The sequence below is a fragment of the Escherichia sp. 93.0816 genome (assembly GCF_013368855.2).
In the GTDB taxonomy this organism is placed as follows: domain Bacteria; phylum Pseudomonadota; class Gammaproteobacteria; order Enterobacterales; family Enterobacteriaceae; genus Escherichia; species Escherichia ruysiae.
Window position 1 is genome coordinate 1 of sequence record NZ_JABWNC020000024.1, and the last position, 57,671, is coordinate 57,671.

The window sequence follows — 57,671 nt, forward strand, 5'->3', positions numbered from 1 at the left end:
ACGCGCGGTTGTGCGGTGCTCAGGGCGATAAAACGCCAGATGTATTTATTCAGGTCGTGCGAGTCCCGCCCTTGCGGGTGTGTGGTATGATTTCTCATAGCTACCTCGATACGCTTTCTATCGTTGGTGGTTAGAAGCCCGGTTAGTGTTCCCGCACTGCCGGGCTTCGCTGTATTTAATGGTTGCGTATTTTTAATGTGGTACGTACCATTTGATTTCAGTTTATAACGATGGTACGTACCAATGCAAGAAGAAAATGTGAAACCAAAATTTGATCGCTCCGGCAGCACAAAGAAAAACATCCGCTTCGAAGACACATTGTTGCAACAAATTAACGAAGTTGCAGGGCCTGGTAATTTCAGCTCATGGGTAAAAAATGCTTGTCGTGATAAGCTACGCAAAGAAGGCATAGAACCCAAAGGCTGACAGCTAACCAGCAAGCCAGCACACTGATCACATTGCCCACCAGCCGCAAATGTGGCATTGTTGGTGATGCTTTTGTTTTCCCTTGTTCCCACTGGCGACCCTTTTGCGGTCGCCTTTGTTTTATGTGCCATCACTCCCCCCTTACACCGTCTGCGTTCTGCGAGTGGATGCAAGATAAGCATCGAGATCAGTGCGCATATACAGCACTTTGCGCCCCAGCTTATGAAAAGGGATTTTTACCTTGCCAGTACACGCCCAGTTAGCAAGAGTCTGGACACTTACCCCCAAATGCTCGGCAGCTTCTTTGCGGGTCATCTTTTCTAAATGCATGAGTATCACCGTATACTTCTGATTAAGAACAGGTATACGTTATTTAGCGATGGGGAAGTCTTGAAGACAGGAAAACCAGATACAAAATCGCATATCTGGTTTACATGGCTGAAATCTGGATTACAGAGGATAAAACTGGATTTATTCTTTGTCTCCAATAACTAACTTAAAATCCCTGTTTTTTTGCGGGGATTTTGGATTCATCCCCGACTCCTTAAGCCATCTCTCTATAGTCCCAACTACAGGGACATCATTCCATTTATTGCGTAAGTGCGCGTATATCTCTGCGGATAGCCCGGGTAAACTGGCATTAGGGTATTTTTTCCAAGTGTTACAAGCTATAGATAACGCTGTTGATTTATGCCTGTTTGTTTTTCCTTTCTTTGCTTTACTACGGTCTTCACTGATAATTTTCTTTACATTAGCTATATCACGTACTGATTTTAATAAATTCTCCGACACTAAAATCGCATATCTTTCACGTAACTGATCTGCAAGTCTGTTGAAACCAAGAACTTCAAATATAATGGCAGCTTTCAAAATATCATTGAATTCTGAATATGCACTATTAAATTTTTTATCAAAATCATCTCCATATCCGGCACATACAGAAATATTAACCTTTAAATCCTTATTTTCTATCTCTGACGATAATGATAATCTCTCCTCCAGAGACATTTTAGATGGTGTGATATTTGCCATATCGCATATCGTTTTTTTTACAAAAGAAGACGCCAGTTCATCTCTAATATAATCTGCAATAGTATTCATATCCTTCGCATCATTATGGTCAAATTCTATTGCAGCAATGATTTTATTTTCTGACATTCAAACCACCATTTGAATTAACGATACTAAATAGTAATGCGCGTTTCTCACTGTCACTCATACTCTCCAGTGCGGAAAGCAATTGCGCATCGATAGATTTTTTACTCTCCACCAGCCCGGCATGTTCCAGAATTGCCCGTTCTATCCGTGACGCTGGCTCCAGCAGTTCATCAGCACCAAAATGTAAATACCCCTGCGTTACGTCAGCACTTCGCATAGTACGGTGATTCATCAGGCGCTTGAGGATGTAATTGCCCACGCCCACCAGTTCGGCAACCGTTCCGAACGTCCGGCGTGCATCGTGCCATTTGAATGGTACAGGGGAGAGCATTTCATCGTTCGACTCTGGAACAGTAGCCGCGCTTATCCGGTCTATGATGTGCCGTGTTTCCTGAATCACTCCCTTCACACCAGGAAACACCAGAACATCATCAGCGTTTTTTATTTTCAGTCGGCGGTGGAACATTTCCCGCAACGTATCAGTAATCGGTAATTCGAGCGGATCCCCGTTTTTCGTGGTGTCTATCCAGAAAAAACGACCGCCCATATTCACGCGATCCCACGTAAGGCCAAAAATTTCTGATTTCCTCAGTCCGGTAAAAAGCGCCATTTCCACGGCATCGCATACCGTCACCGCTATATCATCCCTTTCCTGTTCGCCCTGGTCGCGCACAGCAGCTACAGCAGCAAACCAGCGGGGAAAATCATGCAGGCGGATACGTTCCGTTTTTCTTACCGTTCCGTGCCACTGGCGCTTGGTGCTCAGTACCAGAGTCGGCGGATCCGGTAAAAGAGTATTACCCGCATCATCACGGTAATGATCATGCGCAAACCGACACACAGCACGTAGCGCACGCGCCCATAAATCGGCCTGTGCCTTGCTTCCTGTACCAACCCCAGCCCGTAACGTGGTTTTATCAGCACCGAACCATACAGCCCCATCAGTGATGGCCTTATGCCGTTGTTCCACCCGTTCGCGGGAAATACTGGCGAGGGTATGGGCCATCCAGTCACCGGAATAATTCTGTAATATGCTGCGGTACTGTTTTTCTGTGGCGGGTTTCAGGCGGTGGCCACGATTTTTTACGTAGGCGTCAATCGCCTTACTCAGCGTTATCATGGCCTTGTTGTTAGTGCGCTTTGCTATGTTCGGATTTATCCCCGTTGTGGCGACTTCGCCAAGGAGTTCCATAGCTTTAGCCCTGGCATTATCCACGCTCAGATCAGGAAAACGCCCCAGCGTTGCACGAATAAATTTTCCGTTACGCTTACGGGAAATGCAGAAACTTTTCACACCAGACGAACCTACACGGACACGCAGCCCGTTAACCTCCGTATCACCATATTCGGCCTGTCCATGTTCCGGCGTTGGCAGTTCTGCAATTTTTACTTTAGAGAATCTGAATAATTTCACTCATACACCCCACCAAGCGATCTGGTATCCTAGAAAATCGCTTGTTCTGCTCCAGGATACCTATAGGATACCGTAAAGAAGTATTTTGGGGTATATACAGGTATTTATACAGTAGTTTTAAAAAATACTAAGGTATTGAAAAGTATCGCTAATTATCTGTAAGTAAAGGGTTATCAACCAACTCATAATCGCTTGGTCGCTGGTTCAAGTCCAGCAGGGGCCACCAGATACAGCAAAGGCTGGCGAGAAATCGTCAGCCTTTTTTCATATATCAATTACTTTGCGTGCCAGTAAGCCGCTGCGCGTACCCGTTGTGGGTCATATTGTTCCGCTTCAAAGCGGCGGCTTAAATTCTTAACCACCTTGCCTTCGCCGGTTATCCAGATGAAATAATCATCGGCAGGAATTTCCAGCTGCGCCAGACGCGCGTCCACCGCCTGCTCATCATGCGCCAGCCACTCGATGTTAAAACCGTCAAGGTGCGCGAGATAATCCTGACAGGCGTTATCCCACACGCTGACCAGCGCGGTAACTTGCGGTTTAACGGCAAGTTTGCTCAACGTTTCCAGGCGGCGGCGCAGTGCGGGCATTCCGGACTCATCGCAGACATATACCTGATACGCGTAATCTTCCGGCACCACCAGCGAACCACGCGGTCCGGCTACTGTGAGTTTATCGCCCGGTTGCGCCTGCATCGCCCAGCCGCTGGCGACACCGCCGTCGTGAATAAAAAAATCGATCGCCAGTTCATGGCGCTGCTCATCATACAGTGGTGTATAGTCGCGCGACGGCGGGCGTGGCCCTTCCGGCCAGACGATACCCTCTTCAGTTACCGTTGGCGGTACAAAGTGAGCGTCAGGTTGAGGAAAGAAGAGTTTGCTGTGATCGTCAAAGCCGCGCGACGTAAAACCGTCCAGCGCCTCGCCGCCGAGGACAATGCGCTGAAAACTGGCGCTGATGCGCTCAACGCGTAACACGGTCAGTTCACGGAAGCGCAGATCATTGCGAACGCGCTGTGGGTAGCGGGAAGAGTTATTCATTGTTATCGCCTTCGTGATGGTAATCAGATATATCTAAACAAAATTCGCAAATGATAATGATTGTTAATCATGATAAATGCAAGCAATTTGTAGAACTGATATATCTGAAGTATGTGAAGTCATTCAGCACCGTAGCAAGGCTGCCGGATGCGGCGTGAACGCCTTATCCGGCCTACATGTTGAGTACATTTGCGTTTAAAAATCATTTTTGTACTTGCAGCAACTCACATATCAGATATAAATTAGATATATCTAATTAAGCAAAAGGAGGCTGATATGAGCCATCATCACGAAGGGTGTTGTAAACATGAAGGCCAGCCACGCCATGAAGGCTGCTGCAAAGGTGAGAAGTCAGAACACGAGCACTGCGGGCACGGTCACCAGCATGAACACGGTCAATGCTGCGGTGGTCGCCACGGTCGCGGCGGCGGTCGTCGGCAGCGTTTCTTTGGCCACGGTGAGTTGCGCCTGGTGATTCTGGATATTCTCTCGCGCGATGACAGCCACGGTTATGAGTTGATTAAAGCGATTGAGAATCTGACCCAGGGGAATTACACCCCAAGCCCGGGCGTCATCTACCCGACACTGGATTTTCTCCAGGAGCAGTCGCTAATTACCATCCGCGAAGAGGAAGGCGGCAAGAAGCAGATTGCGCTGACCGAACAGGGCGCACAGTGGCTGGAAGAAAACCGCGAACAAGTGGAGATGATTGAGGAACGCATCAAAGCGCGTTGCGTTGGTGCGGCGCTGCGCCAGAACCCGCAACTGAAGCGGGCGCTGGATAATTTTAAAGCGGTGCTGGACTTACGCGTCAACCAGAGCGATATCACCGACGCACAGATAAAAAAGATCATTGCGGTGATCGACCGCGCCGCTTTTGATATTACGCAACTGGATTAATCACCGATTGCCGGATGCGGTGTACACACCTTATCCGCCTACCCACCCGTAGGCCTGATAAGATGCGCCAGCATCGCATCAGGCATTGTGTACCAACCACCGAATGCGGCACACCGATTAATGCAGCACCGTAACCGCGTCTTCCAGTCGGCTGGCGCGGTGTTTTACCATCGCCGACACCTGCGCACTCTCTTCCACCAGCTCGGCGTTTTTCTGGGTGATCAGGTTAAGCTCATCTACCGCACGGGTCAGGCTGGAAAGCCCATCAGCCTGTTCCAGCGTTGAATGGCTAATCTGAGCAATTAACTGCGTGACGTTTTTTACCTGCACCACAATATCGTCCATCGTCCGTCCGGCGGCGTGTACCTGTTGCGAACCGGATTGCACCTTATCTGCACTGGCATCAATCAGCTTGCGAATATCGTTGGCAGCATTGGCACTGCGGCTGGCTAAATGACGCACCTCCCCCGCAACCACCGCGAAACCTTTGCCTTGTTCTCCGGCGCGCGCCGCTTCCACCGCTGCATTCAGAGCGAGGATATTGGTCTGAAACGCAATATCGTTAATCAGCGAAGTAATGGTGCCAATGCGCTGGGTACTATCGGCGATATCGTCCATCGTTTTGATCACCGTGGTCATCGCTTCCCCGCCCTGCACCGCCGCATTACTGGCGGTGATAGAAAGTTTATCGGCAGCCGACGCCGTGGCAGAGTTCTGTTTTACCGACGCTGCCAACTGGTTCATGGTCGCCACCGTTTGCTGAACGTTATCTACCGTCTGCTGAGTATGCTCATTCAGTTCATCTGTGCCTTTCGCCAGCGTCTCGCTGCCGTTTCTGACGCTGGAAACCTGGCTTGAGACATCATTAATCAACCAGCGACACATTAACCCAAGCTGTCCTACCGCTCGCAATGTCAGCCCCAGCTCATCGCTGCGATTCAAATGCTCAACACTATTACGTTCTCCGGTCGCCACCTTCAGTGCCTGACGGGCAACATTTTCTATCGGGCGCACAATCTGCCATTCAAAACAGACACTTGCCAGCAACATCACTAACGCACAGAGGAAATACGTCACCACCGGGGCAGCAACAAACCAGAGCATGGCCGCCAGCACGATAAACATCAGCGCCATCACTCCACGCGCCCGCCAGCGAAGCGGCAATGAAGGCATTTTTCCCAGCCAGCCTTTACGCACCACCAGACCTTTATGAATACGCTTATTTGTACGTCCGGCATTCAGCGCCTTATACAGCGGCTCTACCGCTGCGATCTCGCCATCCGTCGCCCGCGTGCGAATCGACATATAACCACTGATTTTGCCCTCACGCACCATCGGCACCACATTCGCCCGCACCCAATAATGATCGCCATTTTTGTGCCGATTTTTCACAATACCACTCCAGGGTTCCCCCTGCTTCAGGGTGTACCACATATCAGCAAAGGCCGCTTTCGGCATATCCGGATGGCGCACCATGTTATGCGGCTGTCCCTGTAACTCTTGCAAGGTATAGCCGCTAACCTGCACAAAAGTGTCATTAGCATGTGTGATATAGCTTTGTAGATTGGTAGTAGACATCAGAGTGGTATCGTCAGCCAGCGGGATATTTTGCTGGGTGACATACGAATGAGAAGACATAATCGCGTCCTGTGCAGGTTATATTGTTGTTAACTTCTTGTCAGAAGTTATGTCGGCTCCGGTGCGGTTATCTTTAGTGGTTTAATTTGATTTAGATCGCAATTTTCGATTAAAGCACAAAATCTAATTCCTTGATTTAAAATACTTTCATTTGGGTACTATCCCGGCACGTTTATTATATTGCCCAACAATCAGGCAATTATTGCCCTGGCATGGTGCCTTTCCCCCTGGATAACAGGAGGTGCACCCGATAAAAATCGTGCAAAATAACAACAATGGTTAACAATTAGAATTAAATGTTGCACAAATGATAACGCAATTTGTGTTTATCCCGATTTTCGCGATCGCAACCGGAGTGGCGCAATCCCTGCAATACTTAAATCGGTATCATGTGATACGCGAGCCTCCGGAGCATATTTTGAACAGGTTACCTTCGAGCGCATCGGCTTTAGCGTGCAGCGCCCACGCCCTGAATCTCATAGAGAAGCGAACGCTGGATCATGAGGAGATGAAAGCACTTAACCGCGAGGTGATTGAATACTTCAAAGAGCATGTCAATCCGGGGTTTTTAGAGTATCGCAAATCTGTTACCGCCGGCGGGGATTACGGAGCCGTAGAGTGGCAAGCGGGAGGTTTAAATACGCTTGTCGACACCCAGGGACAGGAGTTTATCGACTGCCTGGGAGGTTTTGGAATTTTCAACGTGGGGCACCGTAATCCAGTTGTGGTTTCCGCCGTACAGAATCAACTTGCGAAACAACCGCTGCACAGCCAGGAGCTGCTCGACCCATTACGGGCGATGCTGGCGAAAACCCTTGCTGCGCTAACGCCCGGTAAACTGAAATACAGCTTCTTTTGTAATAGCGGCACCGAGTCCGTTGAAGCGGCGCTGAAACTGGCGAAGGCTTATCAGTCACCGCGCGGCAAGTTTACTTTTATCGCCACCAGCGGCGCGTTCCACGGTAAATCGCTTGGCGCACTGTCAGCCACGGCGAAATCAACCTTCCGCAAACCGTTTATGCCACTGCTGCCGGGCTTCCGTCATGTACCGTTTGGCAATATCGAAGCCATGCGCACGGCTCTTAGCGAGTGCAAAAAAACCGGTGATGATGTGGCTGCGGTGATCCTTGAGCCGATTCAGGGCGAAGGTGGCGTCATTCTGCCGCCGCCGGGCTATCTCACCGCCGTGCGTAAGCTGTGCGATGAGTTCGGCGCACTAATGATCCTCGATGAAGTGCAAACGGGCATGGGGCGCACGGGCAAGATGTTCGCCTGCGAGCATGAGAACGTACAGCCGGACATCCTGTGTCTGGCGAAAGCCCTCGGCGGCGGCGTGATGCCAATTGGCGCAACTATTGCTACCGAAGAGGTGTTCTCAGTCCTGTTCGACAACCCGTTCCTGCATACCACCACCTTTGGCGGCAACCCGCTGGCCTGTGCGGCGGCGCTGGCGACCATCAATGTGTTGCTGGAGCAGAACTTACCGGCTCAGGCTGAACAAAAAGGCGATATGTTGCTGGACGGTTTCCGTCAACTGGCGCGGGAATATCCCGATCTGGTACAGGAAGCACGTGGTAAAGGGATGTTGATGGCGATTGAGTTTGTTGATAACGAAATCGGCTACAACTTTGCCAGCGAGATGTTCCGCCAGCGTGTGCTGGTCGCCGGCACGCTCAATAACGCCAAAACGATCCGCATTGAACCGCCACTGACGCTGACCATTGAACAGTGCGAACTGGTGATCAAAGCGGCGCGTAAGGCGCTGGCGGCCATGCGAGTAAGTGTCGAAGAAGCGTAGTATCAAATCGGATGGCGATACGACGTCGCCATCCGATCTTTTTATACGATACGCACGCCCGCAGGCATCATCCGTTCCGGCGTTAACAGTACGCTTTCACTGCCGTCATCGGTTTCCGCACACAACAACATGCATTCCGACGTTTCACCGCGCATTTTCGCTTTTTGCAGATTGCATAAGACCACCACCGTTTTTCCCATCAGCTCTTCTTCGCTGTAGTACGGCACCAGGCTGGTCACGGTTTGCAGCGTTTTTTCCCCCACATCAACCTGTACGATGTACAGCTTGTCGGCGTTTTCATGGCGTTTCACTTCCACAATCTTTCCGACGCGCATTTCCAGACGTGCAAAATCAGCGTAAGCCACGGTTTCCATTGTTCCCTCCTTCAAATAAAATTTTACTAAACTATAGCAAAAGTTTTTCTCAATCCTGTAGGCTAAAAATGGAGAATGCAGGCGTGATCACATTCGTAAGCCGCTGTGTTACCGTTACAGCGTCAAAGAAACGCGCTTTATTTACTGAAAACAGGTGACCCGATAAGCACTTCCTCTACAATGGGGGCGCACATCAGGGAAAGTAAAAAAGGTAAACATGGCAACACTAAAAGACATCGCAATCGAAGCTGGCGTATCCCTGGCGACAGTATCCAGGGTCTTAAATGACGATCCGACGTTGAATGTGAAAGAAGAGACGAAACATCGCATTCTCGAGATCGCCGAAAAGCTGGAGTACAAGACCAGTAGCGCCCGAAAACTACAGACAGGCGCAGTCAACCAACACCATATTCTGGCTATCTACAGCTACCAACAGGAGCTGGAGATCAACGATCCTTACTATCTGGCGATCCGCCACGGCATTGAAACCCAGTGCGAAAAGCTGGCGATCGAACTGACCAACTGTTATGAACACAACGGCTTGCCGGACATTAAAAACGTCACCGGCATTTTGATTGTCGGCAAACCCACGCCTGCCCTGCGCGCCGCCGCCAGCGCATTGACCGACAATATCTGTTTTATCGACTTTCACGAACCCGGCAGCGGTTACGATGCGGTGGATATCGATCTGGCACGCATCAGTAAGGAAATCATCGACTTCTACATCGATCAGGGCGTTAATCGTATTGGTTTTATTGGCGGCGAAGATGAGCCTGGCAAGGCGGATATTCGTGAGGTCGCCTTTGCGGAATATGGCCGACTGAAGCAAGTGGTACGCGAAGAGGACATCTGGCGCGGCGGTTTTTCCAGTTCGTCGGGCTATGAACTGGCAAAGCAAATGCTGGCGCGGGAAGACTACCCGAAGGCGTTGTTTGTCGCTTCTGATTCCATTGCTATCGGCGTACTGCGGGCAATTCATGAACGCGGCCTGAACATCCCGCAGGATATTTCGCTTATCAGCGTCAACGACATCCCCACCGCGCGATTTACCTTTCCGCCGCTCTCAACCGTGCGCATCCATTCCGAAATGATGGGAAGCCAGGGCGTTAACCTGTTGTATGAAAAGGCTCGCGATGGTCGCGCGCTGCCGCTGTTAGTGTTCGTTCCCAGCAAATTAAAACTGCGCGGCACCACCCGCTAAATCCCCTTACACACTGTCCGGCAATCGTTTTTGCCGGACAGTGCTGCCGTTTATTTTCGTGATCCAGTTAAAGTAAATGCATTTACCCGCTACTTTTTAGTAAAAATTTTACTAAACTCCCCAGCAATTACACAAACTACCATCACCACGAATGGTTCCGATTTCTCTCTACCGGGAGGCCCTATGAATCGCTGGGAAAACATTCAGCTCACCCACGAAAACCGACTTGCGCCGCGTGCGTACTTTTTTTCATATGATTCTGTTACGCAGGCGCGTACCTTTGCCCGCGAAACCAGCAGCCTGTTTCTGCCCTTAAGCGGTCAGTGGAATTTCCATTTTTTTGACCATCCGTTGCAAGTGCCAGAAGTCTTCACTTCCGAGTTAATGACTGACTGGGGGCACATCACCGTCCCCGCCATGTGGCAAATGGAAGGCCACGGCAAACTGCAATATACCGACGAAGGTTTTCCGTTCCCCATCGATGTGCCATTTGTCCCCAGCGATAACCCAACCGGTGCCTATCAACGTATTTTCACCCTCAGCGACGGATGGCAGGGCAAGCAGACACTGATTAAATTTGACGGCGTCGAAACCTATTTTGAAGTTTACGTTAACGGTCAGTATGTGGGTTTCAGCAAGGGCAGTCGCCTGACCGCAGAGTTTGACATCAGTGCGATGGTTAAAACCGGCGACAACCTGTTATGTGTGCGCGTGATGCAGTGGGCGGACTCCACCTACGTGGAAGACCAGGATATGTGGTGGTCAGCGGGGATCTTCCGCGATGTTTATCTGATCGGTAAACAACTAACGCATATTAACGATTTCACCGTGCGCACCGACTTTGACGAAGCCTATTGCGATGCCACGCTCTCCTGCGAAGTGGTGCTGGAAAACCTCGCCGCCTCCCCTGTCGTAACGACGCTGGAATATACCCTGTTCGACGGCGAACGCGTGGTGCACAGCAGCGCCATTCCTCATCTGGCTATTGAAAAACTGACCAGCGCCAGCTTTGCTTTTACTGTCGAACAGCCGCAGCAATGGTCGGCAGAATCGCCTTATCTTTACCATCTGGTCATGACGCTGAAAGACGCCGACGGCAACATTCTGGAAGTGGTGCCACAACGCGTCGGCTTCCGTGATATCAAAGTGCGCGACGGTCTGTTCTGGATCAATAACCGTTATGTGATGCTGCACGGCGTCAATCGTCACGACAACGATCATCGCAAAGGCCGCGCCGTTGGGATGGATCGCGTCGAGAAAGATCTTCAGTTGATGAAACAGCACAACATCAACTCCGTGCGTACCGCTCACTACCCGAACGATCCGCGTTTTTACGAACTGTGTGATATTTATGGCCTGTTTGTAATGGCGGAAACCGACGTCGAATCGCACGGCTTTGCTAACGTCGGCGATATCAGCCGCATTACTGACGATCCGCAGTGGGAAAAGGTCTACGTCGAGCGCATCGTTCGCCATATTCACGCGCAGAAAAACCATCCGTCGATCATCATCTGGTCGCTGGGCAACGAGTCCGGCTATGGCTGTAATATCCGCGCGATGTACCACGCGGCGAAGGCGCTCGATGACACGCGTCTCGTGCATTACGAAGAAGATCGCGATGCTGAAGTGGTCGATATTATTTCCACCATGTACACCCGCGTGCCGCTGATGAATGAGTTTGGTGAATACCCGCATCCGAAGCCGCGTATCATCTGCGAATACGCTCATGCGATGGGGAACGGACCGGGCGGGCTAACGGAATACCAGAACGTCTTCTATAAGCACGATTGCATTCAGGGACATTATGTCTGGGAATGGTGCGACCACGGGATCCAGGCGCAGGATGACAACGGCAACGTCTGGTATAAATTCGGCGGCGATTACGGCGACTATCCCAACAACTATAACTTCTGTCTTGATGGTTTGATCTACTCCGATCAAACGCCGGGACCTGGTCTGAAAGAGTACAAACAGGTTATTGCGCCGGTAAAAATCCACGCGCTGGATCTGACTCGCGGCGAGCTGAAAGTCGAAAATAAACTGTGGTTTACCACGCTTGATGACTACACCCTGCACGCAGAGGTGCGCGCCGAAGGTGAAACTCTCGCAACGCAGCAGATTAAGCTGCGCGACGTTGCACCAAACAGCGAAGCGCCATTGCACATTACGCTGCCACAGCTGGACGCCCGCGAAGCGTTCCTCAACATTACGGTGAGCAAAGATTCCCGCACCCGCTATAGCGACGCCGGGCACCCTATCGCCACTTATCAGTTCCCGCTGAAGGAAAACACCACACAGCCGGTTCCTTTCGCGCCGAATAATGCTCGTCCGCTGACGCTGGAAGACGAACGTTTGAGCTGCACCGTTCGCGGCTACAACTTCGCGATCACCTTCTCAAAAATGAGTGGCAAACCGACATCCTGGCAGGTGAATGGCGAGTCGCTGCTGACCCGCGAGCCAAAGATCAACTTCTTCAAGCCGATGATCGACAACCACAAGCAGGAGTACGAAGGGCTGTGGCAGCCGAATCATTTGCAGATCATGCAGGAACATCTGCGCGACTTTGCCGTTGAGCAAAGTGATGGCGAAGTGTTGATCATCAGCCGCACGGTTATTGCCCCGCCGGTGTTTGACTTCGGGATGCGCTGCACCTACATCTGGCGCATCGCTGCCGATGGCCAGGTTAACGTGGCGCTTTCCGGCGAGCGTTACGGCGACTATCCGCACATCATTCCATGCATCGGTTTCACCATGGGGATTAACGGCGAATACGACCAGGTGGCGTATTACGGACGCGGACCAGGCGAAAACTACGCCGACAGCCAGCAGGCTAACATCATCGATATCTGGCGCAGTAACGTCGATGCCATGTTCGAGAACTATCCCTTCCCGCAGAACAACGGCAACCGTCAGCATGTCCGCTGGACGGCACTGACTAACCGCCACGGCAACGGCCTGCTGGTGGTTCCGCAGCGCCCAATTAACTTCAGCGCCTGGCACTACACCCAGGAGAACATCCACGCCGCGCAACACTGCAACGAACTTCAGCGCAATGATGGCATCACCCTGAATCTTGACCACCAGCTGCTTGGCCTCGGCTCCAACTCCTGGGGCAGCGAGGTGCTGGACTCCTGGCGCGTCTGGTTCCGTGACTTCAGCTACGGCTTTACGTTGCTACCGGTTTCTGGCGGAGAAGCTACCGCGCAAAGCCTGGCGTCGTATGAGTTCGGCGCAGGGTTCTTTTCCACGAATTTGCACAGCGAGAATAAGCAATGAGGATCATCGATAACTTAGAACAGTTCCGCCAGATTTACGCCTCTGGCAAGAAGTGGCAACGCTGCGTTGAAGCGATTGAAAATATCGACAACATTCAGCCTGGCGTCGCCCACTCCATCGGTGATTCATTGACCTACCGTGTGGAAAATGACTCCGCGACCGATGCGTTATTTACCGGGCATCGTCGTTATTTTGAAGTGCATTACTACCTGCAAGGCCAGCAAAAGATTGAATATGCGCCGAAAGAGACATTACAGGTAGTGGAATATTATCGTGATGAAACTGACCGTGAATATTTAAAAGGCTGCGGAGAAACCGTCGAGGTTCACGAAGGGCAAATCGTTATTTGCGATATCCATGAAGCGTATCGGTTTATCTGCAATAACGCGGTCAAAAAAGTCGTTCTCAAAGTCACCATCGAAGATGGTTATTTCCATAACAAATAACAACTACGGCGGCAAAAGGAGTTTGCCGCCACCGCTACCCTACTCATTTTCGGAGATGTGTTATGTCTGATACCAAACGTAATACAATCGGCAAATTCGGCTTACTCTCGCTGACTTTTGCCGCCGTTTACAGCTTTAACAACGTTATCAATAATAATATTGAGCTTGGACTGGCCTCGGCGCCGATGTTTTTCCTCGCAACGATTTTTTATTTTATTCCCTTCTGTCTGATCATCGCAGAATTTGTCTCGTTAAATAAAAACTCGGAAGCTGGTGTCTACGCGTGGGTAAAAAGCTCGCTGGGCGGACGTTGGGCATTTATTACTGCCTATACCTACTGGTTCGTAAACCTGTTCTTTTTCACCTCGCTGTTGCCGCGCGTTATTGCTTACGCTTCATATGCCTTCCTCGGCTACGAATATATTATGACGCCGGTTGCTACCACCATTATCAGTATGGTGCTGTTCGCCTTCTCCACCTGGGTTTCTACCAACGGGGCGAAAATGCTGGGGCCAATTACCTCCGTCACTTCAACGCTGATGCTGCTGTTAACGCTCTCCTACATTTTACTGGCAGGTACGGCGCTGGTTGGCGGCGTACAGCCTGCCGATCCGATCACCGTTGACGCGATGATCCCGAACTTCAACTGGGCGTTCCTCGGCGTTACCACCTGGATCTTTATGGCCGCAGGCGGCGCGGAGTCCGTCGCGGTGTACGTTAACGACGTCAAAGGCGGTTCGAAATCGTTCGTTAAAGTGATCATCCTCGCCGGGATTTTCATTGGCGTACTGTATTCCGTCTCCTCGGTGCTGATTAACGTCTTCGTCAGCAGCAAAGAGTTGAAATTTACCGGCGGATCGGTGCAGGTATTCCACGGCATGGCGGCGTATTTTGGTCTGCCGGAAGCGTTAATGAATCGCTTTGTCGGTCTGGTGTCCTTTACCGCGATGTTCGGCTCCCTGTTGATGTGGACTGCAACGCCGGTGAAAATTTTCTTCTCCGAAATCCCGGAAGGCATCTTTGGTAAGAAAACCGTTGAACTGAACGAAAACGGCGTTCCGGCGCGCGCGGCGTGGCTCCAGTTCCTGATCGTCATCCCGCTGATGATTATCCCGATGCTCGGCTCCAATACCGTGCAGGATCTGATGAATACCATTATTAATATGACTGCCGCAGCGTCCATGCTTCCGCCGTTATTCATCATGCTGGCGTATCTGAATTTACGCGCCAAATTAGATCACCTGCCACGCGATTTCCGTATGGGTTCCCGTCGCACCGGTATTATTGTTGTTTCAATGCTGATTGCGATATTTGCCGTAGGGTTTGTCGCTTCAACATTCCCGACTGGCGCGAATATTCTGACCATCATTTTTTATAACGTCGGCGGTATTGTTATCTTCCTCGGCTTTGCGTGGTGGAAATACAGTAAATATATAAAGGGATTAACGGCTGAAGAACGTCATATTGAAGCGACGCCAGCCAATAATGTTGATTAAGCAGACTAATAAAAAATGAGCAGGCATTTTCCCTCTTCCTGGATGGGGTGAGGGAAAATAGTTTCTGCCTTAATATTTTTATAATTACAACGATAAAAGGCTGTATTTTTTCTTTAGCTCATGGATTAACACAATGAAATTAATCACTGCACCATGCAGAGCATTACTTGCTCTGCCGTTTTGCTACGCCTTTTCTGCGGCCGCTGATGAAGTACGTCCGGCAGAACATGACGACACAAAAACACCCGCCATTACCTCGACGTCTTCTCCTTCATTTCGTTTTTACGGCGAATTAGGGGTTGGTGGATATATGGATTTAGAGGGTGAGAATAAACATAAATACAGCGACGGCACTTATATTGAAGGCGGTCTGGAGATGAAATATGGCTCCTGGTTCGGCCTGATTTACGGCGAAGGCTGGACCGTGCAGGCCGACCACGACGGCAATGCCTGGGTGCCTGACCATAGCTGGGGTGGTTTTGAAGGTGGGATTAACCGTTTTTATGGCGGTTATCGCACCAACGATGGCACCGAAATCATGCTCAGTCTGCGCCAGGATTCCTCGCTGGATGACCTGCAATGGTGGGGCGATTTCACGCCCGATCTGGGCTACGTCATTCCCAATACCCGCGACATTATGACCGCGCTGAAGGTGCAGAACTTAACCGGCAACTTCCGCTATAGCGTCACCGCCACACCTGCCGGACATCATGACGAAAGCAAAGCCTGGCTACATTTTGGCAAGTACGATCGCTACGACGACAAATACACCTATCCGGCAATGATGAACGGTTACATCCAGTATGACCTTGCCGAAGGCATCACCTGGATGAACGGTCTGGAAATCACCGACGGCACTGGACAACTCTATCTCACGGGCCTGCTTACCCCTAACTTCGCTGCCCGCGCCTGGCACCATACCGGACGCGCCGACGGGCTGGACGTACCGGGAAGCGAAAGTGGGATGATGGTGAGCGCCATGTATGAAGCGTTAAAGGGCGTTTATCTCTCCACCGCTTACACCTACGCTAAACATCGCCCTGACCACGCTGACGATGAAACCACCTCTTTCATGCAGTTTGGTATCTGGTACGAATACGGCGGCGGACGTTTCGCAACGGCTTTTGATAGCCGCTTCTACATGAAAAATGCCTCTAACGATCCCAGCGACCAACTCTTCCTGATGCAATATTTTTACTGGTAATAAGGACTGTAATTTCATGAAAATCAAAACTATTTTAACGCCAGTAGCCTGTGCTCTGCTGATGAGCTTTTCCGCCCATGCCGCTAACGCCGACAATTATAAAAATGTGATTAACCGTACCGGCGCGCCGCAGTACATGAAGGATTACGACTACGACGATCACCAGCGTTTTAACCCGTTTTTTGATCTCGGTGCCTGGCATGGTCACTTGTTGCCAGACGGCCCGAACACCATGGGCGGTTTTCCGGGCGTTGCGCTGCTGACAGAAGAGTACATCAACTTTATGGCGACCAATTTCGACCGCCTGACCGTCTGGCAGGACGGCAAGAAAGTCGACTTCACGCTGGAGGCATACAGTATTCCCGGCGCGCTGGTGCAAAAACTGACAGCAAAAGATGTGCAGGTTGAAATGACCCTGCGCTTCGCCACGCCGCGCACGTCACTACTGGAAACTAAAATCACCAGCGATAAACCGCTGGATCTGGTGTGGGATGGCGAGCTGCTGGAAAAACTGGAAGCGAAAGAAGGGAAACCGCTTTCCGATAAAACCATTGCTGGCGAGTACCCTGATTATCAACGCAAAATCAGCGCCACCCGTGATGGCCTGAAAGTCACCTTTGGAAAAGTGCGCGCCACCTGGGATTTGCTGACTTCCGGCGAATCGGAATATCAGGTGCATAAATCCCTGCCAGTGCAGACTGAAATCAACGGCAATCGCTTTACCAGTAAGGCACATATCAACGGTTCGACGACGCTCTATACCACCTATTCCCACCTGCTGACCGCTCAGGAAGTTAGCAAAGAGCAGATGCAGATCCGCGATATTCTGGCGCGTCCGGCATTTTATCTCACCGCCTCACAGCAACGCTGGGAAGAGTATCTGAAGAAAGGGTTAACCAATCCGGATGCGACGCCGGAACAGACGCGCGTCGCGGTGAAAGCAATCGAGACGCTCAACGGTAACTGGCGCTCGCCTGGCGGTGCGGTGAAATACAACACCGTTACGCCGTCGGTAACCGGGCGCTGGTTCTCCGGCAATCAGACCTGGCCGTGGGATACCTGGAAGCAGGCATTTGCGATGGCGCATTTCAATCCGGATATCGCCAAAGAGAATATCCGCGCGGTCTTCTCCTGGCAGATCCAGCCCGGCGACACCGTGCGTCCGCAGGATGTGGGCTTTGTCCCCGACCTGATTGCGTGGAACCTTAGCCCCGAGCGTGGCGGTGATGGCGGCAACTGGAACGAACGTAACACCAAACCCAGCCTTGCCGCCTGGTCGGTGATGGAAGTGTACAACGTCACCCAGGATAAAGCCTGGCTGGCAGAGATGTACCCAAAACTGGTGGCCTATCACGACTGGTGGTTACGTAACCGCGATCACAACGGCAACGGCGTGCCGGAATATGGCGCGACCCGCGATAAAGCCCACAACACTGAGAACGGCGAGATGCTGTTTACGGTGAAAAAAGGCGACAAAGAAGAAACGCTGTCTGGATTGAACAACTACGCCCGCGTGGTGGAGAAAGGCCAGTACGACAGTCTGGAAATTCCGGCACAGGTTGCTGCGTCGTGGGAATCGGGGCGTGATGACGCCGCCGTCTTTGGTTTTATCGACAAAGAACAATTGGATAAATATGTCGCAAGCGGCGGCAAACGTAGCGACTGGACGGTGAAATTCGCCGAGAACCGCAGTCAGGACGGAACACTACTGGGCTACTCGTTGTTGCAGGAGTCGGTGGATCAGGCCAGCTATATGTACAGCGATAACCATTATCTGGCGGAGATGGCAACCATCCTCGGTAAGCCGGAAGAGGCCAAACGCTATCGCCAGTTGGCACAGCAGCTCGCGGACTACATCAACACCTGTATGTTCGACCCGACTACGCAGTTCTACTATGACGTGCGCATTGAAGATAAACCGCTGGCGAACGGCTGCGCAGGCAAACCGATTGTCGAGCGCGGTAAAGGGCCGGAAGGCTGGTCGCCGCTGTTTAACGGTGCGGCAACGCAGGCCAATGCCGACGCGGTGGTGAAGGTGATGCTGGACACTAAAGAGTTCAACACCTTTGTACCGCTGGGAACGGCGGCGTTAACCAACCCGGCTTTTGGTGCGGATATCTACTGGCGCGGGCGCGTATGGGTGGATCAGTTCTGGTTTGGTCTGAAAGGGATGGAGCGTTACGGTTATCGCGATGATGCCCTGAAACTGGCGGATACGTTCTTCCAGCACGCCAAAGGATTAACCGCCGATGGTCCGATTCAGGAGAATTACAATCCGCTGACCGGCGCGCAGCAAGGGGCACCCAATTTCTCCTGGAGTGCCGCGCATTTGTATATGTTGTATAACGATTTTTTCCGTAAGCAGTAATTTGCAACGGCTGGCGGATGCGGCGTAAACGCCTTATCCGCCCTGGTTGTACGCTCCCTCAGGTCGGATAAGGCGCGTCAAGCGTCGCATCCGGCGTTACCACCGGGCGTATTCTTTTTGAATCCCATCACAAACCCCGCATTCCCCTTTTCCCTTTTCCCCGGCGACGGCTAAATTAGAACTCATCCGACCACATAACAATTATTTTACATACTGGACAATTTTATGAGCTACCCGTCGCTGTTCGCCCCGCTTGATTTAGGCTTCACCACGTTAAAAAACCGTGTGCTGATGGGCTCAATGCACACCGGGCTGGAGGAATACCCGGACGGCGCTGAACGGCTGGCGGCATTTTATGCTGAACGTGCCCGTCACGGCGTGGCGCTGATTGTCAGCGGCGGCATTGCGCCAGATTTCACAGGCGTTGGCATGGAAGGCGGCGCAATGCTCAATGACGTCAGCCAGATCCCGCACCATCGCACCATTACTGAAGCGGTGCATCAGGAAGGCGGCAAAATTGCCCTACAAATTTTGCATACCGGACGCTACAGCTACCAGCCACATCTGGTGGCACCGTCCGCATTGCAGGCTCCCATCAACCGCTTCGTTCCCCATGAGTTAAGCCATGAAGAGATCCTGCAACTGATCGACAATTTCGCCCGCTGCGCGCAACTGGCGCGGGAGGCCGGATATGATGGCGTAGAGGTGATGGGTTCCGAAGGGTATTTGATCAACGAATTTCTTACCCTGCGCACCAACCAGCGTAGCGACCAGTGGGGCGGTGATTACCCTAACCGGATGCGGTTTGCCGTAGAGGTGGTGCGTGCGGTGCGTGAACGCGTCGGCAACGACTTCATCATTATCTACCGTCTGTCGATGCTCGACCTGGTAGAAGGCGGCGGGACTTTTGTCGAAACGGTACAACTGGCACAGGCCATCGAAGCGGCGGGCGCGACCATTATCAACACCGGCATTGGCTGGCATGAAGCGCGTATTCCGACCATCGCCACGCCCGTGCCGCGCGGCGCATTTAGCTGGGTCACGCGCAAACTGAAAGGTCACGTCTCGCTGCCGCTGGTGACCACCAACCGGATTAACGATCCGCAGGTTGCCGACGATATTCTCTCGCGCGGCGATGCCGATATGGTGTCGATGGCGCGACCATTTCTCGCCGATGCGGAGCTGCTGTCAAAAGCGCAATCAGGGCGAGCCGATGAGATCAACACCTGCATTGGCTGCAATCAGGCCTGCCTCGATCAGATCTTCGTTGGCAAAGTCACCTCGTGCCTGGTGAATCCTCGCGCCTGCCATGAAACCAAAATGCCAATCCTTCCCGCCGCGCAGAAAAAAAATCTGGCGGTGGTCGGTGCCGGTCCGGCGGGGCTGGCGTTTGCCATTAACGCGGCGGCGCGTGGTCATCAGGTAACGTTGTTTGATGCACATAGCGAGATTGGCGGGCAGTTTAATATCGCCAAACAGATCCCTGGCAAAGAGGAGTTTTACGAAACGCTGCGCTACTACCGGCGGATGATCGAAGTGACGGGCGTGACGCTCAAACTCAATCACACCGTGACGGCGGATCAGTTACAGGCGTTCGATGAAACGATCCTCGCCAGTGGGATCGTGCCGCGCATTCCGCCCATCGACGGGATCGATCATCCGAAGGTGTTGAGTTATCTCGATGTACTGCGCGACAAAGCGCCAGTGGGCAACAAAGTCGCCATTATCGGTTGTGGCGGGATTGGTTTTGATACGGCGATGTATCTCAGTCAGCCTGGCGAATCCACCAGCCAGAATATCGCCGGGTTCTGCACAGAATGGGGCATCGACAGCAGCCTGCAACAGGCTGGTGGCTTAAGCCCGCAGGGAATGCAGATCCCCCGTAGCCCACGGCAGATTGTGATGCTCCAACGCAAAGCCAGCAAACCAGGTCAGGGGCTGGGTAAAACCACAGGCTGGATCCATCGCACCACCCTGCTCTCGCGAGGCGTGAAAATGATCCCTGGCGTAAGTTATCAGAAGATCGACGATGACGGACTGCATGTGGTGATCAACGGTGAACCGCAGGTATTAGCCGTGGACAATGTGGTGATCTGCGCAGGGCAAGAGCCAAACCGCGCGCTGGCGCAACCGCTGATTGATAGCGGGAAAACCGTGCATTTGATTGGCGGCTGCGACGTGGCTATGGAGCTGGACGCACGCCGAGCGATTGCCCAGGGAACACGGCTTGCGCTGGAGATTTAAACCGTTATTTGACGTGCCGGATGCTGCGTTCATGCCGCATCCGGCAGTTGCATTAATCAATAAACAAGGCGGGAGAAATACCGAATCGCGCTGCCAGTTTTTTAGCGTGTTCCAGCGTTAATTTCCTCTTCCCGTTCAAAACGCGTGACACCATCGATTTGCTACCAATTTCCGGCAGATCGGAAAGGGTTAAGCCGTATTGATCCATCAGGGTACGAATCACAGCAACACCACCTGGCATGGCTTGAGCCATGGCATTAAATTCAGCAAATTCGGGCGCTGATTCTTCCCACGCGGTTATTTTGGCACACACCAGATCCAGCAAAGGATTTTCAGGATCGTTAAGCAGCAGATGATCGACCAGTTCCAGCGCCTGGGCGTATTGTTCTTCGTTCTGGATACCCGCCAGAAAAGGTGCCACAGCAGTTAGCTTTTCTCCCGCCTGCAAGATGTCGGCAATCGCAATCATTTTTTCCCCTTAGTACGATGAATGGCGGTAAAGAAATCGTATTCTTTGTGCGTCATAACTTCACGTATGTAGCACTTTTGCGATTCAAAAAAGACCATTGCGACAACACGTAATTCATTGCCCCCGACATTGAAAACATAATGCTTATCCAGATATTTGAAGTTATCCAGAGATGGGAACACTGCTTTTAATGACTCAGGTTTTTTAAAATATCCCTCAGCAATCGTGTTCCCCAAAGCCACCAGCTCCGTTTTGTGTTGCGGGTATTTTTCCGCAGCATCTTTCAGTGCTTTTTGAGTGATCAGGTGCATTCTTCATCATGTCCGTTGACAAATTGGCAATATGATAACATTCGTTGACAGATTGGCAACGAATGAATTTATCTGTATGACGGAAGAATAAACGTTGAGAAATGCCAAACAAGAGAATGCAGGCGGCGGTGACAGGGATTTTTTGTTTTATGGAAGCGAGATTCCAGAAATGAGCAGCATTGCCGGATGCGCCGCATCCGGCAATGCTGCTCCCGACCTTACCGACGACGCCCCAATTTCACCGCTTTCAGCACCACAAATTTATTATTCGTGGCAATAGTGGTGCAGTTGCCAAAAATTTTCTTCAGTTTATGGAAGTAATCCAGATGGCGGTTGGCAACGATATACAGCTCGCCGTTGATTTTCAGGCAGCGGCGGGCGTGGTGGAACATCTCCCAGGCGACGTTATCGGTCAGCGCATGTTGCTGATGAAACGGCGGGTTGCAGAGCACAGCATTAAAGCGGAAAGGCTCCACGCCGGAGAGCGCGTTGTTGATCATAAACTCGCAGCGATCCAGCGCCTCAGGCATGTTGGTTTCAACGTTCAAACGGCTGGAAGCAACCGCCATTGGCGATTCATCGACAAACACCACTTTCGCCTGCGGGTTTTTATCGAGCAATGTCAGGCCAATGACGCCGTTACCACAGCCGAGATCGACAATCTCACCTTCGAGATTCTCCGGCAGATGCTGCATAAAGAAGCGCGCGCCAATATCCAGCCCGGTGCGGGAAAAGACATTCGCGTGATTGTGGATAGTCCAGTCAGTGCCTTCCAGCTTCCAGCTAACGGTCTGCGGCGCATCGGCCAGCGGCGGCTCGTTGAATGTACAGTTAATCAGTCGCGCTTTTTTCCATGCCAGCGTGGTGGTGGTCGGGCCAAGCACTTTTTCGAACAGTTCCAGCGTGGAAGTGTGGATGTCACGGGCTTTAGCACCGGCAATAATGCGCGTATCTGGCGTGACCACTTTGCGCAGCGCACGCAGTTGTTGCTCCAGCAATGCCAGCGTTTTCGGTACTTTGATCAACACCACGCCCGGCTGTTGCGGGTAGTCAGCGGTGCTGTCGAGAAACTTCACGCTCGATTCATCAATTCCGTTGAGACGTAAATTCTCGCGCGTTGCCAGTTCGCTGATATACGAGTCGCCAATGCTGTACGGCTTATGTTCTGCCAACGCACAGCTTAACGCGCCAAAGGCATCATTCAGGATCAACACCGGGCCGCAGATTTCTGTATCGTCCAACTGTTGCAGCAGATACTCATCCGCCGCTTCCCACGCCTGTAGCGGGTTAACGTCATCCGTCGCCGGGAAACGTTGTAGTGTCAGTGAACGGAAACCGTTGTCTAAGTGGCTCATCGGCCCTCCTGAATGATAAAATTTCGACGTTGCCCCTGAAAAGGGTGCGTGAGTATACCCTTTTTCTCTTTTTCGTGGGCGGTTATGAGCAATCTTACTTATCTTCAGGGTTATCCCGAGCAGCTACTTTCCCAGGTACGCACGCTGATTAATGAACAACGTCTGGGCGATGTGCTGGCAAAACGCTATCCGGGAACGCACGACTACGCCACCGATAAAGCCCTCTGGCAATATACTCAGGATCTGAAAAATCAGTTTCTGCGTAACGCCCCGCCGATCAATAAAGTGATGTATGACAACAAGATCCACGTGCTGAAAAACGCGCTCGGGTTACATACCGCTGTTTCACGTGTGCAGGGCGGCAAGCTGAAAGCAAAGGCAGAGATCCGCGTCGCTACCGTGTTTCGCAACGCGCCGGAACCGTTTTTACGTATGATCGTCGTCCATGAACTGGCGCATCTGAAAGAGAAAGAGCACAACAAAGCGTTCTACCAGTTGTGCTGCCATATGGAGCCACAGTACCACCAGCTTGAGTTCGACACCCGGCTGTGGCTAACGCAGTTGTCGCTTGGGCAAGACAAAATCTGAAAATGATGTCAGGCGTTATATTTTCAATCATTAACGCCTAAAATCGACGCCCCTCTTTTCGTTAAGGATAACGACCATGCTGCGCGCATTTGCCCGCCTTCTTCGTCGCGTTTGTTTTTCTCGCCGGACTCTTAAAATTGCCTGTTTATTGTTGCTTGTGGCAGGAGTGACCATTTTTATCGCCGATCGCGCAATGATCACCGCCAGCAAGCAGCTGACCTGGAGCGATATCAACGCCGTTCCGGCGCGTAACGTGGGTTTATTGCTGGGAGCGAGGCCGGGTAATCGCTACTTTACCCGACGCATTGATACCGCCGCAGAGTTGTACCACGCCGGAAAAGTGAAATGGCTACTAGTGAGTGGCGATAACGGGCGTAAAAATTACGATGAAGCGTCCGGAATGCAACAGGCGCTCATCGCCAAAGGCGTTCCGGCAAAAGCCATCTTCTGCGACTATGCCGGATTCTCGACACTTGATTCGGTGGTACGCGCCAAAAAGGTGTTTGGGGAAAACCATATCACCATTATCTCGCAAGAATTTCATAACCAACGCGCCATCTGGCTGGCAAAACAGTACGGCATCGATGCTATCGGGTTTAACGCACCTGACCTGAATATGAAGCACGGTTTATATACTCAACTGCGGGAAAAACTTGCCAGAGTCAGCGCGGTGATTGATGCGAAAATCCTCCATCGCCAGCCGAAATATCTCGGGCCGTCGGTCATGATTGGGCCGTTTAGCGAGCATGGCTGTCCGGCGCAGAAATAATGCGTATCCGCGCACGTCGAAGATGAAAAAGGCGTGCTACATTGACGGCAGAATCCCTTTATGGAGTATCCACGCGTTATGATACGTTTCGCTGTGATTGGTACGAACTGGATCACTCGCCAGTTCGTCGAGGCCGCCCATGAGAGCGGCAAATACAAGTTAACCGCCGTCTATTCCCGCAGCCTTGAACAGGCCCAGCACTTCGCCAATGATTTTTCTGTCGAGCATCTGTTTACGTCGCTGGAAGCGATGGCGGAAAGCGATGCCATTGACGCGGTGTATATTGCCAGCCCAAATGCCCTGCACTTTTCCCAGACACAACTTTTCCTTAGCCACAAAATTCATGTGATTTGCGAGAAACCGCTGGCATCGAATCTGGCGGAAGTGGATGCCGCCATTGCCTGTGCGCGGGAAAATCAGGTGGTGCTGTTCGAGGCATTTAAAACCGCCAGCCTGCCGAACTTTCATTTGTTACGCCAGGCGCTGCCGAAAGTCGGCAAACTGCGTAAAGTCTTTTTCAACTACTGCCAGTATTCCTCGCGTTACCAGCGTTATCTGGACGGCGAGAATCCCAACACCTTTAACCCCGCGTTCTCTAACGGTTCGATTATGGATATCGGCTTTTACTGTCTGGCGTCGGCGGTGGCGTTATTTGGTGAGCCGAACAGCGTGCAGGCAACCGCCAGTTTGCTGGCAAGTGGTGTGGATGCCCACGGCGTGGTGGTAATGGATTACGGTGATTTCAGCGTTACGTTGCAGCACTCAAAAGTCAGCGATTCTGTCCTGGCAAGCGAGATTCAGGGCGAAGCGGGATCGCTGGTGATTGAAAAACTTTCTGAATGCCAGAAAGTCTGCTTTGTCCCGCGCGGCAGTCAGATGCAGGATCTCACTCAGCCGCAGCATATTAATACCATGCTCTATGAGGCTGAACTGTTCGCCACGCTGGTGGATGAACATCTGGTGAATCATCCGGGGCTGGCAGTCAGTCGCATTACCGCCAAACTGCTGACTGAGATCCGCCGCCAGACTGGGGTCATTTTTCCGGCTGATAGCGTAAATCTATAATTGTTACCGTAAAGCAGTGTAAAAGGCATGTAACAGACCATTGACTGGCTGAATGGTCTGTCATACTTTGTTACCTGCAAAGGGGAGTAACTTCATTGCCGGTCGATCGTCATTACGATGTGTGAAAAACCACATCCGGTCACCGGGCAACCCGAAAGGAATACGCAGACGTATTCCTTTTTTGTTGTAAGTGAGACCTTGCCGGAAGGCGAGGTCTATGCATAAAAAGCAGCGGCTGACGTCTTCCGATGTTGGCCGTTTTTTTATGTGTAAGGAACTTCTATGAATACTGTCGGCACGCCGTTGCTATGGGGCGGATTCGCTGTTGTTGTCGCCATTATGCTGGCTATCGATCTGTTGTTGCAGGGGCGTCGTGGTGCACATGCCATGACCATGAAACAGGCTGCGGCCTGGTCGCTGGTCTGGGTGACGCTGTCGTTACTGTTTAATGCCGCTTTCTGGTGGTATCTGGCGCAGACACAGGGGCGTGAAGTCGCTGACCCGCAGGCGCTGGCCTTCCTCACAGGTTATCTGATTGAGAAATCGCTGGCGGTCGATAACGTCTTCGTCTGGTTAATGTTGTTCAGCTATTTCTCTGTTCCGGCAGCATTACAACGTCGCGTACTGGTGTATGGCGTGCTTGGGGCGATTGTTCTGCGTACCATCATGATCTTCACCGGTAGCTGGCTGATTTCGCAGTTCGACTGGATCCTGTATATCTTCGGTGCCTTCCTGCTGTTTACTGGCGTGAAGATGGCGCTTGCTCATGAAGATGAATCAGGAATCGGCGACAAGCCGCTGGTGCGCTGGCTGCGCGGTCATTTGCGCATGACCGACACCATCGACAACGAGCATTTCTTTGTGCGTAAAAATGGCTTGCTGTATGCCACGCCGCTGATGCTGGTACTGATTCTGGTGGAATTGAGCGACGTAATTTTCGCCGTGGATAGCATCCCGGCTATCTTCGCTGTTACCACCGATCCGTTCATTGTGCTGACCTCAAACCTGTTTGCGATCCTCGGCCTGCGCGCGATGTATTTCCTGCTGGCAGGCGTAGCAGAACGTTTCTCGATGCTCAAATATGGTCTGGCGGTGATTCTGGTGTTTATCGGTATCAAGATGCTGATTGTCGACTTCTACCATATTCCGATCGCCGTTTCGCTGGGCGTGGTGTTTGGCATTCTGGTGATGACGTTTATTATCAACGCCTGGGTGAATTATCGGCATGATAAACAGCGGGTAGAATGATTTTTAATCTGTCTAAGCCATGTACCCTGTCATCAACATGAGTACCGTTTTCTCCCTCTCCCTTCCAGGGAGAGGGTAATTTTTCGCACCGATGCTGGCCTGTTCCCCTCACCCTAACCCTCTCCCCAAAAGGGGCGAGGGGACTGACCGAGTACTTTTTGACGTTGTTATCAGTCTGGAAGCCGCACGTTGGGCTTTATTTTTATGTCAAACAAATGTAACCATTAAGTTGCAAAACATGACCTCTCTTTAAAATCCAGCATTTTTCGCTTCCCGAAGCTGTAACTTTCCTTATACTCAACCTTGCAAACACTTTGTTACATCCTGAAAGATGCGTCGATAGAACGCACCAGGGATGTGCGACAACACAATGAAAGGATCGAAAAATGACTACGCAACGTTCACCGGGGCTATTCCGGCGTCTGGCTCATGGCAGCCTGGTAAAACAAATCCTGGTCGGCCTTATTCTGGGGATTCTCCTGGCATGGATCTCAAAACCGGCGGCTGAAGCTGTTGGTCTGTTAGGCACTTTATTTGTTGGCGCCCTGAAAGCCGTAGCACCAATCCTGGTGCTGATGCTGGTGATGGCTTCCATCGCTAACCACCAACACGGGCAAAAAACCAATATCCGCCCTATTCTGTTCCTCTATCTGCTGGGTACTTTCTCCGCCGCACTGGCCGCAGTCGTTTTCAGCTTTGCCTTCCCATCGACCCTGCATTTGTCCAGTAGCGCAGGCGATATTTCCCCGCCGTCAGGTATTGTGGAAGTGATGCGCGGACTGGTAATGAGCATGGTTTCCAACCCCATCGACGCCCTGTTGAAAGGTAATTACATCGGGATTCTGGTGTGGGCTATTGGCCTCGGTTTCGCGTTGCGTCACGGTAACGAAACCACCAAAAACCTGGTCAATGATATGTCGAATGCCGTCACCTTTATGGTGAAACTGGTGATTCGCTTCGCGCCAATCGGTATTTTTGGTCTGGTTTCTTCTACGCTGGCAACCACCGGTTTCTCCACACTGTGGGGCTACGCGCAACTGCTGGTCGTGCTGGTTGGCTGTATGTTGCTGGTGGCGCTGGTGGTTAACCCACTGCTGGTGTGGTGGAAAATTCGTCGTAACCCGTTCCCGCTGGTACTGCTGTGCCTGCGCGAAAGCGGCGTGTACGCCTTCTTCACCCGCAGCTCTGCGGCGAACATTCCGGTGAACATGGCGCTGTGCGAAAAGCTGAATCTGGATCGCGATACCTATTCCGTTTCTATTCCGCTGGGAGCCACCATCAATATGGCGGGCGCAGCAATCACCATTACGGTGTTGACGCTGGCTGCGGTTAATACGCTGGGTATTCCGGTCGATCTGCCTACGGCGCTGCTGCTGAGCGTGGTTGCTTCTCTGTGCGCCTGTGGCGCCTCCGGCGTGGCGGGGGGTTCTCTGCTGCTGATCCCACTGGCCTGTAATATGTTCGGTATTTCGAACGATATCGCCATGCAGGTGGTTGCCGTCGGCTTTATCATCGGCGTATTGCAGGACTCCTGCGAAACCGCGCTGAACTCTTCAACTGACGTGCTGTTCACTGCGGCAGCTTGCCAGGCAGAAGACGATCGTCTGGCAAATAGCGCCCTGCGTAATTAATGTTTAACCCCTTTCGTCAACGGCGGAAGGGGTTTTCTCTACTTTAAACGGATCAATTCCCCTTTTCTGCATCCGCCAGAAACGAATGATATTCAGGCCATTCATCAGTAGAAAACTGCCTTCAATCATCGTGCCGCCAATCGACCCCGCCCAAAAGTTGTGAATCACCCAGCAACACGTTGAAAACCACATTACGCAGCGCATGGTCAGCCCTTTACAGCGAAACAGCGCCCAGGTACTGACAATCGTGCCAATAACCGGCAATAGTTCAACAGGATGATGGAACTTCGCCAGGCCAATTCCGCCAGTCAGAACAATAAAGATCGCCATTACCCATAAGCTGCGCGTGCGTAAGGTAATCAATGTACGAATAGCATTAAGGATGGCACTGGCACCGGCAGGATAGGTGCCCAGGAGGAAAAAATGCACGCCAATAACGGCGCTATAGACTGAAAGCTGCTTTTTGAAGCGACGTTCGTCACGGTTGAAAAATGTTGTGATACCAATCAGAAAGGCGATGACACCCACGCCCTGGGCCAGCCAATACGCGGTCATGATAAATCCTTAGCAGGTATGGAAAAGCAAACGGCGCTTCACATTATGAAACGCCGTTTTTTATTAACAACTCATTTCGACTTTATAGCGTTACGCCGCTTTTGAAGATCGCCAGTTCGCGGAAGTCGTTACGCTCGTTGCAGGTTTGCTTACCGTTGGCAAACTCAACGATGGTATCGATAAATTCTTCCAGCAACTGCGGCATCGCTTTACCGTGGATCAACTGACCTGCGTCAAAGTCGATCCAGTGTTTTTTCTTCGCCGCCAGTTCGCTGTTGGTGGCGATTTTCACCGTCGGTACAAAGCCGCCGTATGGCGTGCCGCGACCGGTACTGAACAGCACCATGTGACAGCCAGCACCCGCCAGGGCGCTGGTCGCTACGGCATCGTTACCCGGCGCGCTTAACAGGTTCAGTCCCGGCGTTTTCAGACGCTCGCCGTAACGCAGCACGTCAACCACGACACTGGAACCTGCTTTTTGCGTACAGCCAAGGGATTTATCTTCCAGCGTGGTGATACCACCCGCTTTGTTCCCCGGTGATGGGTTTTCGTAAATCGGCTGGTCATGAGCAATAAAGTACTGTTTGAAATCGTTGACCATGGTGACCAGTTTTTCAAACGTCGCTTCATCGCGGCAATGATCCATCAGCAACTGCTCTGCGCCGAACATCTCCGGCACTTCGGTCAGTACGGTCGTACCGCCGTTAGCAATCACGTAGTCAGAGAAACGCCCCAACATTGGGTTAGCGGTAATACCAGAAAGACCGTCAGAACCACCGCACTCCAGACCAAACTTCAGTTCGCTGAGTTTGCCTGGCTCGCGTTTATCATTGCGCATCACGTTATACAACTGATGCAGATGTTCGATCCCGGCCTCGATTTCATCATCCTGCTGCTGGCAGACCATGAAATGGACACGTTCAGGATCGATATCCCCCAGCGTTTCACGGAAGACATCGACCTGATTGTTTTCACATCCCAGACCAATTACCAGCACCGCACCTGCGTTCGGGTGACGCACCATGTTTTGCAGCATGGTGCGGGTATTGATGTGATCGTCGCCCAGTTGCGAACATCCGTAGGTGTGGCTAAAGAGGAACACGCCGTCAGTACCTTCGGCATTGTTCGTCTCTTTCAGGAAACGGTTCTGGATCTGCCGCGCGATGCCGTTAACACAGCCCACGGTTGGCAGGATCCACAGCTCGTTACGCACCCCGACATCACCATTCGCGCGACGATAGATCTGCACTTCACGATCTGCCGCTTGTGCTGGCAGATCGTGAAAATCAGGTTGATAGCGATACTGATCCAGATCGCTCAGATTCGTGCGCGTATTGTGGGCGTGAACGTGTTCACCCGCCGCAATATCCGCCAGTGCATAACCAATCGGCAGGCCGTATTTAATAACGTTGGCCCCTTTTGCGATATCCGTTAACGCAAATTTATGTCCTCGAGCGACATCCTGGCGCAGCGTAACGGTTTGGTTATCGACACTGACTTCTGTGCCTTCAGCCAAATCAGCTAAAGCAACCGCGACGTTATCCAGTGAATGGATCTTGATGTATTGCATATCAACCCCAGACCTTAGTTCAGTTCAATGGCGAAGTAGTCACGCGCATTGTTAAAGCAAATGTTTTTCACCATCTCGCCCAGCAGGTTGATGTCCGCCGGTGCTTCGCCCGCTTCCACCCAGCGACCGATCATCTGGCACAGAATGCGGCGGAAGTATTCGTGACGGGTGTATGACAGGAAGCTACGGCTGTCAGTCAGCATACCAACAAAGCGGCTCAGCAGACCAAGCTGCGCCAGTTGGGTCATCTGACGTTCCATACCGTCTTTCTGATCGTTAAACCACCAGCCAGAACCGAACTGCATTTTGCCCGGCATACCTTCGCCCTGGAAGTTACCGATCATGGTGCCCAGCACTTCGTTATCGCGCGGGTTCAGGCAGTAGAGAATGGTTTTCGGCAGCAGGTTTTCTTCGTTCTGTTTGCTCAGCAGCTTAGACAGCTCTTCCGCCATCGGACGGTCGTTGATGGAGTCAAAGCCTACATCCGGCCCCAGCAGTTTGAACTGACGCAGGTTGTTATTACGCAGTGCGCCAATGTGGTACTGCTGTACCCAACCGCGACGTGCGTATTCTGCGCCGAGGAACACCAGCACCGCAGTTTTGAACTGTGCCACTTCGTGCTCACTCAGGGTTTCGCCAGCCAGACGGCGTGCCAGAATGCTGTCCAGTTCCGCTTCGTTCGCTTCAGCAAACATCACCACATCCAGCGCGTGGTCAGACACTTTACAGCCGTGAGCGGCAAAGTGATCCAGACGTTTGGTCAGAGCAGTTTGCAGGTCTGCAAAGCGGCGAATGTCGGTATCGGAGACTTCACCCAACTTCGCCATATAGTCGTTAAAGGTCGCCTGTTCGATGTTGAAGGCTTTATCCGGACGCCAGCTCGGCAGCACCTTAATGGTGAAAGAGCCGTCTTTGGCGATCTCTGCGTGATGCTCCAGAGAATCGATCGGATCATCGGTGGTGCCGACCATTTTCACGTTCATCTGCTGCATGATGCCGCGCGCGGAGAAGTTATCCTGCGCCAGCAGTTCGTTACATTCGTTCCAGATTTCATCCGCAGTAGACGGAGACAGCAGTTTGCCAGTGATACCAAATGGACGACGCAGTTCGAGGTGCGTCCAGTGGTATAACGGGTTGCCGATAGTGTGCGGAACAGTTGCCGCCCATGCGTCAAACTTTTCACGGTCAGAGGCATCACCGGTACACAGGCGTTCAGCTACGCCATTGGTGCGCATTGCACGCCATTTGTAGTGATCACCTTTTAGCCAGATGTCATACAAATTCTTAAAGCGATAGTCTTCTGCGATCTGCTGCGGCGGCAAATGGCAGTGGTAGTCGAAAATCGGCTGGTCTTTTGCGTAGTCGTGATACAGGCGGCGGGCAAATTCAGTATCTAACAGGAAATCTTCAGTCATAAACGGAGTCATTATCGTCTTCCTCTTAACGAGTGAGCTAGCTTGCTTATGGTGCGATGCTGACAAAGTTATCACACCAATTTCCAGAGCCAGAAGATATTTTCGTGAGTTAGATCAATAAACGTAGTTAAAAAAATTACTCTCAAAGTGGTAAATATCGCTGCAAGCCGCGCCGTTACTGGCCTCGCCATCATCCTGTAATGTCCCTACAAATATTCGCACATTTGTGATGGCTCTCACCTTTTAAAGTTGTATGACAAGTTATCTTTCTGCTGTCGCAAATCATAAGTCGACGGAATGCAAATTGCCGATTCATTCGTTGAATGAATCGGGTTGACCGGTACGGAAGCCGAATTAGCACGAAACTTTCATGGCAACGTTCGGGGCGTGCCGGTTTTTTTTCGGTTACCCGGTCGTAAGTAACATCTTCAGCCTCTGGCGGGATGATGGCCGCGATTACTGCGGATATAACAAAACGATGAGGTTTTACATGCGTAAAATTAAAGGGTTACGTTGGTATATGATCGCACTGGTGACGCTCGGCACCGTGCTCGGTTACCTGACGCGTAACACTGTGGCGGCAGCTGCGCCAACTCTGATGGAAGAGTTAAACATCTCCACCCAACAGTATTCCTACATCATCGCAGCTTATTCTGCTGCTTATACGGTCATGCAACCGGTAGCGGGTTATGTACTGGATGTTCTGGGTACAAAAATCGGTTACGCGATGTTTGCCGTGTTGTGGGCTGTGTTCTGTGGCGCTACCGCGCTGGCAGGTAGCTGGGGCGGCCTGGCGATTGCTCGTGGTGCGGTAGGTGCTGCTGAAGCAGCAATGATCCCGGCGGGTCTGAAAGCCAGTTCCGAATGGTTCCCGGCGAAAGAACGTTCCATCGCAGTAGGTTACTTTAACGTTGGTTCTTCAATTGGTGCGATGATTGCACCGCCGCTGGTGGTATGGGCAATTGTGATGCACAGCTGGCAGATGGCATTTATCATCTCCGGTGCACTGAGCTTTATCTGGGCGATGGCATGGCTGATTTTCTATAAGCACCCACGCGACCAGAAACATCTGACTGATGAAGAACGCGAATACATTATTAACGGTCAGGAAGCCCAGCACCAGGTTGGCACGGCGAAGAAAATGTCCGTTGGTCAGATCCTGCGTAACCGTCAGTTCTGGGGCATCGCGCTGCCGCGTTTCCTGGCTGAACCGGCGTGGGGTACTTTCAACGCGTGGATCCCGCTGTTCATGTTTAAAGTTTACGGCTTTAACCTGAAAGAGATCGCGATGTTCGCCTGGATGCCGATGCTGTTTGCTGACCTCGGTTGTATCCTCGGTGGTTACCTGCCGCCGCTGTTCCAGCGTTGGTTTGGCGTGAACCTGATCGTCTCCCGTAAGATGGTAGTAACGCTGGGTGCGGTGCTGATGATTGGCCCAGGTATGATCGGTCTGTTCACCAACCCGTATGTCGCGATTATGCTACTGTGTATCGGTGGTTTTGCTCACCAGGCACTGTCTGGCGCACTGATTACGCTCTCTTCTGACGTGTTCGGTCGTAACGAAGTGGCAACGGCAAACGGTCTGACCGGGATGTCCGCATGGCTGGCAAGTACGCTGTTTGCGCTGGTTGTTGGTGCTCTGGCTGACACCATCGGCTTCAGCCCGCTGTTCGCAGTGCTGGCAGTGTTCGACCTGCTGGGCGCACTGGTTATCTGGACGGTATTGCAGAACAAACCGGCGATTGAGGTTGTGGAAGAAGCGCATAACGATCCCGCGCCACAACATTAACGCTTAGCGTAAGTGATAATAACGAAGCCGCCTGTTCAGGCGGCTTCGTTGCTTATATAGAGCGTTTGTCTGGCCTACAGGTTTAATTGATAGTTGGCAAGGACGGTGTAAAGACCACCGACAGTTTACCCATGTAGTACCCGGCCTGCTTATCCATTACGCTGAACTTCTCTACCGCCAGGGTTAATGGCGTTGGCACACACATGACAGCGTAACGAATACCAGGCAGCACAACCGGACGAACGCGCTTCAGGTTAATACTGTTCCAGACCATATTTTCATTATTACGCACGTCAATTTGCCCACCCGTTTCCGGGTTATACATTTTTACCCGGTAATCAATACGTTCTGAGGCATCTGTCGATGTTCCTCCCTGACGATAGATCGAGAAGTCGCCATCTCTTCGTCCGGCAGCCGGGCGACCTTCATCTTTAAGCTGGATTTCATAACTGATAGCGTTGCCGTTAAAACCATCGTACAGGCACATATCCAGCGTGGTCAGATCCTGAGCATAGTTACTGCCATTGACGTTCCCCGTCGGGTGTAGATCCAACTGTACCCGTGGCGTGGCGTGGGCAAACTCAGGAAAGAAGATATCGATATGGTTGGGATCGAGCGTATTAAGCGTGATATCCGCAACATAATCTGTTCCAGGAGTGGAAAAACGTAATTTAGCAGAACCTTCCCAGACGCCGCCGATTGGTAATTTTTTCATTTCGGCTTGTTCAAGATACAGGGTTACCGGCTTTGCAGTGGCAAGATGTTGAACATTATCATTACCCTTGCAGTAATAGCCATTACCATCAGTCAAATTCAGTTGCTTGCTCCATCCCTTGCATGGCCCTTCATCCCAGACTTCTGCGTTCATATAGCCCGTTAGTTTCACAGGCCAACGCATACCGCTGCGCTTTTCAGTCAAGTAAATCTGCACTTTTGTCGTGTTGCCAGATGATGTGCAGGTCTGCTGCATATCAGAGAAGTTGCACTGATACCATGCCCATGTAGTGTTGTAGTTGTACGCCGGTGGGGCTTCTTTGTTCCAGAAATAGTAATTCGCCCTCCCCGTCGCCAAATCGTAAGTTACATCCGCCGTAACATTTTGGGCTGCCTGAACACCCGCAACCGAGCCAAAAAAGCAAAATAGTATGGCAATCAACCGCTTTCTCATGGTGCAACCTCCCTTTGCGCCGTTTGCACACTTTCGCGTAATTTAGGCTGTTTTAACTGCGCCTGAACCTGAATCGACTCTGGTAATTGCGAATAACTCACGATGCTACAAGTCACATCGCCGCTGTAACGAATGCTGGCGCGTTTCTTTACAACAGTCAGCGGACATTTAAGGAATTCGTGTCCTGAAAGCAGATACAGTTCTTTCTCATTGCCGCTAATTTCCAGAGTAAATCCGCCATCTTCAGCCACCAATAACATGGCGCTGTTCAGACCAATCAGCGGGAATTTCTCTACTGATGCTGGCAATAACAAGCGACCAATATAGTTGTAGTTAAAGTTGGCAGAGACTTCGCGATAACGTAACTTACCGGGCAGCAACATTAATTCCCGGTTTCCCGCGCCATTGATAATATTTGTTGTCCCCTGCTGATTGCCCTGGTTGCTGTCTCTGACTTCAACAAAGCCCGGCTGGAATCCGGTATAGGGGAATAACACGCTGTCACTTTGACCAAGTTGCAGAGTTCTGCTGCCCGCTACCCGTGCTTCGAGTTGCAGATCCGGGCTATTCTCATCCTGTTCAGTAAATCCTTTTACATCGACTAATACAGCGCCGAGCAGATCATCTGTTCCACTGGCTCCCAGATTGATTCCGTAACGACTCACCGCCAGTGTGGAACTGTAAGAGCCAGTAAAGGCAGAGAGATGATCATGGTTCTTGCGATCGTAACTGTCTGATACGGTGCCGTAGAGATTACCGTATTGACCATCCCAGCGACCGTTAACTACGCTGTTTATGGTATCGGTATTCAGGCCGCCGACGGTTACGCCAAGTTCTTTATGGCTGAACGAATCATTATAAAAGGTATGCGATAACTGCCATGAAGTTTGGTCGCCATCCTGATCGCTATAGCGATAGTCAGTCGAAACATTGGTTGAGTGACTGTTATTATTGCTGTCCATCGTTGGTGTATCAGATAACGAAAACGATAAGTACAATCCGTTGTCGTCGTTATCTCCGCCGTTGTCGTTACGATGGAAAACCCCGACAGAAGTGCTCAAAATCCAGTCACGCATTACAAAAGCTCGAGACGCGCTAAGCTGTACGGTTTCAGAAATACTTTGCGCAGAAGTCTGGCGAAGATAGTTATTTTCAAAGCTCTGCTGTTTGTCCCAGCGTAAGCTGTCATCGGTGTTATTTTGTGTGCGGGTATAACCCAGCATCATGTTCCAGCCGATAAGATTCTGTGAAATCGTAGCGGAAATACTTTCATAACAGCTTAAGGCGTTGTAGCTTTCTCTGCTGTCGGTTGTACAAACATCACCGTCGGAGTTGGTGCGATAAAAGCCCAGCGTCGGCCATCCTGGATTGCTCCAGTTTGCCTGCTGCATATCACCTTTGCCGCCGTCATCATTACGGAACAGGCTGGTGCCGATAGCAAGATTACCCGCCCCGCCTAAACTCGACGTCCAGTTATTACCGAGTTCGAATGAATTCACATCATCGGCATTCGCCAGGCCTGCGTAGAGCTCATATTGCGGATGTAACGGCAGACGAAACCCCAGTTGATAAGCTGAACTTTCGTCATCAGCAGCCTGGGATGTGGTTTTACCGGCCTGTAAGAACCACTGTGCATTTCCGTCAGTCAGCCCCCCTGTTTTGGTAAAGGGGACGAGTTCAGTGCGGGTGAGTTGGTTATTCTCATAAACTTTTAACGCCACACTATAACTGCCTGACGGAAAGGTGCTGGTATCAATAAATTGCGAACCACTATTGAGATAGAACGATCCCAGAAGTTGTTCATTGCGATAAGCATCAACACGTGAATTACGCGAGAGCAGAATCATTACAGGCGTACCCTGCTGGCTTTGCGCCTGGTTTAAATAACTGAGTGTCGACCCGATACGCATTCCGTCTATTGCGCCGAGCGGCAGGAAGTTAAAGGTAAAGTTTCCGCCTTGCGCATTAAATAGTGTGCGGTTGTCCATACGACCCGCTTGCACATAATAACGACGTAAAAAATCATAACGATAGTAGAGATCGCTGACGTCGGCATTATTATCGCTGACATCTTCCGCCTCATAGCCATTGAAATTCCAGTGCCCGCCAATATAGCTATTCTCCGTGACACCCAGTGCACCATTGCCCTGAATGGAGAATGATTGGTAATCATCCTGCACCAGCACGTTAACATCCTGCTGATGAATAAATGCATTAACTGCGTTTCTGTCTGGATTTAAATATAGCGATTTTGAGTTTAACGAGGAACTCCATTGGGGATTCAGAAAGAGTGTGGCGGAACTCTCTTCATCGTTAAAAATAATATCGACAGAATCGGTATTGAGAAAGCCACATCCTGAATCGGTATGCGCAAAACCACAAGCCAGTTCACCATGACGCGCCAGTGGCTGCGCCAGTTTCGCTTTTACGGCTTGAGCAATTTTTTGGTCTTCCGTATCCAGCTCCAGCTTATTATATAAACTTGCTGAATCCAGAAATGTTACGGCATCAAGATTAACCATTGCATAATATTTACCGAGGCTTTTCCCGGCATAATAGACTTCAATATACTCCTGCTGTCCCTGTGCAATAACCTCAAATCCAGCGGGAATTTTAGTTAATGCTGCCTTTGCCGGGCTGAGACTCGCCAGGATCAAAAGAGCCAGTAATTTTTTATCCATGGCAACCCTGAAATCCATAACAACGACTAAAATAGTTAAAATAAGGGAGGACAAGCCCCCCTTTATTACGTATTAATTCTGTTATCCGGATTAGATATCCTGGGACAGATAAATGCTTACTACACCACGGTAAATACCAGTTTCCAGTACACCTTTGGTGGTCTGAGCAAACATCAGGTTTTTAGCCAAAGAACCGTTGGTTAAAGCATCGGAAGCAAAAATTTTGGTAGCTTCAAAAGTGGTAGCGGCATCAGACTTGATTTCAGTACCACCCCAGGTCACAGTCAGCGGAACAGTTTTGCTGCCGTCCAGGTTATGAACCAGTTGCGCAGGGGAAACCAACTGCATTTTAATGTCTTTAGTCACATCGTTAGACCAAATTTTGGTCATCAGTTGATAAGATTGCAGACCCTGCCCCGGCAGATATTGCATTTCTACTGCTTTCGGCAGTGCAGTGTTATCGGTCTGAGTCATGTCCAGAGCTGCGTCAACGTTAGCCGTAACAGTGATATCCTTTTGTACTGCTAATGCGGAGCCTGCAACGGAAAACAGTGCAGCGACCAGAAGAGATTTTGCAAATACCTTTTTCATTACTATTCCTTCGTTTATGACAATGATAATTAATGGATCGCCAGCTCAAACTCGCCATTATCCTTAGTGATCCAGTTATTATATTTGACTACGATTTTTTCGCCGCCAGATATGCTTTCAAGATTTATTTCCTGACCAGGGAAGATGTTTTTATTTACGGTCTGCATCTTACAATTATCTTTGCTATTATTTTTACAATAAGCGATCGTTAGAATTTTTAAGCGTTGATTTCCTGCATTAAATAATTTTTTGGCAGGATTTACTTCTAACTTAGCAATAGGTTGCTGAGGTGGAACACTAACAACAATCCCCCAAATCAAATTAACCGTTAACTGCATAGAGAGATCTTTTTTATCCGTGGCAACGTCATCAATACTGGGAACTGCTTCAAATTTAACGCGATAATTTTTCTCTTTTTGCTCAGGTTCCATTGCGACAAAGCGCACGGTTTTGCTACTACCGGCTGGTAAGGCGAATTTGGGTGGCATAACTACCAGATGATTTGCATCACCAGATTTAATCTCAACTTCATTTTCCTGAGGCGTCGATGGATTATCGATACGGAACACTGTCGCCTTGATATACTGAACTTCATTACTTTTAGATATTACGCGAACGTTGCCCTCACCCTGACTATTAATGGAAACAGCCATAGGATAAACAGTCATATTTGACTGTGCAAAAAAAGGAGCAAACACGAATAAAAGCGGCGTAAGCCGTGATAAGAGGTTAATTTTCGCCACCATATACATTTAATCTTAAAATATTGCTTCCAGAAAGTTATTTCATTAGAAATGTAGATTTATTGTAAGTCAATATAAAAAAGCATTTTTAGTTAAGATTAAATTTAAAAGCAAAAATTTAACTTACTGAAACATATTGTTTTTCACAATAGTGACACTTAATTTTAGGAATTTATAAATATTCATAATGTTAATTAAATACATTATTTCAATCACCATATTTATATATGAACAATGGCATACCCATAAATAAAGTGGTATGATAACTTTGTCCGCATTCCACTCCGGGAGACGCATATGGAAATCTCTGAACCACGCCGTTTGTACCAACAACTTGCTGCTGACCTGAAAGAGCGCATCGAGCAGGGCGTCTATCTGGTGGGAGATAAACTGCCCGCCGAACGTTTTATTGCCGATGAAAAAAACGTCAGCCGCACCGTGGTTCGTGAAGCCATCATCATGCTGGAGGTTGAAGGTTATGTCGAAGTGCGCAAAGGCTCCGGCATTCATGTGATTTCCAACCAGCCTCGCCATCAGCAAGCGGCTGACGATAATATGGAATTTGCCAATTACGGCCCATTTGAACTGCTGCAAGCTCGCCAGCTTATCGAAAGCAATATTGCCGAGTTTGCCGCAACCCAGGTGACCAAGCAGGACATCATGAAATTGATGGCCATCCAGGAGCAGGCTCGCGGCGAACAATGCTTCCGCGATTCCGAGTGGGATCTGCAGTTCCACATTCAGGTAGCATTAGCGACTCAAAACTCCGCGCTGGCGGCCATCGTTGAGAAAATGTGGACCCAGCGTAGCCATAACCCGTACTGGAAAAAGCTCCACGAACACATTGATTCCCGTACCGTCGATAACTGGTGTGATGACCACGATCAAATCCTTAAGGCGCTGATTCGCAAAGATCCTCATGCAGCCAAACTGGCAATGTGGCAGCATCTGGAAAACACCAAGATAATGTTATTTAACGAAACCAGCGACGATTTCGAGTTCAACGCCGACCGTTACCTGTTCGCAGAAAACCCGGTAGTGCATCTGGATACGGCCGCCAGCGGCAGCAAATAAAACTCCCATCCGACAGGCGCTGACACGCGCCTGTACGTTTTGTCAGTAAGCAAAAAGTATAAAGTGTCAGCCTGTGTAAATCCTCTCGCCACCCTCCCCTGCAATCAGCAAAATCAGACTCCACGGACATGTAATTTTGATAACGAACAACGTTGACCTTTGTTACAATTAGATTCAATTTGAATTTATGCTATTAAATGTTTTCTTATCTCACGTTTTAACAGGGAATAGTTCAGGCCGTGTTGGTGTCTCGACCCGCAATCCATACAAAAACAGCAATAATCTGGCGGGAGTACATCATTTAAAACCGGCGTGGCGTTAACCGATTCACCAGGAATAATGAATGGAACTTTTGACCCAATTACTGCAGGCCCTGTGGGCGCAGGATTTTGAAACGCTGGCCAATCCATCGATGATTGGCATGTTGTATTTTGTCTTGTTTGTAATTTTGTTCCTTGAAAACGGCTTGCTTCCGGCGGCCTTTTTACCGGGCGACAGCTTACTGGTGTTGGTCGGCGTATTGATTGCTAAAGGCGCGATGGGTTATCCACAAACGATTCTGTTACTGACCGTTGCCGCCAGCCTTGGCTGCTGGGTCAGTTACATACAGGGGCGATGGCTGGGCAATACCCGCACTGTGCAAAACTGGCTTTCCCATTTACCTGCGCACTATCACCAACGCGCGCACCATCTTTTTCACAAACACGGTTTATCGGCGCTATTAATTGGTCGCTTTATTGCATTTGTCAGAACACTGCTGCCGACCATTGCCGGGTTATCAGGGCTGAATAACGCACGCTTTCAGTTCTTCAACTGGATGAGCGGTCTGCTGTGGGTGTTGATCCTGACAACTCTGGGTTACATGCTCGGCAAAACGCCGGTATTTCTGAAGTACGAGGATCAGCTAATGTCATGCCTGATGCTGCTCCCGGTGGTACTGCTGGTATTTGGCCTGGCAGGTTCTCTGGTCGTGTTATGGAAAAAGAAATATGGAAATCGGGGGTAAGGGATGCAAATACCTCGCATGTCGCTTCGCCAGCTAGTCTGGTCCGGCGCTGCTTTATTGCTGGTCGGCACGCTGCTGCTGGCCTGGTCTGCGGTTCGTCAGCAAGATTCGACGCTGGCGATCCGTGCCGTTCATCAAGGCATGACGATGCCAGACGGTTTTTCCATCTGGCATCACCTTGACGCTCACGGCATTCCTTTCAAAAGCATTACCCCCAAGAACGACACTCTGTTAATTACGTTTGACTCCAGCGATCAGAGTGCCGCCGCAAAAGCAGTCCTCGACAGAACATTGCCCCATGGCTACATCATTGCGCAGCAGGACGATAACAGTCAGGCCATGCAGTGGCTGACCCGGCTGCGGGATAATTCTCATCGCTTCGGATAACTTCCTGTTATCCGAAACATATCACTCACTTTGGTGATTTCACCGTTACTGTCTATGATTAATGAGGCGGTGGTTAACACCACCGCTTCGTTGTCTGGACAATCGTTCCTTTGTAATAGGTTCGAGTCACAATGGAAGGTTCAAGAATGAAATACCGCATCGCTTTAGCTGTTTCTCTTTTTGCTCTTAGTGCCGGTAGTTATGCCACTACCCTGTGTCAGGAAAAGGAGCAAAATATCCTTAAGGAGATCAGCTATGCCGAAAAACACCAAAACCAGAATCGTATTGACGGTCTGAATAAAGCCCTGAGTGAAGTCCGGGCCAACTGTTCAGATAGTCAACTGCGCGCCGATCATCAGAAGAAAATCGCTAAGCAGAAAGATGAGGTGGCGGAACGCAAGCAAAATTTAGCCGAAGCGAAACAAAAAGGCGATGCGGATAAGATTGCCAAACGCGAACGGAAACTGGCAGAAGCGCAGGAAGAGCTGAAAAAGCTAGAAGCGCGCGACTACTAATTCACAATCGTCACTACTTACTCACCTGGAGAAAACTATGTCGAAAGAACACACTACGGAACATCTGCGTGCAGAGTTGAAATCCCTGTCTGATACGCTGGAAGAAGTACTAAGCGCCTCAGGAGATAAGTCGAAAGAAGAGTTGAGTAAGATTCGCAGTAAAGCGGAGCAGGCGCTAAAACAGAGCCGCTATCGCCTGGGTGAAACTGGCGAGGCAATTGCCAAACAGACTCGTGAAGCGGCGGCGCGTGCCGATGAGTACGTGCGTGAAAATCCGTGGACGGGTGTGGGCATTGGCGCTGCAATCGGTGTAGTGCTCGGCGTTCTGCTGTCGCGTCGTTAATTATGGCGGACACTCATCACGCGCAAGGGCCCGGTAAAAGCGTTCTGGGCATCGGGCAGCGAATTGTCACCATCATGGTCGAAATGGTGGAGACACGTCTGCGGCTGGCGGTGGTGGAGCTGGAAGAGGAAAAAGCCAATCTCTTTCAACTGTTACTGATGCTGGGCCTGACGATGCTTTTCGCTGCATTTGGTCTTATGAGCCTGATGGTGCTGATTATCTGGGCGGTTGATCCGCAATATCGCCTGAATGCGATGATTGCCACCACCGTAGTGTTGCTGCTACTGGCACTGATTGGCGGTATCTGGACGTTACGCAAGTCACGGAAATCGACACTGTTGCGTCATACGCGCCATGAACTGGCGAACGATCGGCAACTGCTCGAGGAGGAGTCCCGTGAGCGGTAAAGTCGAACGTGAACGCCGCAAGGCACAGCTACTTAGCCAGATCCAGCAACAACGGCTGGATCTTTCCGCCAGTCGTCGAGACTGGCTGGAAGCAACAGGCGCTTACGATCGTCGCTGGAATATACTGTTGAGTCTGCGCTCCTGGGCGCTGGTTGGCAGTAGCGTGATGGCTATCTGGACAATTCGCCATCCGAATATGCTGGTCCGCTGGGCCAGGCGCGGTTTTGGAGTATGGAGTGCCTGGCGTCTGGTTAAAACCACCCTCAAACAGCAACAGCTGCGCGGTTAACGCCTTTCTGGCCGGAGTCATTCCGGCCTTATCCCTCAAAATTTTTGAAAAAATTTGACAGTTTTCCTTGCTAACAATCACCATTCACTACGTTTATGCTTCTCTCCATCGACAGCAACGACGCTAATACCGCGTCAATGCACAAAAAAACAATCAGCAGCCTGAGCGGCGCAGTGGAGAGTAAGATGAAAAAATTAGAAGATGTTAGTGTACTGGTAGCGCGTATTTTAATGCCGATTCTGTTTATTACGGCCGGTTGGGGAAAGATTACTGGCTACGCTGGTACGCAACAATACATGGAAGCGATGGGTGTCCCGGGCTTTATGCTGCCGTTGGTGATTTTGCTTGAATTTGGCGGTGGTCTGGCAATTCTGTTTGGTTTCCTGACTCGCACCACGGCGCTGTTTACCGCTGGCTTTACACTGCTGACTGCATTTTTATTTCACAGCAATTTTGCAGAAGGCATGAACTCGCTGATGTTTATGAAAAACCTGACCATTTCTGGCGGATTCCTGCTGCTGGCGATTACGGGTCCGGGCGCATTCAGCATCGACCGCCTGCTGAATAAAAAGTGGTAAGCACACGCTATACTTAACGATAAAAAAACGAGGAGAAACACTCCTCGTTTTTGCTATTGGAGGAGAGAAAAATGGGTCAACTGATTGACGGCGTCTGGCATGACACCTGGTACGACACCAAATCCACCGGCGGTAAATTTCAACGTTCAGCTTCCGCATTTCGTAACTGGCTCACCGCTGACGGCGCACCAGGACCAACCGGCAAAGGTGGTTTTGCCGCAGAAAAAGACCGTTATCATCTCTATGTTTCACTCGCCTGCCCGTGGGCACACCGCACGCTAATCATGCGTAAACTCAAAGGTCTGGAACCGTTTATCTCCGTTTCCGTGGTGAATCCGCTGATGCTGGAAAATGGCTGGACCTTCGATGACAGTTTCCCGGGTGCCACCGGCGATACGCTCTATCAACATGAGTTTCTGTATCAGCTTTATCTCCACGCCGATCCACACTATAGCGGACGTGTCACTGTTCCCGTGCTGTGGGACAAAAAGAACCACACCATTGTCAGCAACGAATCGGCGGAAATCATCCGCATGTTCAATACCGCGTTTGATGCACTGGGCGCGAAAGCGGGAGATTATTATCCTCCAGCCCTGCAAACGAAAATTGACGAACTTAACGGATGGATTTACGACACCGTCAACAATGGCGTGTATAAAGCCGGTTTTGCTACCAGCCAGGAAGCCTACGACGAGGCGGTGGTGAAAGTGTTTGAATCGCTGGCGCGACTGGAGCAGATCTTAGGTCAGCATCGCTATCTGACCGGTAACCAGTTAACCGAAGCCGATATTCGCCTGTGGACCACGCTGGTGCGTTTTGATCCGGTGTATGTCACCCACTTCAAATGTGATAAGCACCGTATCAGCGATTACCTGAACCTGTACGGCTTCCTGCGCGATATCTACCAGATGCCGGGGATTGCCGAAACTGTCAATTTCGATCACATCCGTAATCACTACTTCCGCAGCCATAAGACCATCAACCCTACGGGGATTATTTCGATTGGTCCGTGGCAGGATCTCGATGAACCACACGGTCGGGACGTTCGCTTCGGTTAGACAAAGGCACCCTTCGTGGTGCCTCTGATTGTTGGCTAAGTGCGTGTTGTTCATGTCGGATGCGGCGTGAAAGCCTTATCCGACCTAAAAACATGGTGCATTCAATATATTGCAGATACCTCTCAGGCCAGATAAGCCTAGCGCATCTGGCGATTTTGCGCTTGCCATCAGTCTGAAGTTCCATTCATTGCGCCTTATTAATTCACCATAGTGATATTTACTGCTATTTCATTCATGTCTATTCTTAATTTGCTGCTTTAAAAACAAGTGATTGAGCAAAATTGAGGCAAAAATGGACTGGTATCTGAAAGTACTAAAAAATTATGTCGGATTCCGGGGTCGTGCGCGGCGCAAAGAGTACTGGATGTTTATTCTGGTCAACATCATCTTTACGTTCGTGCTGGGACTACTGGATAAAATGTTAGGCTGGCAACGCGCCGGTGGCGAAGGCATCCTGACGACAATCTATGGCATTCTGGTGTTTTTACCGTGGTGGGCGGTTCAGTTCCGTCGCCTGCATGACACCGACCGTTCGGCGTGGTGGGTACTGCTGTTCTTGATCCCGTTTATCGGCTGGCTGATTATCATCGTCTTTAACTGCCAGGCGGGTACACCGGGTGAAAACCGCTTTGGACCAGACCCGAAACTGGAACAGGAATAATAATTAAGCACCTTGTGAAAGGTGCTTAATCGTTTATTTTCCGGCGAACAACTTTGGAATTTCCCGCAAACACCAGGATTTTGCTTCTCCCATACTGTCGCGACGCCAGGCCATAATAATATCGATCTCGCTGGTCGATTCCGGGCTGACGACACGCAGCCGGCCTTCAGCAATGTCTTTTTCCACCATCGGATACGGCATAGTTGCCACGCCAAGTCCAGCCAGTAACGCCTGGCGTTTATCTTCAATGGTACTGACCGTTAGACGCGGCTGTTTGTCCAGCAACTGCACCGTCAATACCGGGCGCTCACGAGCGGTATCCGCTACCGCAATTCCGCGATATTTCACGCGCGTCACTTCAGAAAGCGGTTCCGGCTCCTGATGAATCGGGTGATCAGGCGCGGCAACGTAGACGTTCATTAAGGTATAGAGCTTACGCGAGTTGATCTCCGACGAGGAACGAAAATGCATATCCGGCGCGATTACGATATCCGCTCGCCCCTGCTCCAGCCGCTCCCACGCGCCCGCCAGCACTTCTGTGATAATTGCCAGTTGGGTATTGGCCTTCACCGCCAGTTTGTCGATCAACGGGAAAAAAGCAGCCGTCGGCACCAGCGCCTCGGTCACAATGGTGAGATGCGTCTCCCAGCCGCGCGCGAGGGCTTCGGCATCGGTAGTCAGTTTATCTGCCGCTTCCAGCAGAACGCGTCCTCGCTCCAGCAACATACGCCCGACATTGGTGAATTTTGTACGATGACCCGAACGGTCAAACAGTACCACATCCAGCTCTTCTTCCAGTTTTTGCATGGTGTAGCTAAGCGCAGAAGGCACGCGTCCCAGCTCATCTGCTGCCGCCGCAAAACTGCCACGGCGATCGATCGCGTCCATAACACGCAGTGCTTCCAGCGTTAATGCCCTTTCTTTGGCCATGTCGTTCTCATTCAGGAAATTTGAACATACCGGGCAGAATATCTGGCTAACAATGTAGCGTCCAGCCCCTTACCATAAAAGGAAGTAAAGAGAGGTCAATAATTATGATTACTACCCGAACTGCCAGGCAGTGTGGACAAGCAGACTACGGATGGTTACAGGCCCGGTATACTTTTTCCTTTGGACACTACTTCGACCCGAAATTGTTAGGCTACGCCTCCCTGCGCGTGCTCAACCAGGAAGTGCTGGCTCCAGGTGCCGCCTTTCAGCCGCGAACCTACCCAAAAGTCGATATTTTGAATGTGATTCTGGATGGAGAAGCGGAATACCGCGACAGTGAAGGCAATCATGTTCAGGCCAGCGCCGGTGAAGCCTTATTGCTTTCTACTCAGCCGGGCGTGAGTTATAGCGAACATAACATCAGCAAAGACAAACCGTTAACGCGGATGCAGCTTTGGCTGGATGCCTGCCCGCAGCGAGAGAATCCGCTGATTCAAAAACTGGCGCTTAATATGGGCAAGCAGCAATTAATCGCCTCGCCCGATGGCACAGAGGGTAGTCTGCAACTGCGCCAGCAAGTGTGGCTGCATCATATTGTGCTCGCTAAGGGCGAAAGTGCGAACTTTCAACTGCACGGCCCGCGCGCCTATTTACAATCGATTCACGGCCAATTTCATGCGATTACGCATCATGAAGAGAAAGCGGCACTGACCTGCGGTGATGGTGCATTTATTCGTGACGAGGCTAACATTACGCTGGTTGCTGATTCCCCGCTGCGCGCTTTACTGATAGATTTACCTGTCTAGTTGTTTTTACAGGGAGAAGATGATGAGTAAAAAATCGGCGAAGAAACGCCAGTCAGTGAAGCCCGTTGTGGCGAAAGAAACTACTCGCGCAACTAAAAACTTTGGCTATGAAGAGATGTTGAGCGAGCTGGAAGCGATAGTCGCCGACGCCGAAACGCGGTTAGCCGAGGATGAAGCCGCCGCATAAAGACAGGTTGCCGGATGCGGCGTAAACGCCTTATCCGGCCTACAAAACCCAATAACATCAATAAATTGCGCACCCCGTAGGCCGGATAAAATGCGCCAGCATCGCATCCGGCTTCAGGCACGATACCCAAGACCCGCCGCTTACCTGGCCTTGCTCGCCATAATCTCGATAATCTGCCGATCCGTTTGCTGCATCGAATGGCTTGCCAGCGCACACAGGTTGGCAATCGACTGCTCAACATCATGCGCCACAATGCCTTCATTGCCGGTCACAGCGGTATCATCCAGCGCCATTAACACAGCTTTCCACGCAGCCGAAGCACTGGTCGAAACCTTCATCGCGCAACTGTTCGACGCGCCATCGCAAATCATGCCGCTGACATCGCCGATCATACTGCTGATAGCCATAGAGATCGTTTCATAACGCCCATCCACCAGCCACGCCATCCCGGCGGCAGCCCCCATTGCTGCCGTCGTTGCAGCACACAGCGCGGACAAACGCGGCAACTGATTATGGATGTAAATCGCGCTCAAATGCGAAAGCATCAGCGCGCGCGCCAGCCGTTCATCATCCGCCCCGAAGTGTTCCGCGACCACCACCACGGGCATTGTCGCGGTGATCCCCTGGTTGCCAGAACCGGAGTTACTCATCGCAGGAAGCGTTGCGCCGCCCATACGCGCATCGGATGCCGCGCTGGTACGAATCACAATCGACGAGGAGAGATCTTTCGCCAACAAACCGCGTGCACACTGTTTTTCCAGCGTTGCGCCAATATGCAGTCCCCAGTTGCCACTCAAGCCTTCCTGCGATAATGCGCAGTTTAGCTTCGCAGAATCGAGAATAAAGCGGATCGCCTCAAACGGGACTTCATTGACGAACTTCAGGATCTCGGCGAGCGTCGTTCTGGAGAGCACCGCCAGCGGCGACTCTTGCTCGCCCTCTGTCACACATGCCTGCTGGGTAAACACCACGCCATTGTGCGTCTCAATATGCACAATGTTGGTATGTCCACCGACAATAGTGACACACGCCCACTTCTCGCCGTTCCAGACTTTGGCGCGTGAGAAGAGGATCTCGTCGCAAGGTTCCTGGATCTTAACCGAGACTTTACCCGCCGCCAGCAATGCTTTGGCATCGGCAATCGCCTGCGCAGTTGCGTCTTTCAGCACTTCCAGCCCGGCTTTGGCATTTCCACCCAGTGCACCCAGCGCCGCCGCAATCGGCAGCCCCACCATTCCCGTGCCGGGAACGGTGACGCCCAGACCGTTCTTCATCAGATTTGGCGAAACCCAGGCTTCTACACGTTCAACCGGACCTTCCAGTTCTGCCGCAGCAACCGCCGCTGCCAGCGCCAGTGAAATAGGTTCAGTACATCCCAGCGCCGGTTTTACTTCCTCCTGAACGGCGAGGATGTAACGCTGCCATAACGGATTTAAAGTCGAATCAAACATAATAAAAACCTTAAAATTTCAGGTAAATCAAGAAAATGCCAGGAACGGAGAAACGCAAAGCAACAAACCGGTGACGATAATCAGGTACAGAGACATCCCTTTGTATTTGTGCAATGCCGGTACTTTGTAAACCAGCCACGCCGGGATCAGGCACCCTACCATGCCGAAAATCGGGCTACAGATAGAGGTGAAGCTCAACACCGGCGCGTTCAGTACGATGGCGCTCCAGGCCAGTAAAATGGCGAAAATCATGATGCCGCGCTGGACGAGATTTTCGTTAATCTTCTCGGCCGGTATCTTGCGGCGCAGGATGTTCATTACGATCCCTTGCGTTGCTTCACGGAAGCCTAAATAGACGCCAAAAAACGCGGTCATTACGGCAAAGATATTGAGAATGACACTAACCACTTTTACCCACGCAGCACCGTCACCGCTAATAAACTGTGCGGCAATCGCCAGCGCGGAAATATTCTGCTCGTAGGCTTTTACCGCTTCGTCATGTCCCATCGCCAGCGTGAACGACACGGCGTAGAAAAAGACAGTGACAAACAGAATGCCGAACGCGATGTTCATTGCCCGCAACGCTTTATGCCGCGCTACTTCAATCGATTTTTCCCGCGAGCGATAGGAAATCACCATCGGGCTTAATGTCTGGATAAACAGAATCGACGTCAGGGTAAACGGCAGCGTAATAATGGCGTTTTTCACCAGCAGCCCCAGCGGCGGCAGCGAACCCACGTTATACAGATGCCACATTCCCACCATCGACACGCCCAGCGCCGCGACCACCAGCAGTTTGGTCAGCACCATGCCAGTCGAAATCTTGAATAACAGTTTCTCGCCGCGTGAGGAGATGGCGACCAGAATGCAAATCAGTACCAGTCCATAAAACGGATTGTCTGATAGCACGCTTTCCGTCACGCCAAAAGTATGTAAATAGGAGGCACTATCGTTGGTGATGGCGGTGGAATACACGAACATCCAGATCACCAACATCACGAAATAGAGCGCCCCCAACAGGATGCCCCAGTTTTTGCCTAAATAACCGCTGATGACGCTCGGGTAATCTTTACACTCCGGTGATTCTGCCAGCGTATTAATAAACAACCGCTGAAACAGATACATTGCCGGGTAACCAATCACTGATGAGAGCAAAAATACCCACAATCCCATCAAACCGACCTGCACCGGGAGAAAAACAATCCCCGCGCCAATCGCCATCCCGATACTCATAATTACCCAGCCGGTGTCGGTACTGTCGAATTTGATTGCTTCACGCCATTCACTTTCACTCATTCCAGCACGACCCGCCGGGGTCGAAGCGTCTGCAATGACGCCTTTATTCGTTGCAATTTCCATAATTTCTCGCTCAATATTTTGTAGGGCTTTTTATTTTTTTCGAGCCGCATCAAGGCGATACGCGGTCTACGTTTTTTTGCAGGCGAGTTATTAGAATGAAGAAATGATACGCGTGAGGTTAGAGAAAATCTTCACAATCAAGACTTTGAAATAGCAGTTATGGATAATAATTTTCTATCAAATCAACCAGAGAGAAACAGTTATTCTCTATTTGCGGCAGATCACAATAAAAAAGGGTGCACATTTTGTGCACCCAAAGATAAATGCGGATGAAATATCAGCCGCAGACTACTTTTATGGCCAGTCCTCCGCGTGAAGTTTCGCGGTATTTATCGTTCATATCTTTGCCGGTTTCATACATCGTCTCGATCACTTTATCGAGTGAAACACGCGGTGCAGAAGTGCGCCGCATCGCCATTCGCGCGGCGTTTACCGCTTTCACAGCGTTGATAGCGTTACGTTCAATACACGGAATTTGCACTTGTCCGGCAACCGGATCGCAGGTCAGCCCAAGGTTATGTTCCATAGCGATTTCCGCCGCATTACATACCTGCGCCGGGCTGCCGCCCAGCAGTTCGGTTAACCCTGCCGCAGCCATCGAACAGGCCACGCCAATTTCGCCCTGACACCCCACTTCCGCACCAGAGATGGAGGCATTCATTTTATACAGCGCGCCGATAGCGCCAGCCGCCAGCAGAAAACGGGCGATGGATCGCTCATTGAGCGGACGGCGGAATTTATCGTAATAGGCCAGCACAGCCGGAATAATACCGCAAGCGCCATTAGTTGGTGCTGTCACTACACGTCCGCCAGCGGCGTTTTCTTCGCTGACCGCCAGAGCAAACATATTGATCCAGTCGATGACGTTCATTGGATCGTTAGAGATATTGTCACTAGAGACCAGCAAACGGCGCAACGCCACCGCCCGTCGTGGGACATTGAGTGGGCCAGGCAATACGCCTTCGGTATTCATGCCGCGTTCAATACCGTCGTGCATCACCTGCCAGATACGAGCAAACCCTGCATCAATTTCCGCTTTGCTGCGCAGCGCCAGCTCGTTATGCATCATCAGGCCAGAAATAGACAGGCCGTTGTAATCACACATTTTCAGCAGTTCGCCTGCCGAGTGGAAGTCATAAGGTACGGGGGTTTCGACATCGTGCGACAGGCCGAAGTGTTCTTCTTCAACGATAAACCCGCCGCCGACAGAGTAATAGGTTTTGCTTAATAGCTCTTCCTGCCCGTTCCAGGCAGTAATCCGCATCCCGTTCTCATGACGAGGCAACATTTCTGGATGGAAGATAATGTTCTTTGCTACAGGAAAATCAACAATATGCGCACCACAAGCCACCGGCAGTCGCCCACTGCGCGTCACAAGTTCAATAAATGCAGGGATCTCATCAATAACAACATCCTGCGGGCTGTTTCCTGCCAGTCCCATAATGATGGCGATATCCGTGGCATGGCCTTTGCCCGTCAGTGACAACGACCCGTAAAGATCGACCACAATATGACTTGTTGCAGTTAATAAGCCACTACTCACCAGTCGGTCGATAAAACTTTTTCCAGCATTCATTGGCCCCACGGTATGCGAACTGGAGGGACCAATACCAATTTTGAAAATATCGAATGCACTAATCATAACCACACTCTCGGATTGCCGTTCTGTGAAGAGGAGCGGGACGACTCTACGGTCGCCCCGCTCCGGGCTTTACACGCTACGTACTGCGATAGCTTCAATTTCCAGCTTCACATCTTTCGGCAAACGCGCGACCTGCACGCAGCTACGGGTCGGGTAGGTCGCCTGATGCTCATCGAAGAACTGCTTATAGACTTCATTGATGGTGGCAAAGTCATTCAGATCGGTGATGAATACCGTCATCTTGATGATATCGCCCACGGTGAGGCCAGCAGCAACCACGATCGCTTTGACGTTTTCAAGGCTTAAACGCGCCTGATCTTTCACATCAGCCGGGATCTCGCCGGTCTGCGGGCAAACCGGAATTTGCCCGGAGGTGAAGACCATGCTGCCTAAATCAACACCCTGAACATAAGGGCCGATTGCGCCTGGGGCACGTTGCGTTTCGATAATCTTTTTCATACATCCTCCGGCGTCAGAGCGCCTGGGTAAAGGTACGTGAAATCACATCCTGTTGCTGTTCGCGAGTCAGCGCGTTAAAGCGCACAGCGTAGCCAGAGACACGGATTGTCAGGTTCGGGTATTTTTCCGGGTGCTCAATGGCATCCAACAACATTTCCCGATTCATAACGTTAACGTTGAGATGTTGACCGCCTTCGATGTCCGCTTCGTGATGGAAATATCCATCCAGCAGACCAACAAGGTTGGTTTTGCGTACCGGATCTTCTTTACCCAGCGCCGCCGGGACGATCGAGAAGGTGTACGAAATACCATCTTTGGCGTAAGTGAACGGCAGTTTCGCCACGGAAGTCAGCGAGGCTACCGCGCCTTTGCGGTCACGACCGTGCATCGGGTTAGCGCCCGGCGCAAACGGCGTACCCGCGCGGCGACCGTCCGGTGTGTTACCGGTTTTCTGTCCGTACACCACGTTAGAAGTGATAGTCAGAATCGACTGCGTCGGCACGGCGTTACGATAGGTTGGCAGGGCTTTAATTTTCTTCATAAAGCGTTCAACCAGGTCACAAGCGATGCTGTCTACGCGCTCGTCGTTGTTGCCGTACTGTGGATATTCGCCATCGATTTCAAAGTCCACCGCCAGACCGTTTTCGTCACGGATGGGTTTCACACGGGCATATTTAATGGCGGAAAGTGAATCCGTCGCCACCGACAGACCCGCGATGCCGCAAGCCATGGTGCGATAGACATCACGATCGTGCAGCGCCATCAGCGAGGCTTCGTAGCTGTACTTGTCGTGCATGTAGTGGATGATGTTCAGCGCGCTGATGTACTGCACCGCCAGCCAGTCCATGAAATGGTCGAGGCTGTCCATTACTTTGTTGTAATCCAGCACGTCGTCCATCAATGGTGCCGTTTTCGGGCCGACCTGAATCTTCAGCTTCTCGTCCACCCCGCCGTTGATTGCGTACAGCAGCGTTTTGGCGAGGTTAGCGCGTGCGCCGAAGAACTGCATCTGCTTACCAATCACCATTGGGCTGACACAGCAGGCAATTGCGTAATCGTCGCTGTTGAAGTCAGTGCGCATCAGATCGTCGTTTTCATACTGCAAAGAAGAGGTGACGATAGACACTTGTGCCGCATATTTTTTGAAGGCAATCGGCAATGCTTCCGACCACAGAATGGTCAGGTTCGGTTCCGGCGCTGGCCCCATGGTGTGCAGGGTGTGCAGATAACGGAAGGAGTTTTTAGTCACCAGAGTGCGACCATCCAGCCCCATCCCGCCGATCACTTCCGTCGCCCAGATAGGGTCGCCGGAGAACAGCGAATCAAATTCCGGTGTACGCAGGAAGCGCACCATGCGGATCTTCATGATGAAGTGGTCGATCAGTTCCTGCGCCTGCTGCTCATTAAGCACGCCGGCTTTAAAGTCGCGCTCAATGTAGATATCGAGGAACGATGCGGTACGACCAAGAGACATTGCGCCGCCGTTCTGCGATTTCACCGCCGCCAGGTAAGCGAAGTAGAGCCACTGCACCGCTTCCTGCGCATTCTGTGCCGGACGGGAGATATCGAAGCCGTATTTAGCCGCCATTTCCTGAATCTGCAACAGCGCATGACGATGTTCTGCCAGCTCTTCACGCAGACGGATGGTGGCTTCCAGATCTTCACCTTTTTCCAGACGAGACTGGAGATCGGCAAATTGCAGTTCGCGTTCACGTACCAGATAACTGATGCCGTACAGCGCCACGCGGCGATAGTCACCGATGATACGCCCACGACCATAACCGTCTGGTAAACCGGTCAGGACACCAGATTTACGGCAGCGCAGCATATCCGGTGAGTAAACATCAAATACGCCCTGATTATGGGTTTTACGCAGATCGGTAAAGATGTACTCAAATTCGCTGTCCATTTCACGGCCATAGGCGTGGAATGAACTTTTAATCATATTAATGCCACCGAACGGATGCAGCGCGCGCTTTAAGGGCGCATCGGTTTGCAGACCAACAATTTTTTCCAGCGGCTGATTAATATAACCAGCATCATGGGCGGTAATGGTAGTGGCAATATTAGTATCGAAATCAACCGGCGCGTGGGTCGCATTTTCGATACGAATGCCTTCCATTACTTTTTCCCACAATGCCGTGGTCGCCGGCGTTGCTTCAGCAAGGAAAGATTCATCACCTTCATACGGTGTATAGTTTTGTTGAATAAAATCGCGGACATTAATTTCGTTTTTCCAGTCCGTACCTTTAAAGCCAAGCCATGCGTCGGCGTACAGCTTATCGCCGGTATCAATATCTACCTTCATGAAAAATAATCTCTCTACAATACTTCAACTAAATTATGCAAACTCTGCGGGGGCGTTAACTTTGCCTAAATGAATTGCATCTAAGGCAATCATTTTTTCTTCATTAGTCGGAATAACGGCGCAAATTACGCGCGCATTTTCACTGGAAATAATTCGTTCACCGTAGGAATTAGATTGATTATTCATTTCCACATCAATCTCAACGCCTAATACGGCTAAATGTTCCATGACCAGACGACGAATTAAACTTGAGTTCTCTCCTATTCCACCGGTAAATATAATGCCATCCAGACGATGTAATGAGGCGGCATGTCCGGCAATATGACGGGCAATTCGATGAACAAAAGTTTTAATTGCCAGTTGTGCGCGTTCGTGACCTTCATGCCAGGCTTTTTCCAGAACGCGTAAATCTGAAGACAGACCGGAAATACCTAATAATCCCGACTCTTTATTCACTACGCGTTCCAGATCGCCCAGGCTCTGATTGGTTTGACTGGCAATCCAGGACATCGCGCCGAAGTCGACATCACCACTGCGCGTCCCCATCATCAAGCCTTCCAGCGGCGTCATTCCCATTGAAGTATCTACGCTCTGACCGTTACGAACCGCGCAGATTGACGCGCCATTGCCAAGATGTGCTACCACCAGGCCGGAGTTATCCTCTGCAAGATTCAGCAGAGAATGCGCTCGCTGGGAAACATAGCGATGTGACGTGCCGTGGAAACCATAACGGCGCACACCTAACTCTTCATAATATTTCCACGGCAGGCCGTATAAATAAGCCTCTGGTGCCATCGTCTGGTGGAAACTGGTATCAAATACCGCCACCTGAGTTACGCCAGGAAATAATTGCTGCGCCGATTCAATGCCACTTAAATTGGCGTAATTATGCAGCGGAGCCAGTGGAGAAACGCGACGGATATTATCAATGACTTCATCGGTAATAATGGCGGACTCGGTAAAAATACTCCCGCCGTGGGCGATGCGGTGGCCAATTAAAGCCACACTGCCATTTAAATTCCGTTTTTCCAGTTCAAATGCGATTGCCTTCAATGCACCTTCGTAGCTGTGGTGAGCCAGCGGAGCTGGCTCTCCCCCATTTACGGATAAGAATGCATTTTCCGAGTTAATACCGTCGGCAATACCTGACATTAATACTTCACAGTCGCTGGCATCAAGCACGGAAAACTTAATCGAAGACGAACCACAGTTAATAACCAAAACAACCGGAAATTCATTCATCTCTTTTCTCATCCTGAGTTATGGATTAAAACAGTTTGTATACGATGTTCAGGATGGTCAGCAGACCAATCACGGTAACAAACACGTTATCCAGACGACCACGGTATTTCGCCAGAGACGGCGCTTTACGGATGGCGTACATCGGCAACAGGCACAGCAAGGATGCGATAATCGGCGCGCCCATGGCTTCAATCAGATCCAGGATGTTCGGGTTGGCGTAGGCAACAACCCAGGTAGATCCCATGATGAAGATCATGCTGATAGTGTTCAGTTTGCCCGCAGAAACTTTCGTTTTGTCGCCTTTATAACCAAACTTCAGAACCAGGCCATTCAGACCTTCCAGCGTCCCCAGATAGTGACCGAAGAAAGATTTGAAGATAGCAACCAGCGCAATGATGGACGCCGCATATTCCAGAATAATAGCGAACGTCGTTTTGGTGCCGGTCATGGATGCAAAGTGGTTAGCCAGGTAAGAAAGCACCGGAATGTTCTGCGCTTTTGCTTCCGCCATGTTCGCCGGAGACAGCGTAAACAGGCAGCTAAAGGCAAAGAACATCACCACCGCAACCATCAGCATGCTGGCGCGAGAGATGATTTGGGAACATTTCTGCTCAGTGAAGTCGCGACCGAAGTCTTTCTCATACTCTTCACGCTTAGAAACGACGAAGGAAGAGACGATTGGCGAGAAGTTAAAGGAGAAGACCATGATGGAAATCCCCAGCCAGACGGTGATCAGGATCCCGTCATGACCAGTTAACGACAGCGCGCCAAGGTCAACTTGATCGATAACCGCAGAGTTCCAGTAAGGGATCAGCGACAGAGAAATCAGCACCAGGCTGGCGATAAAAGGCCATACCAGGTAGCTCATCACTTTAACCATCAGATCCTTACCAAACCAGATGACGAACGCCATCAGCAGCAGCAGGAACAGCGCCACGAAGCCACGGTTCAGCGGCGCAAAGCCGAGCTGGTTTTCCCAGAATGTCATAAAGGTGTTGGTGATGGTAACGCCATAAATCCACAACAGTGGGCAAATCGCGAAGAAATACAGGAACGTGATGACCACACCGCCGGTTTTACCAAAGTGCTCTTCTACCGTTTCCGTAATGTTGCCGGAAGGGTTAGAGCCAGAAAGACACAGACGCGCCAGCGCCCGGTGGCAATAAAACGCGATGGGGTATGCCAATACCAACATCAGAAGAATCGGGATCAGTCCGCCAAAACCTGCGCGGATAGGGAAGAACAGCACCCCGGCGCCGATTGCCGTACCAAACAAGCCTAACGTCCATGTGGTATCTGATTTACGCCAGGACGATTGTTTTGTCTGGCTGGATACAATGCTATCTGAAGTACTCATATCCTATCCTCAACGAATTAATTAAGCGTCAACGAAACCGGTGATTTGAGAGACGCGAGAAAGATCGATATTGCCGCCGGAAATAATACTGACGGTTTTTCTGTTTTGAATATATTGGTCTAATTTACCGCTTAATAATGCAGCACATGCCAGAGCGCCTGCGCCTTCGGTGACGACTTTATTGCGCTGAATTAAGGCAATCATACTGTTTCTGATTTCGTCTTCGCTGACCAGCACGATGTCATCGACTAATTCACGAACGATTTCGTAAGTTAAATTACCCGGGCGGGCGACATCACAACCATCCGCCAGGGTGCCGGTAGTTCGGTGCGTGGTTATTTCTCCGGAGTGGAAAGAAGCCGCCATGCCGTGAACGTTTTCTGACTGCACACCAATAACACGAATGGTCGGGTTAATAGATTTAATTGCCACCGCAATACCGGCAATTAAACCGCCACCGCCAATTGGCACAATGACGTTATCGACATCATAAAGATCTTCCATAATTTCCAGCCCAATGGTTCCCTGACCGGCAATCACTTTCGGATCATCATAAGGTGGAATAAAGATGCGTCCTTCCGTTTCGACAATTTCGCTCACTTTGGCGATGGTGTCGTTGAAGTTGTCGCCGTGCAGTACCACTTCAGCAGAGTAGTCACACGTTGCTGCAACTTTGGATTT

The 57,671-nt window shown here is 50.9% G+C and carries 54 protein-coding genes and 1 pseudogene (1 of these 55 running past the window's edge); 29 read left to right on the forward strand and 26 right to left on the reverse strand.

Annotated elements, in window-relative coordinates:
• A pseudogene (locus HEM79_RS23185) lies at nucleotides 1-152 on the reverse strand (host cell division inhibitor Icd-like protein); the annotation flags it as partial.
• Nucleotides 153-243: 91 nt separating this feature from the next.
• Between HEM79_RS23185 and HEM79_RS19005 the strand changes: the two are divergent.
• Nucleotides 244-426: a YlcI/YnfO family protein gene (locus HEM79_RS19005; protein ID WP_001154805.1), complete on the forward strand. Its 183-nt coding sequence runs from the start codon at nucleotides 244-246 to the stop codon at nucleotides 424-426.
• 141 nt (nucleotides 427-567) lie between these two features.
• Here the strand turns inward: HEM79_RS19005 and HEM79_RS19010 are convergent, their stop codons facing one another.
• From HEM79_RS19010 to nfeF, 4 genes are all read right to left on the reverse strand, one after another.
• A complete protein-coding gene (locus tag HEM79_RS19010; RefSeq protein WP_000602273.1) occupies nucleotides 568-765 on the reverse strand; it encodes a helix-turn-helix domain-containing protein in 198 nt (65 codons plus the stop codon).
• Nucleotides 766-897: 132 nt separating this feature from the next.
• Nucleotides 898-1,584: a hypothetical protein gene (locus HEM79_RS19015; protein ID WP_016231469.1), complete on the reverse strand. Its 687-nt coding sequence runs from the start codon at nucleotides 1,582-1,584 to the stop codon at nucleotides 898-900.
• Nucleotides 1,571-2,998 (reverse strand): tyrosine-type recombinase/integrase, encoded by a 1,428-nt coding sequence (locus tag HEM79_RS19020; RefSeq protein WP_176241908.1) that lies wholly within the window; start codon nucleotides 2,996-2,998, stop codon nucleotides 1,571-1,573. The genes HEM79_RS19015 and HEM79_RS19020 overlap by 14 nt, the downstream gene beginning before the upstream one ends.
• A 275-nt stretch (nucleotides 2,999-3,273) precedes the next feature.
• Nucleotides 3,274-4,038, reverse strand: coding sequence for an NADPH-dependent ferric chelate reductase NfeF (nfeF, locus tag HEM79_RS19025; protein ID WP_176241907.1), 765 nt, complete (start codon nucleotides 4,036-4,038; stop codon nucleotides 3,274-3,276).
• Between the two features lie 276 nt (nucleotides 4,039-4,314).
• Here nfeF and nfeR point away from each other — a divergent pair, with 276 nt between their 5' ends.
• Entirely contained in the window at nucleotides 4,315-4,938 is a 624-nt protein-coding gene (gene nfeR / locus HEM79_RS19030; protein ID WP_021551446.1) for a DNA-binding transcriptional regulator NfeR, read from the forward strand.
• 117 nt (nucleotides 4,939-5,055) lie between these two features.
• Here nfeR and aer read toward each other — a convergent pair whose 3' ends face one another.
• Nucleotides 5,056-6,576, reverse strand: a complete 1,521-nt coding sequence (gene aer / locus HEM79_RS19035; RefSeq protein ID WP_176241906.1) for an aerotaxis sensor receptor Aer — start codon at nucleotides 6,574-6,576, stop codon at nucleotides 5,056-5,058.
• Between the two features lie 418 nt (nucleotides 6,577-6,994).
• On the opposite strand from aer, the gene ygjG reads away from it, so the two are divergent.
• The gene (gene ygjG / locus HEM79_RS19040) at nucleotides 6,995-8,374 is read left to right on the forward strand and encodes a putrescine aminotransferase (protein ID WP_001309772.1); all 1,380 of its coding nucleotides are present in this window, start codon (nucleotides 6,995-6,997) and stop codon (nucleotides 8,372-8,374) included.
• Between the two features lie 41 nt (nucleotides 8,375-8,415).
• Here the strand turns inward: ygjG and HEM79_RS19045 are convergent, their stop codons facing one another.
• Nucleotides 8,416-8,748 (reverse strand): tRNA-binding protein, encoded by a 333-nt coding sequence (locus HEM79_RS19045; RefSeq protein ID WP_000450588.1) that lies wholly within the window; start codon nucleotides 8,746-8,748, stop codon nucleotides 8,416-8,418.
• A 217-nt stretch (nucleotides 8,749-8,965) separates the two neighbouring features.
• Between HEM79_RS19045 and ebgR the strand changes: the two genes are divergently transcribed.
• The 7 genes from ebgR to fadH all read left to right on the forward strand — a co-directional run bounded on the left by ebgR (nucleotide 8,966) and on the right by fadH (nucleotide 20,983).
• On the forward strand, nucleotides 8,966-9,949 hold the full coding sequence (gene ebgR / locus HEM79_RS19050; protein ID WP_000212439.1) for a transcriptional regulator EbgR: 984 nt from the start codon (nucleotides 8,966-8,968) through the stop codon (nucleotides 9,947-9,949).
• 183 nt (nucleotides 9,950-10,132) lie between these two features.
• On the forward strand, nucleotides 10,133-13,225 hold the full coding sequence (gene ebgA, locus HEM79_RS19055; protein ID WP_176241905.1) for a beta-galactosidase subunit alpha: 3,093 nt from the start codon (nucleotides 10,133-10,135) through the stop codon (nucleotides 13,223-13,225).
• Nucleotides 13,222-13,671: a beta-galactosidase subunit beta gene (locus HEM79_RS19060; protein ID WP_001219943.1), complete on the forward strand. Its 450-nt coding sequence runs from the start codon at nucleotides 13,222-13,224 to the stop codon at nucleotides 13,669-13,671. Before ebgA ends, HEM79_RS19060 begins: the two co-directional genes overlap by 4 nt.
• Nucleotides 13,672-13,733: 62 nt before the next feature.
• Nucleotides 13,734-15,167 carry an amino acid permease gene (locus HEM79_RS19065; RefSeq protein WP_105290053.1) on the forward strand — a complete coding sequence of 478 codons (1,434 nt, stop codon included), beginning with the start codon at nucleotides 13,734-13,736 and terminating at the stop codon, nucleotides 15,165-15,167.
• 133 nt (nucleotides 15,168-15,300) lie between these two features.
• On the forward strand, nucleotides 15,301-16,371 hold the full coding sequence (ygjJ, locus tag HEM79_RS19070; RefSeq protein ID WP_176241904.1) for a protein YgjJ: 1,071 nt from the start codon (nucleotides 15,301-15,303) through the stop codon (nucleotides 16,369-16,371).
• Between the two features lie 16 nt (nucleotides 16,372-16,387).
• Entirely contained in the window at nucleotides 16,388-18,739 is a 2,352-nt protein-coding gene (ygjK, locus tag HEM79_RS19075) for an alpha-glucosidase (protein ID WP_176241903.1), read from the forward strand.
• 225 nt (nucleotides 18,740-18,964) lie between these two features.
• Nucleotides 18,965-20,983, forward strand: a complete 2,019-nt coding sequence (gene fadH / locus HEM79_RS19080; RefSeq protein ID WP_176241902.1) for an NADPH-dependent 2,4-dienoyl-CoA reductase — start codon at nucleotides 18,965-18,967, stop codon at nucleotides 20,981-20,983.
• 52 nt (nucleotides 20,984-21,035) lie between these two features.
• Here fadH and higA read toward each other — a convergent pair whose 3' ends face one another.
• From higA to rlmG, 3 genes are all read right to left on the reverse strand, one after another.
• A complete protein-coding gene (gene higA, locus HEM79_RS19085; RefSeq protein ID WP_000560254.1) occupies nucleotides 21,036-21,452 on the reverse strand; it encodes a type II toxin-antitoxin system antitoxin HigA in 417 nt (138 codons plus the stop codon).
• Nucleotides 21,449-21,763 carry a type II toxin-antitoxin system toxin HigB gene (higB, locus tag HEM79_RS19090; RefSeq protein WP_176241901.1) on the reverse strand — a complete coding sequence of 105 codons (315 nt, stop codon included), beginning with the start codon at nucleotides 21,761-21,763 and terminating at the stop codon, nucleotides 21,449-21,451. The genes higA and higB overlap by 4 nt, the downstream gene beginning before the upstream one ends.
• A 218-nt stretch (nucleotides 21,764-21,981) precedes the next feature.
• Entirely contained in the window at nucleotides 21,982-23,118 is a 1,137-nt protein-coding gene (gene rlmG, locus HEM79_RS19095; RefSeq protein WP_000018652.1) for a 23S rRNA (guanine(1835)-N(2))-methyltransferase RlmG, read from the reverse strand.
• Between the two features lie 84 nt (nucleotides 23,119-23,202).
• On the opposite strand from rlmG, the gene HEM79_RS19100 reads away from it, so the two are divergent.
• The 5 genes from HEM79_RS19100 to sstT all read left to right on the forward strand — a co-directional run bounded on the left by HEM79_RS19100 (nucleotide 23,203) and on the right by sstT (nucleotide 28,419).
• The gene (locus tag HEM79_RS19100; RefSeq protein ID WP_001295542.1) at nucleotides 23,203-23,706 is read left to right on the forward strand and encodes a M48 metallopeptidase family protein; all 504 of its coding nucleotides are present in this window, start codon (nucleotides 23,203-23,205) and stop codon (nucleotides 23,704-23,706) included.
• Between the two features lie 76 nt (nucleotides 23,707-23,782).
• Entirely contained in the window at nucleotides 23,783-24,475 is a 693-nt protein-coding gene (locus HEM79_RS19105) for a SanA/YdcF family protein (protein ID WP_176241900.1), read from the forward strand.
• Between the two features lie 78 nt (nucleotides 24,476-24,553).
• Entirely contained in the window at nucleotides 24,554-25,540 is a 987-nt protein-coding gene (locus tag HEM79_RS19110; RefSeq protein WP_176241899.1) for a Gfo/Idh/MocA family protein, read from the forward strand.
• Between the two features lie 282 nt (nucleotides 25,541-25,822).
• Nucleotides 25,823-26,788: a TerC family membrane protein Alx gene (alx, locus tag HEM79_RS19115; RefSeq protein WP_001098791.1), complete on the forward strand. Its 966-nt coding sequence runs from the start codon at nucleotides 25,823-25,825 to the stop codon at nucleotides 26,786-26,788.
• A 386-nt stretch (nucleotides 26,789-27,174) separates the two neighbouring features.
• Nucleotides 27,175-28,419, forward strand: a complete 1,245-nt coding sequence (sstT, locus tag HEM79_RS19120) for a serine/threonine transporter SstT (RefSeq protein ID WP_000211637.1) — start codon at nucleotides 27,175-27,177, stop codon at nucleotides 28,417-28,419.
• A gap of 3 nt (nucleotides 28,420-28,422) precedes the next feature.
• Here sstT and HEM79_RS19125 read toward each other — a convergent pair whose 3' ends face one another.
• The 3 genes from HEM79_RS19125 to uxaC all read right to left on the reverse strand — a co-directional run bounded on the left by HEM79_RS19125 (nucleotide 28,423) and on the right by uxaC (nucleotide 31,971).
• Complete coding sequence (locus HEM79_RS19125; RefSeq protein ID WP_000128138.1) at nucleotides 28,423-28,974, reverse strand: YgjV family protein; 552 nt, start codon at nucleotides 28,972-28,974, stop codon at nucleotides 28,423-28,425.
• Nucleotides 28,975-29,056: 82 nt separating this feature from the next.
• Nucleotides 29,057-30,544, reverse strand: a complete 1,488-nt coding sequence (uxaA, locus tag HEM79_RS19130; RefSeq protein ID WP_176241898.1) for an altronate dehydratase — start codon at nucleotides 30,542-30,544, stop codon at nucleotides 29,057-29,059.
• Nucleotides 30,545-30,558: 14 nt separating this feature from the next.
• Nucleotides 30,559-31,971: a glucuronate isomerase gene (uxaC, locus tag HEM79_RS19135; protein ID WP_000187442.1), complete on the reverse strand. Its 1,413-nt coding sequence runs from the start codon at nucleotides 31,969-31,971 to the stop codon at nucleotides 30,559-30,561.
• Nucleotides 31,972-32,449: 478 nt separating this feature from the next.
• Here uxaC and exuT point away from each other — a divergent pair, with 478 nt between their 5' ends.
• The gene (gene exuT / locus HEM79_RS19140) at nucleotides 32,450-33,748 is read left to right on the forward strand and encodes a hexuronate transporter ExuT (RefSeq protein ID WP_016159739.1); all 1,299 of its coding nucleotides are present in this window, start codon (nucleotides 32,450-32,452) and stop codon (nucleotides 33,746-33,748) included.
• A gap of 82 nt (nucleotides 33,749-33,830) precedes the next feature.
• Here the strand turns inward: exuT and HEM79_RS19145 are convergent, their stop codons facing one another.
• From HEM79_RS19145 to HEM79_RS19160, 4 genes are all read right to left on the reverse strand, one after another.
• A complete protein-coding gene (locus HEM79_RS19145; protein ID WP_176241897.1) occupies nucleotides 33,831-34,916 on the reverse strand; it encodes a CfaE/CblD family pilus tip adhesin in 1,086 nt (361 codons plus the stop codon).
• Nucleotides 34,913-37,597 carry a TcfC E-set like domain-containing protein gene (locus tag HEM79_RS19150; protein ID WP_176241896.1) on the reverse strand — a complete coding sequence of 895 codons (2,685 nt, stop codon included), beginning with the start codon at nucleotides 37,595-37,597 and terminating at the stop codon, nucleotides 34,913-34,915. The genes HEM79_RS19145 and HEM79_RS19150 overlap by 4 nt, the downstream gene beginning before the upstream one ends.
• A gap of 90 nt (nucleotides 37,598-37,687) precedes the next feature.
• A complete protein-coding gene (locus tag HEM79_RS19155) occupies nucleotides 37,688-38,188 on the reverse strand; it encodes a CS1 type fimbrial major subunit (RefSeq protein ID WP_176241895.1) in 501 nt (166 codons plus the stop codon).
• A gap of 29 nt (nucleotides 38,189-38,217) precedes the next feature.
• Nucleotides 38,218-38,934 carry a fimbria/pilus periplasmic chaperone gene (locus HEM79_RS19160; RefSeq protein ID WP_176241894.1) on the reverse strand — a complete coding sequence of 239 codons (717 nt, stop codon included), beginning with the start codon at nucleotides 38,932-38,934 and terminating at the stop codon, nucleotides 38,218-38,220.
• A gap of 294 nt (nucleotides 38,935-39,228) precedes the next feature.
• On the opposite strand from HEM79_RS19160, the gene exuR reads away from it, so the two are divergent.
• The 11 genes from exuR to HEM79_RS19210 all read left to right on the forward strand — a co-directional run bounded on the left by exuR (nucleotide 39,229) and on the right by HEM79_RS19210 (nucleotide 45,249).
• A complete protein-coding gene (gene exuR, locus HEM79_RS19165; protein ID WP_176241893.1) occupies nucleotides 39,229-40,005 on the forward strand; it encodes a transcriptional regulator ExuR in 777 nt (258 codons plus the stop codon).
• Nucleotides 40,006-40,192: 187 nt separating this feature from the next.
• Complete coding sequence (locus tag HEM79_RS23190) at nucleotides 40,193-40,327, forward strand: hypothetical protein (protein WP_423779528.1); 135 nt, start codon at nucleotides 40,193-40,195, stop codon at nucleotides 40,325-40,327.
• 21 nt (nucleotides 40,328-40,348) lie between these two features.
• Nucleotides 40,349-41,011 (forward strand): DedA family general envelope maintenance protein YqjA, encoded by a 663-nt coding sequence (gene yqjA / locus HEM79_RS19170; protein WP_000422149.1) that lies wholly within the window; start codon nucleotides 40,349-40,351, stop codon nucleotides 41,009-41,011.
• 3 nt (nucleotides 41,012-41,014) lie between these two features.
• Complete coding sequence (mzrA, locus tag HEM79_RS19175) at nucleotides 41,015-41,398, forward strand: EnvZ/OmpR regulon moderator MzrA (protein ID WP_001166775.1); 384 nt, start codon at nucleotides 41,015-41,017, stop codon at nucleotides 41,396-41,398.
• 146 nt (nucleotides 41,399-41,544) lie between these two features.
• A complete protein-coding gene (gene yqjC / locus HEM79_RS19180) occupies nucleotides 41,545-41,913 on the forward strand; it encodes a DUF1090 family protein YqjC (protein ID WP_176241892.1) in 369 nt (122 codons plus the stop codon).
• A gap of 37 nt (nucleotides 41,914-41,950) precedes the next feature.
• Nucleotides 41,951-42,256, forward strand: coding sequence for a DUF883 family protein (locus HEM79_RS19185; RefSeq protein ID WP_000031409.1), 306 nt, complete (start codon nucleotides 41,951-41,953; stop codon nucleotides 42,254-42,256).
• A 2-nt stretch (nucleotides 42,257-42,258) separates the two neighbouring features.
• Complete coding sequence (locus HEM79_RS19190) at nucleotides 42,259-42,663, forward strand: phage holin family protein (protein WP_000785727.1); 405 nt, start codon at nucleotides 42,259-42,261, stop codon at nucleotides 42,661-42,663.
• Entirely contained in the window at nucleotides 42,653-42,952 is a 300-nt protein-coding gene (locus tag HEM79_RS19195; protein WP_000015589.1) for a YqjK-like family protein, read from the forward strand. Before HEM79_RS19190 ends, HEM79_RS19195 begins: the two co-directional genes overlap by 11 nt.
• Before the next feature lie 185 nt (nucleotides 42,953-43,137).
• Entirely contained in the window at nucleotides 43,138-43,530 is a 393-nt protein-coding gene (locus HEM79_RS19200) for a DoxX family protein (RefSeq protein WP_052896870.1), read from the forward strand.
• A 71-nt stretch (nucleotides 43,531-43,601) separates the two neighbouring features.
• Nucleotides 43,602-44,588, forward strand: a complete 987-nt coding sequence (gene yqjG / locus HEM79_RS19205; protein WP_000531183.1) for a glutathionyl-hydroquinone reductase YqjG — start codon at nucleotides 43,602-43,604, stop codon at nucleotides 44,586-44,588.
• Nucleotides 44,589-44,880: 292 nt separating this feature from the next.
• Entirely contained in the window at nucleotides 44,881-45,249 is a 369-nt protein-coding gene (locus HEM79_RS19210) for a DUF805 domain-containing protein (RefSeq protein WP_000384146.1), read from the forward strand.
• 33 nt (nucleotides 45,250-45,282) lie between these two features.
• On the opposite strand, the gene yhaJ is transcribed toward HEM79_RS19210, so the two are convergent.
• Nucleotides 45,283-46,179 carry a DNA-binding transcriptional regulator YhaJ gene (gene yhaJ, locus HEM79_RS19215; RefSeq protein WP_001041002.1) on the reverse strand — a complete coding sequence of 299 codons (897 nt, stop codon included), beginning with the start codon at nucleotides 46,177-46,179 and terminating at the stop codon, nucleotides 45,283-45,285.
• A gap of 104 nt (nucleotides 46,180-46,283) precedes the next feature.
• On the opposite strand from yhaJ, the gene HEM79_RS19220 reads away from it, so the two are divergent.
• On the forward strand, nucleotides 46,284-46,985 hold the full coding sequence (locus tag HEM79_RS19220; protein WP_000633570.1) for a pirin family protein: 702 nt from the start codon (nucleotides 46,284-46,286) through the stop codon (nucleotides 46,983-46,985).
• A gap of 22 nt (nucleotides 46,986-47,007) precedes the next feature.
• Nucleotides 47,008-47,172 (forward strand): protein YhaL, encoded by a 165-nt coding sequence (gene yhaL, locus HEM79_RS19225; protein ID WP_010346326.1) that lies wholly within the window; start codon nucleotides 47,008-47,010, stop codon nucleotides 47,170-47,172.
• Nucleotides 47,173-47,312: 140 nt separating this feature from the next.
• On the opposite strand, the gene cyuA is transcribed toward yhaL, so the two are convergent.
• From cyuA to tdcB, 8 genes are all read right to left on the reverse strand, one after another.
• On the reverse strand, nucleotides 47,313-48,623 hold the full coding sequence (cyuA, locus tag HEM79_RS19230) for a cysteine desulfidase (RefSeq protein ID WP_000460497.1): 1,311 nt from the start codon (nucleotides 48,621-48,623) through the stop codon (nucleotides 47,313-47,315).
• A 27-nt stretch (nucleotides 48,624-48,650) separates the two neighbouring features.
• Nucleotides 48,651-49,982, reverse strand: a complete 1,332-nt coding sequence (locus HEM79_RS19235; protein ID WP_000401617.1) for an amino acid permease — start codon at nucleotides 49,980-49,982, stop codon at nucleotides 48,651-48,653.
• A gap of 277 nt (nucleotides 49,983-50,259) precedes the next feature.
• Nucleotides 50,260-51,624 (reverse strand): L-serine ammonia-lyase, encoded by a 1,365-nt coding sequence (tdcG, locus tag HEM79_RS19240; RefSeq protein WP_176241891.1) that lies wholly within the window; start codon nucleotides 51,622-51,624, stop codon nucleotides 50,260-50,262.
• Between the two features lie 69 nt (nucleotides 51,625-51,693).
• Nucleotides 51,694-52,083 (reverse strand): enamine/imine deaminase, encoded by a 390-nt coding sequence (locus tag HEM79_RS19245; protein ID WP_000719986.1) that lies wholly within the window; start codon nucleotides 52,081-52,083, stop codon nucleotides 51,694-51,696.
• 13 nt (nucleotides 52,084-52,096) lie between these two features.
• Nucleotides 52,097-54,391, reverse strand: a complete 2,295-nt coding sequence (gene tdcE / locus HEM79_RS19250; RefSeq protein ID WP_016159734.1) for a 2-ketobutyrate formate-lyase/pyruvate formate-lyase — start codon at nucleotides 54,389-54,391, stop codon at nucleotides 52,097-52,099.
• Nucleotides 54,392-54,424: 33 nt separating this feature from the next.
• The gene (gene tdcD / locus HEM79_RS19255; protein WP_176241890.1) at nucleotides 54,425-55,633 is read right to left on the reverse strand and encodes a propionate kinase; all 1,209 of its coding nucleotides are present in this window, start codon (nucleotides 55,631-55,633) and stop codon (nucleotides 54,425-54,427) included.
• Nucleotides 55,634-55,658: 25 nt separating this feature from the next.
• Nucleotides 55,659-56,990 carry a threonine/serine transporter TdcC gene (gene tdcC, locus HEM79_RS19260; RefSeq protein WP_000107716.1) on the reverse strand — a complete coding sequence of 444 codons (1,332 nt, stop codon included), beginning with the start codon at nucleotides 56,988-56,990 and terminating at the stop codon, nucleotides 55,659-55,661.
• A 21-nt stretch (nucleotides 56,991-57,011) separates the two neighbouring features.
• Nucleotides 57,012-57,671, reverse strand: partial view of a bifunctional threonine ammonia-lyase/L-serine ammonia-lyase TdcB gene (gene tdcB, locus HEM79_RS19265; RefSeq protein WP_000548353.1) — the 3' portion only. Its footprint extends 330 nt past the window's final position; 660 of the gene's 990 nt are visible here — the last part of the coding sequence; its start codon lies off the right edge, out of view; it ends in the stop codon at nucleotides 57,012-57,014.

Excerpts from the sequence above, each read along its gene's own strand:
- HEM79_RS19005 (WP_001154805.1), top strand. The coding sequence starts at position 244 with ATGCAAGAAGAAAATGTGAAACCAAAATTTGATCGCTCCGGCAGCACA.
- HEM79_RS19015 (WP_016231469.1), bottom strand. The coding sequence starts at position 1,584 with ATGTCAGAAAATAAAATCATTGCTGCAATAGAATTTGACCATAATGAT.
- nfeF (WP_176241907.1), bottom strand. The coding sequence starts at position 4,038 with ATGAATAACTCTTCCCGCTACCCACAGCGCGTTCGCAATGATCTGCGC.
- nfeR (WP_021551446.1), top strand. The coding sequence starts at position 4,315 with ATGAGCCATCATCACGAAGGGTGTTGTAAACATGAAGGCCAGCCACGC.
- aer (WP_176241906.1), bottom strand. The coding sequence starts at position 6,576 with ATGTCTTCTCATTCGTATGTCACCCAGCAAAATATCCCGCTGGCTGAC.
- HEM79_RS19045 (WP_000450588.1), bottom strand. The coding sequence starts at position 8,748 with ATGGAAACCGTGGCTTACGCTGATTTTGCACGTCTGGAAATGCGCGTC.
- ebgR (WP_000212439.1), top strand. The coding sequence starts at position 8,966 with ATGGCAACACTAAAAGACATCGCAATCGAAGCTGGCGTATCCCTGGCG.
- ebgA (WP_176241905.1), top strand. The coding sequence starts at position 10,133 with ATGAATCGCTGGGAAAACATTCAGCTCACCCACGAAAACCGACTTGCG.
- HEM79_RS19060 (WP_001219943.1), top strand. The coding sequence starts at position 13,222 with ATGAGGATCATCGATAACTTAGAACAGTTCCGCCAGATTTACGCCTCT.
- HEM79_RS19065 (WP_105290053.1), top strand. The coding sequence starts at position 13,734 with ATGTCTGATACCAAACGTAATACAATCGGCAAATTCGGCTTACTCTCG.
- ygjJ (WP_176241904.1), top strand. The coding sequence starts at position 15,301 with ATGAAATTAATCACTGCACCATGCAGAGCATTACTTGCTCTGCCGTTT.
- ygjK (WP_176241903.1), top strand. The coding sequence starts at position 16,388 with ATGAAAATCAAAACTATTTTAACGCCAGTAGCCTGTGCTCTGCTGATG.
- fadH (WP_176241902.1), top strand. The coding sequence starts at position 18,965 with ATGAGCTACCCGTCGCTGTTCGCCCCGCTTGATTTAGGCTTCACCACG.
- higA (WP_000560254.1), bottom strand. The coding sequence starts at position 21,452 with ATGATTGCGATTGCCGACATCTTGCAGGCGGGAGAAAAGCTAACTGCT.
- higB (WP_176241901.1), bottom strand. The coding sequence starts at position 21,763 with ATGCACCTGATCACTCAAAAAGCACTGAAAGATGCTGCGGAAAAATAC.
- rlmG (WP_000018652.1), bottom strand. The coding sequence starts at position 23,118 with ATGAGCCACTTAGACAACGGTTTCCGTTCACTGACACTACAACGTTTC.
- HEM79_RS19100 (WP_001295542.1), top strand. The coding sequence starts at position 23,203 with ATGAGCAATCTTACTTATCTTCAGGGTTATCCCGAGCAGCTACTTTCC.
- HEM79_RS19105 (WP_176241900.1), top strand. The coding sequence starts at position 23,783 with ATGCTGCGCGCATTTGCCCGCCTTCTTCGTCGCGTTTGTTTTTCTCGC.
- HEM79_RS19110 (WP_176241899.1), top strand. The coding sequence starts at position 24,554 with ATGATACGTTTCGCTGTGATTGGTACGAACTGGATCACTCGCCAGTTC.
- alx (WP_001098791.1), top strand. The coding sequence starts at position 25,823 with ATGAATACTGTCGGCACGCCGTTGCTATGGGGCGGATTCGCTGTTGTT.
- sstT (WP_000211637.1), top strand. The coding sequence starts at position 27,175 with ATGACTACGCAACGTTCACCGGGGCTATTCCGGCGTCTGGCTCATGGC.
- HEM79_RS19125 (WP_000128138.1), bottom strand. The coding sequence starts at position 28,974 with ATGACCGCGTATTGGCTGGCCCAGGGCGTGGGTGTCATCGCCTTTCTG.
- uxaA (WP_176241898.1), bottom strand. The coding sequence starts at position 30,544 with ATGCAATACATCAAGATCCATTCACTGGATAACGTCGCGGTTGCTTTA.
- uxaC (WP_000187442.1), bottom strand. The coding sequence starts at position 31,971 with ATGACTCCGTTTATGACTGAAGATTTCCTGTTAGATACTGAATTTGCC.
- exuT (WP_016159739.1), top strand. The coding sequence starts at position 32,450 with ATGCGTAAAATTAAAGGGTTACGTTGGTATATGATCGCACTGGTGACG.
- HEM79_RS19145 (WP_176241897.1), bottom strand. The coding sequence starts at position 34,916 with ATGAGAAAGCGGTTGATTGCCATACTATTTTGCTTTTTTGGCTCGGTT.
- HEM79_RS19150 (WP_176241896.1), bottom strand. The coding sequence starts at position 37,597 with ATGGATAAAAAATTACTGGCTCTTTTGATCCTGGCGAGTCTCAGCCCG.
- HEM79_RS19155 (WP_176241895.1), bottom strand. The coding sequence starts at position 38,188 with ATGAAAAAGGTATTTGCAAAATCTCTTCTGGTCGCTGCACTGTTTTCC.
- HEM79_RS19160 (WP_176241894.1), bottom strand. The coding sequence starts at position 38,934 with ATGGTGGCGAAAATTAACCTCTTATCACGGCTTACGCCGCTTTTATTC.
- exuR (WP_176241893.1), top strand. The coding sequence starts at position 39,229 with ATGGAAATCTCTGAACCACGCCGTTTGTACCAACAACTTGCTGCTGAC.
- HEM79_RS23190 (WP_423779528.1), top strand. The coding sequence starts at position 40,193 with ATGCTATTAAATGTTTTCTTATCTCACGTTTTAACAGGGAATAGTTCA.
- yqjA (WP_000422149.1), top strand. The coding sequence starts at position 40,349 with ATGGAACTTTTGACCCAATTACTGCAGGCCCTGTGGGCGCAGGATTTT.
- mzrA (WP_001166775.1), top strand. The coding sequence starts at position 41,015 with ATGCAAATACCTCGCATGTCGCTTCGCCAGCTAGTCTGGTCCGGCGCT.
- yqjC (WP_176241892.1), top strand. The coding sequence starts at position 41,545 with ATGAAATACCGCATCGCTTTAGCTGTTTCTCTTTTTGCTCTTAGTGCC.
- HEM79_RS19185 (WP_000031409.1), top strand. The coding sequence starts at position 41,951 with ATGTCGAAAGAACACACTACGGAACATCTGCGTGCAGAGTTGAAATCC.
- HEM79_RS19190 (WP_000785727.1), top strand. The coding sequence starts at position 42,259 with ATGGCGGACACTCATCACGCGCAAGGGCCCGGTAAAAGCGTTCTGGGC.
- HEM79_RS19200 (WP_052896870.1), top strand. The coding sequence starts at position 43,138 with ATGAAAAAATTAGAAGATGTTAGTGTACTGGTAGCGCGTATTTTAATG.
- yqjG (WP_000531183.1), top strand. The coding sequence starts at position 43,602 with ATGGGTCAACTGATTGACGGCGTCTGGCATGACACCTGGTACGACACC.
- HEM79_RS19210 (WP_000384146.1), top strand. The coding sequence starts at position 44,881 with ATGGACTGGTATCTGAAAGTACTAAAAAATTATGTCGGATTCCGGGGT.
- yhaJ (WP_001041002.1), bottom strand. The coding sequence starts at position 46,179 with ATGGCCAAAGAAAGGGCATTAACGCTGGAAGCACTGCGTGTTATGGAC.
- HEM79_RS19220 (WP_000633570.1), top strand. The coding sequence starts at position 46,284 with ATGATTACTACCCGAACTGCCAGGCAGTGTGGACAAGCAGACTACGGA.
- yhaL (WP_010346326.1), top strand. The coding sequence starts at position 47,008 with ATGAGTAAAAAATCGGCGAAGAAACGCCAGTCAGTGAAGCCCGTTGTG.
- cyuA (WP_000460497.1), bottom strand. The coding sequence starts at position 48,623 with ATGTTTGATTCGACTTTAAATCCGTTATGGCAGCGTTACATCCTCGCC.
- HEM79_RS19235 (WP_000401617.1), bottom strand. The coding sequence starts at position 49,982 with ATGGAAATTGCAACGAATAAAGGCGTCATTGCAGACGCTTCGACCCCG.
- tdcG (WP_176241891.1), bottom strand. The coding sequence starts at position 51,624 with ATGATTAGTGCATTCGATATTTTCAAAATTGGTATTGGTCCCTCCAGT.
- HEM79_RS19245 (WP_000719986.1), bottom strand. The coding sequence starts at position 52,083 with ATGAAAAAGATTATCGAAACGCAACGTGCCCCAGGCGCAATCGGCCCT.
- tdcE (WP_016159734.1), bottom strand. The coding sequence starts at position 54,391 with ATGAAGGTAGATATTGATACCGGCGATAAGCTGTACGCCGACGCATGG.
- tdcD (WP_176241890.1), bottom strand. The coding sequence starts at position 55,633 with ATGAATGAATTTCCGGTTGTTTTGGTTATTAACTGTGGTTCGTCTTCG.
- tdcC (WP_000107716.1), bottom strand. The coding sequence starts at position 56,990 with ATGAGTACTTCAGATAGCATTGTATCCAGCCAGACAAAACAATCGTCC.